Here is a 54,554-nt window from a genome sequence, read left to right as displayed (position 1 = left end):
AGCGAGCCGGAAACCCGGCTTCTGGCCATGCGCGGCCTTTATCTCGAGGCCGAGCGGCTCGGCGACGCCAATGCCGCGCGCCATTACGCCGAGCGCGCCGCGCGCATCGCCCCGCACGTGCCCTGGGCGGGCGGCGCGGTGCTGGAATCCAAGACCATCGAAGGCGACTATGACGGCGCGCTCGCCATTCTCGAAGCGCAGCGCGATGCGCGGTTGATCGAGAAGGGCGACTCGTCCCGCCTGCGCGCCGTGCTTCTCACCGCCAAGGCCCGCGCTCTTCTTGAGGGCGATCCCTCGCAGGCTCGCAAGGCGGGTCTCGAAGCCGTGTCGCTCGCCCCGACGCTCGTGCCGGCGGCCGTGGTCGCCGCGCGCGCCCTGTTCCGCCTGGGCGACCTGCGCAAGGGCTCGACGGTTCTGGAAAAGGCCTGGGAAAAGTCGCCCCATCCCGAAATCGCCACGACCTATGTCTTTGCCCGTCCGGGCGACTCGGCGTCCGACAGGCTGCGCCGCGCGCGCAATCTCGCGAGCCTCCAGCCGGCCCATGTGGAAACCCATATCGCGCTCGCCCACGCCGCGCTCGACGCCGGCGATCTGCCGCTGGCGCGGCTCGAGGCCAATCACGCTTTGAAGAAGGAGCCGCGCGAGGGCGTGTTCCTGCTTCTGGCTGATCTGGAAGAAGCCGGCGGCGGTTCGGAAGGCGCGGTGCGCGAATGGCTCGGACGCGCCGTGCGTGCGCAGCGCGATCCGGCCTGGACGGCGGACGGCGTCGTGTCGGAGGAATGGGCGCCCGTGTCCCCCGTCACCGGCCGTCTCGACGCTTTCGAATGGAAGGTGCCGGCGCGCCATGTCGACGCCCATGGCGCGGTGATCGAAGGCGAGCGGCCGGGCGCCCATGCGCGCATCGTGTCCAAGGCCTCCGAGCCGGCCGCCCCCGCCGATCCGGGCAACCGCATCGCCGGCCATGCCGGGCCGGCTTCCGCGCCGGTCGAGAATGGCAAGGCCGAGACCATCCCGGTCGATACGGCAAAGCCTCATGGGGCCGTGCAGCCCCATGAAGAAAAGCCGGCCATCCCCGTGCCCGCCACGATTCCCGAAGATGCTCCGGCGCCTTCGGGCAACCGGCTCTTCTGAGCCGGTTACGCATCGGAGCGAAGCGGCGATGTTCGAGGCGCTGAAGGACTTTCTGCGATCGGTCGGCTTGAATGCGGATGGGCGTCCAGCGCCCGTCCGCGACCCGCGCGTGGCCGCCGCCGCGCTGCTCTGCCATGTCGCGGAGGCCGATGGCGTCGTCAGCGACGGGGAGCGCCGTCAGCTCGTCGCCGCGCTCGCCACCGAGTTCGGCCTGTCGGAAGCCGAAGCGACGAGCATCGCCAGGGCAGGGCGCGAGGCCGATGCCGAAGCGGTGGATCTCTTTCATTTCACCGGCATCCTGATGCACGCGCTTTCCGAAGAACAGCGGGTGCGCTTCGTCAGCCTGCTTTGGGAAGTGGTTTATTCGGACGGCAAGGTTCACGAGTTGGAAGACAACGTGATCTGGCGGATCGCCGAACTCCTCGGCGTTTCCACGCGCGAGCGGATGCTGGCCAAGCGCGCGGTCCTCGGCCGCGAGCCGGCCGACGAGACGCCATGACGCCGGGGCTTCCCGCGCGCCGTCTCGATGGCCTCGGCGATCCGCGCCCCGTCCTGATCGTTCTCCATCAGGCCGATTCGACGCCCGGACGGGTCGGGCAGGTTCTGACCAAAGCCGGCCTTGCCCTCGATATCCGCCGCCCGGTGATCGGAGACAGCCTGCCGCAAACGTTGGACGAGCATCGCGGCGTCGTGATGTTCGGTGGCCCGCCGAGCGCCAACGACCCCGATCCGCATCTGAAGGCCGAACTCGCATGGCTGGACGTGCCCTTGCGGGAGGACCGGCCCTTTCTCGGCATCTGCCTCGGCGCGCAGATGCTGGTGAAGCATCTCGGCGGGACGGTCGCGCCCCATCCCGAAAGCCTGGTGGAGATCGGCTATTACGGTCTGAAACCGACGGCGGCGGGGCGGGCCCTGATGCCGCATTGGCCGGACATGGTCTATCAATGGCATCGCGAGGGTTTCGACCTGCCGCGCGACATGGTGCTGCTGGCGTCGGGCGAGCGCTTTCCGAACCAGGCCTATCGCTACGGCCGGAACGCCTTCGGCGTGCAGTTCCACGCCGAACTGACGCTCGCCATGCTGTATCGCTGGACGACGCGCGGCCACGAGCGCCTCAGCCTGCCGGGGGCGCAGGCGCGTCGCGCCCATTTCGATGGCCGCGCCGCCTATGACGAGCCGATCCGCCGCTGGCTGGCCGAGTTCCTGACGCTCGTCTTCGGTGAGGAGAAGCGGGCGTGAGGCTCGCCACGATCGGCTTCGATGCCGACGACACGCTTTGGCAGAACGAGCAGTTCTTCCGCTTCACCGAAGGGCGCTTCCTCCAGCTTTTGGAAGCCCATGCCGAAGGCCCCGTTCTGGCACGCCGCCTTCTGGACGCTGAGGTGCGCAATCTCGAATTCTACGGCTTCGGCATCAAGGGCTTCGTTCTCTCGATGATCGAAACGGCGCTCGAGGTCACGGACGGCAAGGTCGACGGCGCGGCGATCCGCGAAATCCTCGACCTCGGCCGCGAGATGCTGCGCCATCCGGTGGAAACGCTTCCCGGCGCGAGGACCGTTCTGGAAGCGCTTCACGGGCGCTACCGTCTCGTTCTCGTAACCAAGGGCGACCTTTTCGATCAGGAAAGAAAGCTCGCCGCCTCCGGCCTCGGGCCTTTCTTCGACGCGGTGGAGATCGTCAGCGACAAGCGCGCCGCGACCTACGAGCGGATCTTCCGGCAGAACGGCGGCGAGCCGGCGCGGGCGATGATGATCGGCAATTCCCTGAAGTCGGACATCCTCCCGGCCCTGGAGGCCGGCGCTTTCGCCGTGCATGTGCCCCACGCGCTGACCTGGGAATACGAGCACGCGCAAGTGCCGAGCGACCATCCGCGTTTCCGCGCGATCGCGAGCCTCGAAGAACTGCCCTGCCTGATCGAGGCCGTCGAACGGGGTCAGTGAACGCCGTCGAGGCTTTTGGCCTTGCGCAGTTGCGGGAACATCCAGGCCCAAAGCGCCGCGACGCCGACGGTCGCGACGCCGCCGAGCGTCACGGCATGGACCGCCCCGATCCAGCTCGCCATCATGCCGGCCCGGAACTCGCCGAGTTCGTTGGACGCGCCGACGAACATCGAGTTCACCGCATTCACCCGCCCGCGCACGTCGTCCGGCGTCCAGAGCTGAAGGAGCGTTTCGCGCACGTAGACGCTGATCATGTCGGACGCGCCCATCAGCGCCAGCGCCAGGATCGACAGCCAAGGCATGGTGGACAGGCCGAACAGAACCGTGAAAGCGCCGAACAAGGCGACGAAGGCGAACATGATGAGGCCGGCATTGTTCTTCACCGGATGGCGCGTCAGCCAGATCACCATCAGGATCGCGCCGATGCCGGGGGCGGCGCGCAGAAGGCCGAGGCCCCAGGGGCCGACGGCGAGAACGTCGCTCGCATAGACCGGCATCAAGGCCACCGCGCCGCCGAGAAGCACGGCGAAGAGATCAAGCGAGATCGCGCCCAGCACGATCTTCTCGCGCCAGATGAAGCGGAAGCCCGCCACCATGGTTTCCATGCTCGCCGGCTCCTTCGCCGCGCTGTGCTGTTCCGGCGCGGGGATGGCGAGAACGAGCGCGGTGCAGGCGAAGAACAGAATCACCGCCGTGCCGTAAGCGACATAGGCGGACAGCCCGTAGAGAAGGCCGCCCGCGACCGGCCCGAGGATCGAGGCGATCTGCCAGGACGAGGAGTTCCAGGCGATGGCGCCGGGCAAATCCTCGCGAGGGACGATGTTGACCACCAGCGACGTGCTCGCCGGACCGAAGAAGGCGCGCCCCGTTCCGATCACGGCGAGGATCGCGAAGATCGGCAGGGGCGAGGTGATGCCGTGCCAGGTGAGGGCCAGAAGTGCCACCACCGCCAGCCCTTCCACCACGCCCACCACCGCCATGATCATGCGGCGCGAATAACGGTCGGCCACCGTTCCCGTCACGAGAACGAGGAGAAGCGAGGGCAGAAACTGGCTGAGGCCGATGAAGCCGAGATAAACCGGATCGCCCGTGACGGAATAAACCTGCCAACCGACGGAAACGGCGACGATCTGCGCGGCGAAGGCGCCGAAGAAGCGCGCCAGCCAGTAAAGAAGGAAGCTTCTGTTGCGGAAGACCGCGAAGCGGTCCTCGGTCGGCATGACGGGCGAGGGCTGCTCCGCCTGCGCCGGAGCACTCTGCGGGTCCTCGATCGTCATGCCGCTACCTTGCGATGCTAATGGCCGCCGCGTGACGGCCCGGCGCGGACTGAAGAAATAAGAAAATCCGCGAGGAATGGTTGACCCGTGTCTTAGCCTTCGCCCTCGAGACGGGTCAACCGCTCCCGGCCTCCGGCGGAGGCGTCAGGAATCCTGCCCGAGCTTCTGCTTCTGAACTTCGGCATCCACCGCGCCGCGATCGTTGCCGCGCTCGGAGATGATGCGCTGGGCTTCCTCCAGCGGGATGTTCTGGCGCGCGGCGAGTTCCTGCGCGTCCGGGTCCGGCGCGCCGGCGGGAGCGGTCGGAATGTTGCTCATGACTTGTCCTCCTTCGAAACACGCTCACCAACGCGCGCCGAGGCGAAAGGTGCCGGGATCGCAGCAATCCGGAACCATCGCGCGGCTCGGAACCATCGCGCGCAGCAAAGCCTTCAAGCTCCCGAAGCATTGAGCCAAACATGAAGGAGCGTGAAGAATGGCGAGTCCCGAAGACGACACCACACGCCGCAGCCCGGCCATTCCCGGCATGACGATGAACGAGGATGCGGTGATCGGAGGCGACGCGCCGGACGACCCCGCGCCGGAAGAAGACGACGGCGACGTGTCGGCCCCCTTCGACGCGGAAGACGGCCCGCTGGCGGTCACGGACGACGACACGCTCGGCGTCGACGAGGATGACGACGACGAGCGCGAACAGGGCGCGACGGAAGCCGATCGCTGAAGGACACCTGAGCGGTCAGCCTGGAATATTTCCCCGCCGGTCTGCCGGCGGGTTCAAGCCAACCAGCGGCAGCCGAACCACCGCTCGTCCGGCTCAGCCGAACAGGGCTTCGCAGATGGCGATGGGGCGGACGGGCTTTTCGCACACGATCACATCCTGGTAATCTGGGGCGACGGACCCGTGGTCGTAACCGGTCGCGAAGACGAAAGGCACGCCGCGCCGCTTCAGCGCGTCCGCCACGGGGTAGACCATCTCTCCCTGAAGGTTGATGTCGAGCACTGCGCCGTCGAGCGGTCCCTCCTTCTCGATGATGTCGAGCGCATCGTCGGCTCTGGCGGCCGGTCCGACGACCACTGCCCCCAGGGCCTCGAAATCTCCCACCATCTCCTCGATGATGTAGTAGTCGTCCTCGACGATCAGGATGCGCCGACCGCGCATGTGCCCTTCGACCTCACTCATCCCACCTTTGCCGATCCGTCGATATTGCGCTTTGCCATAGAGTCCCATCCTTAATGGGCACGATGGATCGCGCGGCCGGAAGCGGCAATTGATAGGCCAACTACCGACAGGCGCTCTGAAGCTCTTCACCGATCCGCAGGGCCGGCCAGCAATCGCGGCTCCACGACCGACATCGACGCGGATGGTGCGACGAAGTGCCCTTGTGAAAACGACGTCCGGCACCGTGGTGCGCGATGCCGGTTGGTGGCGTTCACCGGCTTACCGTCGCTTCACGAAGATCCCGCCGTTTGCCGCTTGCCGGCACGGAAAAGCATCCATCCCCCGATCAGCATCCCGGCGCCCCAAAGCAAAAAGCCGATGTCCCAATAGATCCACTGATCGCGCGGCACCGTTTCGTTGACGTGATGGAGCCCGAGGATCTGGTGGTCGACGATGCCTTCCACGAGGTTGAAAAGCCCGAAGCCCATCAGAAGCGTTCCTCCCAGCAGCTTGCCGGACCAATGGAGGTGCGAGCGATGCGCGGAGCGCCACAGGAGAACGAGGCCGAGCACCACGAAGACATAGGTCGCGGCGTGGAAGAGGCCGTCCAGAAGCGTGTTTAGCCGCAGGTTCTGAACCGTGTCCGCCGGGTAGCCGGCGCTCGTGACCATGTGATGCCATTGCAGGATCTGGTGCAGCACGATCCCGTCGAAGAAGCCGCCGAGCCCCAGGCCGAACAGGATGCCGGCGGCGGTCGGAAATCGGGCGGTCTCGCGTTCCATGTCGCTCGGGCCTTCATGACTTCGCATGGTGGGAAGCGCGCTCGCCCCGGAATGTTCCGGGCCCGCTAACGAGGCGATCCCGCCGCGGCAGCACCTCGAGGCCCCCGGAAACCACTTTCGCGATCGACCGCGTCGTTTTCCGCTTCTCGCGCGTTGATCGCGAACGGATGAACGAAAGGATGGCCGATGGGAACGACCTTGACGGGGCAGTTCGAAACGAGGCGCGACGCGGAGATGGCGGTGGAGCGTCTCGTGCAGGAATACGAGATCGAGCGCACTGATGTCTTCATCGCCGCAAGCGGCAAGGAGAACACGGCGGGCGAGGCGCTGGCCGGGTCCGACACGGCGGGCGGCGATCCGGGTGGGGAGGACCGGGACGACGCGGCCTTGAACGGCGCGATCGAGGTTTCCGTCGATGTCGAGGACGAAACACTGGCGAGCACGATCCGCGAGGCTTTCGCCGAATTCGGCGGTCACCACGTCGCGCAGTCCTGAACCCGGCCGCTTGGCGTCGCCCGGGCAGATGTTCGACGCCGCCCTGTTCGAGCGGCGTCGAAGAATTCGTCAGTCGGCCTTGAGTTCGCCCGCCGACGTCTTGCCGGAACGGCGGTCGGTCACGAGTTCGTAGGAGATCTTCTGACCATCGGTCAGAGAGGTGAGGCCGGCGCGCTCGACGGCGGAGATATGGACGAAGACGTCCTGTCCGGCGCCGTCAGGCTGGATGAAGCCATAGCCCTTCGTGGCGTTGAACCATTTCACTGTTCCGGTCGGCATGGAATACTTTCGAAGTGCGTCGGTGGAAGCGTCGGCACTCACCATGAACGCCGCGCGGAGCGATCATAGCTTGCCATGACGACGTTGGCGACAGACCATCTGAAGGTGATTTCGATACCATCGACAGGAAACACGCCAGCCAGGGCCGCCTTCCCCTGCTGTCTGGGCCTCCATCCGTTTCCGACGCCTGCATTTCGCAGCGCCTTGGGTTCATCCGCTTGTCTCGCATTGTGGACAAGATGGGCGATGCGGCTGTCTGTCATCTGACGTCGCAAGCGTGCGGCAACTACTGATGCGCGCCGTTCCCCATTGTCCACGAGCGAGCGCCGAGACGTGCATCATCCTTCCGACACCGTGGCGCAAAGCAGCGACGAGCCGGGTTGGCTGACGCCGGCGCCCGGCCTCAGCCTTCTGAAGCGCGCCGCGACGCCGGTCCGTCAGGTTCAGGTCTTCGGCCAGCGGTGCAGCGGCACCAACGTTCTCACCAAGCTGATTGCCGCGAATTTCGGGGCCGAGACCGTCACGGACCGTTACGGCTTCAAGCACTGGTTCGTGCCCGAGCAGGTTCTGTTCCCGAGCGATGTCCTGGTGGCGGTGATCGCCCGCGACCCGTTCGACTGGGTCCGCAGCCTTTACCGGCAGCCGTGGCATGCCCATCCCGACGTGAAGGCGCTTCCCTTCGCCGACTTCATCCGAACGGAATGGCACAGCTATTGGGACTCGGAAGTCGGCGGCATCGATAGGACGCATCCGATGCACAACCGCGAAATGCTGCACGAGCGCGATCCCGCGACCGGCCGCCGCTTCGCCAACCCTTTGCGCAAGCGGGCCGCCAAACTCGCCTCGTGGAGCGATCTGAGCCTTCGCGCCCACAATCTCTGTTTGATCGACCAGGACATCCTCGCCAACCGCCCGAACGACCTCCTCGACATGATCGGCGAGGCTCTCGCACGCCCGGCGCTCGGCGACTGCGCGGTTCTCGAAACCTACAAGGGCAACGGCTTCAACCGCTTCGTCCCCAAGCGCTACGATCCGTTGTCGCCCGAGGATGCACGCTTCATCCGCTCGCAGCTCGACCCCGCGACCGAGCGGCGCTTCGGCTTCGACATCGATCGTTCGGCATGAAACAGCCGGTGGAGAGCCTTCTGCGTGCCGGATGACCAGAACCAAATAACGACGCCGATGCACCGGATGCGGGTGACGCCGGCCTGCCGCGCCAAGGGCATGGGACAGGTCCCGCTCGTGGTCTGGCTGACGGGTCTCTCGGGCGCCGGCAAGAGCACGCTCGCCGACCGGCTCGACATCGCCCTTCATGGCCGGGGCTTTCGCACAATGGTCCTCGACGGCGACAACCTGCGCTGCGGCCTCAACGCCGATCTCGGCTTCACCGACGCCGAGCGAAGCGAGAATGTCCGCCGCGTCGCCCATCTCGCGGCCTTGATGGCCGATGCCGGCCTGATCGTCCTCGTTTCGCTGATCTCGCCCTACCGCCGCGACCGCGACCGGGCCAAGGAAACGGTCGGAGCGTCGCGGTTCCTGGAAGTCTTCGTGGATGCCCCCTTGTCCACCTGCGCCGCGCGCGATCCCAAGGGCTTCTACGCGCGCGCCACCGCCGGTTCGCTGGCGATGTTCACCGGCATCGGCTCGGCCTACGAGCATCCCGAGAAGCCGGACATCCACCTGAAAACGGATGAAATGGACCCCGACATGGCCGTCCTCGCCTTGGTGGAGGCCATGATGGGACGAGGCATCGAGGCGTCCTGAGGGGAGTGGCGCTTATCGGAAGCGCGGTCTTCCGGCCGGGAAAAACTCTCTCGAACTCGGCGAAGTTCCGGCCGCTGGCGGGGCAAAGCCTGCATAGGCAATGGTGCACGTCCGGGCGCGCATGCCTTGCAAAGATCGTTGGAGCGACAGGAAAGCACGATTGCGAAACGAAGAAAGCCGAGCGAAACCGCGCGTTCGCAGTTCGTCTCCGACATATTCGCTATTGCTGAAACGGTGAAATGGTGGAGCTGAGCGGGATCGAACCGCTGACCTCGTCATTGCGAACGACGCGCTCTCCCAACTGAGCTACAGCCCCGTCCACCGGTGAAGGGGCTTTTAGGGGGTGGCGGGGGCCGGTGTCAAGCGTTTCGCGTGGTCGTCCGAGCCTTGGCAAGCTTCGGGCAAGCATGCCGACGCGCGGCGCTTGCGGCGGGACAGGGCGCTCGCTACATGACGACGACCCGCAACAGGCCGAAAGACCTCGATGCTCGCCGTTCTCGATGTGATCCTCCTCGTTCTCAACATCGTCTGGTGGCTGGTGATCCTTTCGGCGATCCTGTCCTGGCTCTACGCTTTCAACGTCGTCAATTCGCGCAACCAGTTCGTGGACGCGATCGGCGGCTTTCTTTTTCGGATGACCGAGCCGCTTTACCGGCCGATCCGCCGTGTTCTGCCCGATCTCGGCGGCATCGACCTGTCGCCGCTCGTGGTGCTCCTGCTGATCTTCTTCCTTCAGCAGGTGATCCTGCGCTACGCTTATCCGGCGGTCGCCTATTCCGGCTTCTGACGGGGCGCGATGCCCTTTCGCGGAAATCCGCAACGGCCGGTTGCTGCTGCGCGTCCGGCTGACGCCGAAATCCGCTATGGATCGCGTGGAAGGCCGCACCCTCTTCGGTGACGGAGAAGCGCTCGCCGTGAAGGTGAGGGCGCCGCCGCACGAGGGCGAGGCGAATGCAGCGCTGATCCGCTGTCTGGCGAGCGCCACCGGCCTGCCGAAGGGCGCTTTCACGCTGGAGACCGGCGCGCGGGGCCGGTTGAAGATGGTGGCGGCGACGGGCGAGCCGGGCAGGCTGGCAGAAGCTTTGGAGCGTCTCGCCGCCCTTCCATGAAAAAAAAGGCGCCCGAAGGCGCCTTTCGCGTTTCCAACCGAGAAACAGATCAGCCCTTGGCCTGCTTTTCGGCCTCGGCGCGCACCACGGCTTCCTCGATCAGCTTGCGGGCCATGTCGGCGCCGCCCCAGTCGCCGATCTTCACCCACTTGCCGGGCTCCAGATCCTTGTAGTGCTCGAAGAAGTGCGCGATCTGCTTCAGCGTGATCTCGGGCAACTGATCGTAGTTCGTGACATGGGCGTAGCGCTGCGTCAGTTCCGGCGAGGGAACCGCGATCACCTTCTCGTCCTGGCCCTTGTTGTCCTCCATCACGAGAACGCCGATCGGGCGGCAGTTGATGACGCAGCCGGGAAAGAGCGGGCGCGTGTTGACCACGAGAACGTCGATCGGGTCGCCGTCGTCCGACAGCGTGTGCGGCACGAAGCCGTAATTGCCCGGATAGGTCATCGGCGTGTAAAGGAAGCGGTCGACGAACAGCGCGCCTGCCTCCTTGTCCATCTCGTACTTGATCGGGTGGCCGCCGACCGGCACCTCGATGATCACGTTGATGTCATGGGGCGGGTTGTTGCCGCGCCGGATCGCGTCGATGCGCATGATGTTCGCTTCCGTTTTCGTCGCCGAAGGACTTAGCCGGAACCGGCGAACACGGCAATGTCAACGCGCCTTCCAACTTGCCTTGAGGTGAATGAGCCATAAGAATCAAGGCTTCTCAGCGCCAAGCTTCTCAGCGCCAAACGAAGGCGATCTTCTCCACCGGCATCGTTTCGAAGCGCTCGGTGGCCCTCCCGATCTCGCGGCCGCCGAGCCCTCGATAAAAGGCGAGGGCGTTGGTGTTCTCAGCCAGCGCCCAGACCAGAAGCCCCGACAGGCCGCGCTCGCGAAGAACGGCGCGGGCCTTCGCGAAGAGCTGCCGCCCGAAGCCGATGCCCTGATAGTGCGGCAGAAGGTAGAGTTCGTAGATCTCACCCGCCGCCGCCGGGTGTCCCGTGCGGGTCGCGCCGAAACTCGCATAGCCGAAGGGTACGCCCTCGAATTCGGCAACGAGAAGGCCGGCGCCGCGTTTGATGGCGCTTTCCCACCATGCCGCGTCGTGCCGCCGGATCATGCCCCCGAGGCTGCGATAAGGAATGATGCCCGCATAGGCCGATCGCCAGGCGGCCGCATGGATCGTCGCCAAAGCGGCGGCATCCTCGGGCACCGCGACGCGGATGGTGGAAGCGAGCGCCCTCATTTTCCTTCGACATCCCGACCGTTCGGCGAACAGCGCGTGAGGACATCCTCCAGGGCGGCGTTCGGTGAAGATGGTTTCGCCCCTAATATACTTCGAGGAAACCATGCAGGCAGTTCGACCGCCGGCACGATGCCTCGATTAGGAACCAATTAGAACACTGGCCTCAACGTTGGAGGCTGTTCAACGATGCGACGCATGGTCCACTCATGCCCCTTCGCGCTTTCGCGCTTTCCCTTCTCGCCACCGTGGCCTTCGCGTCAGTGGCTCTCGCATCGCCCTCCTGCCCGGCCAAGAGGTTCGCTCCCAATGCGCGCGTCCAGGCCTCCGAACTGAACGGCATGTTCGGCAAGGTGGCGCGGACCGAGCGCCCGGTTCGCGCGGTCTATGTCGCGCCCTCCACCGAGGACCCGGTCCAGCGCCGGATGATCGGGGCGTTGAAGGCGCGGGGCGCGGAACTCGGGCTCACCGTCGATGTCGTCGCCCCCGCCGATCCGTCCTCGGATGCCGCGCGGCTGGAGGTCGCCAAAAGCGCGCTGGCCGGCGCGCCGGACGTTCTTCTCGTGTCCCCTGTGTCCGTCGCCGACCTCCAGCCCGTTCTGGAGGAAGCCCGGACAAAGAACCTTCCGACGATCGCGATCGGCGCCAGGTCGCCCGCCGCCCGCCTTTCGGTGGATGCCGATCAGGCCCGTCTCGGCGCGATGTCGGCGGAATTTCTGCACGAACTCTACCCGCTCGGTGCGACGGTCGGGCGGTTGCAGGGGCCGTCGACATCGGCTCCTTACGCCGACCGCGCCAAGGGCTTTTCGGAAGAACTCGTGCGTTATCCGAGCCTCGTTCTGGCCGACAGCATCGAGCCGGGCGCGGGACGCGACAAGGCGCGCGAGGCAGTGCAGCGCCTCGTGACCGCTTATCCGAACATCCAGGGCATCTATGCGGAAAACGACGAGATGGCGCTCGGCGCGGTGGATGCCCTGAAAGCGTCGGGGCGCATCAGCGACGTTTCGGTGGTCGGCACGGGCGGCGAGCCGGCGGCCATGGCGGGGGTCAAGGCGCGCTCGATCAAGGGTACGGCCGCGCGCTTTCCCGAAAAAGAAGGCGCGCTGGCGGTTGAAGCCGCGCTGCGCCTTCTCCAATGCCAGCCGATCCCGCCCTGGATCGTTTCCCCGCAGGCGATGATCACCGCGAAGAACATCGAGGACTATCCCGGGGCGACGCAATGAGTGCCGTGCCCACGCCTTCCCGCCTCACGTCTCCTTCGGGAATTCCCATGACGTCCAACCGCCTTCTTTCCGGCATCGGCGCCCGCCTCACCCTCGGCTTCGGAGCGGTGCTTCTGATCCTTCTCGTCATGGCGGTTCATTCCGCCGGGCGCATCGACATGCTGCGCCATGCCTTCGAGGGGTTCGGACGCCAGGCCGACAGCGTGGCGGGCGCGGACGACGTGACGGCGCGGCTCGGCGATCTGCGTTTCGCCGTGGCCGAGTTCGTTTTCGACGATTCGCCCTCTCATCTGCAGGCCGTGGAGGCGAGCTACGGCGCGGTGAAGGCGAGCCTCGACCGGCGCGTCGAGAAGGCGGAAGGAAACGAGGCCGCCGCCTGGACCGCCCTTCGCACGCGCATCGTGGAAGGTTACGACCGGACCTTGAAGAGCGCGTCGGGCGTCGAGGCCGTGCAGGCGGCTGCCGATAAGGCGTCGACGCTCGCCGCCGCATCCGTTTCCGCCCTGTCCGTCACGGTCGCCGACATGGTGCGGCTCGGCGCCCAGTTCGACGATGCTTCCGCCATTTCGACCATTCAGGACCGGGTGCTGACGGCGCGCATGCTGATGCGCTCCTTCGTGGTGTCGGGCGATCCGGAGGAAGGGGAGGGCGCGCAGGCCGCCCTTCGCGATGCGGAGCGCAAGTTCGATCAGTTCCGACGTATGGGCGAGATCGCCAACCATCCGCTGGTGGTGGATGGCCGCAAGAACATGGGCACCCTTTTCACGTCCTTGAAGAACATGCGCGAGGCGATCGCCGCGCGCACCGCTGCCATTGCCGAGCAGGCCGCCTTCGGCGAAGCGATCCGCCTCGAGATCGCCGCCATTCGCGACCGAGAGATCGCAAGGATGGACGAGACCGAAGCCTCGGCCGGTGATCTGGCATCGACCTCCCAGCGCGTCACCATGATCGCCGCCGGGCTCGCCCTTGTTTTCGGAGCAGTGGTCGCGATCCTGATCGGGCGGGGTATCGTGAAGCCGATCCGCGCCATGACGGCAGCCATGGGGCGGCTCGCCGAAGGCGACCTTTCCGTGGAGATCCCCGGCACGAAGCGGCGCGACGAAACCGGCGCCATGGCCGGCGCGATGGCCGTGTTCAAGAACGCCGCGGTGGAGCGGCGCGAGTTGGAAGCGCGTGCGGAAACGGAGCGGCGCGAAGCCGAGGAAGCCAAGCGCGCGGCCGAAGCGCAGGCCGCCGCCGAGGCCATCGCTTCCGAGCGCGCCTTCGTGGCGGCGCGCCTCGGCGTCGGGCTTCGCGCCCTTGCCGAAGGCGATCTCACCACCCGCATCGGCGAGCGCATGCCCGGCGAATACGAAACCCTCCGGCTGAACTTCAACTCCGCCATGGCGGCGCTGGAATCGGCGGTGGCAGGTGTCGCCACCGGGGCGGGCGGCATCGCTTCGGGATCGCGCGAGATCGGGCACGCTTCCAACGACCTGTCGCGCCGCACGGAAAAGCAGGCGGCGGCGCTGGAGGAAACCGCGGCCGCCTTGAACGAGATCACCGCCGCCGTGCGGCAAACGTCCCACAGCGCTAGAACAGCGCAGGACGCCGTGTCGGAAGCCAAGAAGGATGCGGAAGCCTCGGGCGCGACGGTGGCGAACGCCATCAAGGCGATGGACGCGATCGAGCGCTCTTCCGCCGAGATCGGCAAGATCATCTCGGTGATCGACGAGATCGCCTTCCAAACGAACCTTCTGGCGCTGAATGCCGGGGTCGAAGCCGCACGGGCCGGCGAAGCGGGCCGGGGCTTTGCGGTGGTGGCGCAGGAAGTTCGTGCGCTTGCGCAACGCTCGGCGGAAGCGTCTCGCGAGATCAAGGACCTCATCGCGGCATCCTCCGCGCAGGTGTCCGCCGGCGTTTCCCTGGTGGATCAGGCCGGCGAGGCGTTGACGCGCATCGCGGCGCGCGTCCTGAAGATCAACGAAGTCGTGTCCGCCATCGCGTCTTCCGCCCGCGAACAGGCAAGCGGCCTGGCGGAGGTCAACGAAGCTGTGGACGAGATGGACAAGGTCACGCAGCAGAACGCGGCGATGGTGGAGGAAACCACGGCCGCCACGCGCTCCCTGACGGACGAGGCCAAGCACCTGTCCGAGATGGTCAGCCGCTTCCGCGTCGCCTTCGCCGAGGAAACCGACTTCGACGAAACCTTCGCCGAGGCCGCCTGACGGCGTCGCCCCGGCACGCTTCGCGGTTGCCGGGGCGCCCATGGAATCGTAAGCCGGTTCCATGACCGTCCACCTTCAAAGCGGGGCGAGCTTCGGCCCCGACTTCCCCTTCGATTTCGACCGCTGGCTGCGCCATCCGGCGGGGCTCGGCGAAATGCCGCCCGAACGCCACGGCGAGGAGGTGGCGGTGATCGGCGCCGGAATGGCCGGCATCGTCGCGGCCTTCGAACTGATGCGCCTCGGGCTGAAGCCCGTGGTCTACGAGGCGGGGCATCTCGGCGGGCGTCTGCGCAGCCAGCGCTTCGAGGGCACCGAGGATATCGTGGCCGAACTCGGCGGAATGCGTTTTCCGCGCTCGTCCTCGACCTTTTTCTCTTATGTCGACGCGCTGGGGCTGCCGACGCGCCCCTTCCCTAATCCTCTGACGCCCGCCGCCGGCTCCACCGTGATCGAGCTGGAAGGCGAGGCCTTCTATGCGCGCACCCTTGCCGACCTGCCGCCGCTCTTCTCGGAAGTCGCCTCGGCCTACGAGGAAGCGCTGGAAGAGGCCTTTTCCTTCGCCGCGATGCGCCGGGCGATCCGCGCGAGGGACGCCGAGGCCGTGCGCGCCTTATGGGAGCCCCTGGTCCGGCTTTGGGACGAGCGCACCTTCTACGACTTCGTCACCACGTCGGACGCCTTCCAGCGCCTGTCCTTCCGGCATCGCGAGGTCTTCGGGCAGGTCGGCTTCGGCACCGGCGGTTGGGACGCCGATTTTCCCAATTCCATGCTGGAGATCCTGCGCGTCAACGCGCTGGAATTCGACGCCGACCAGCATCTCATCGTCGGCGGCGCGGCGAAGGTGCCCCACGGCCTTTGGCGCAAATGCCCGGACCGGATCGCCCATTGGCCCGCCGGCACTTCGCTCGCCACCCTTCATGCCGGCGCGCCGCGACCGGGCGTTTCGGCGCTCAAACGCCTTCCCGACGGCCGGATCGAGGTGACGGATCGCTGGGGGCGCGTCGAGCCCTTCAAGGCGGTGATCGCCACCTGCCAGAGCTGGCTGCTCACGACCTCCATCCGCACGGACGAGAGTCTTTTCAGCCACAAGCTCTGGATGGCGATGGACCGTACACGCTACATGCCGGCCTCCAAGACCTTCATCATGGTGGACCGCCCCTTCTGGCGCGACAAGGACCCGCTGACCGGCCGCGACGCCATGTCGATGACGCTGACCGACCGGCTGACGCGCGGCACCTATCTCGTGGACAATGGCGAAGGACGGCCGGGCGTGATCTGCCTCGCTTATTCCTGGATGTCGGACGCGCAGAAGATGCTGCCGCTCAGCGTCGATCAGCGGGTGGATCTCGCCCTGGCGGCTCTGCGCCAGATTTATCCGACGCTCGACATCGCCAGCCACATCATCGGCGACCCGATCACCGTGTCCTGGGAAGCGGACCCGAACTTCCTCGGCGCCTTCAAGGGCGCGATGCCCGGCCACTATCGCTACAACCACCGCATGTATTCGCACTTCATGCAGAAGGACATGCCCTTGTCCGAGCGCGGCCTCTTCATCGCGGGCGACGACGTGTCCTGGACGCCGGGCTGGGCGGAAGGGGCGGTGCAGACGGCGCTCAACGCCGTTTGGGGCGTCATGGCCCATCTCGGAGGCCATTCTCACGCCGCCAATCCCGGCCCTGGCGACCGGTGGGAGGAACTCAAGCCCGTGGAACTTGGGGATTGAGTCTTTAGCCGGGCTAGTTCACAAGCAGTTTACCAGCCGCGATGTTGTGGATGGGCGTGTCTCGCTCCATCTTCCGCGCGCGTCCGTGATCCGGGCCCCTCTGGTGGAAAGCGTCGGCCTTTCCGCGATGTCGGATCAATCATCGACATCGCTTGCCGGCCTGGAGGCTCGACTTGGAACAAACGATATCGGAAGCGGCGGCGCAAACCGCGGCAACCGGCATTTCGCCGGATGTCGTGCCGACGTGGATCTGGCTGGCGACGATCGGCGGCATCGCGGCCCTGTTCGTGTTCGACTTCCTGACCCATGTGAGGAAGCCCCATGAGCCGAGCTTCAAGGAAGCCGCGCTCTGGTCCACCTTCTATATGACGCTCGCCATGCTGTTCGGCGTCGGCGTCTGGTACTTCTGGGATCGCGACCACGGCGTCGAGTATTTCGCCGGCTTCATCACCGAGAAGTCGCTGTCGGTCGACAACCTCTTCGTCTTCGTGATCATCATGAAGAGCTTCAGCGTGCCGCGCGCCTATCAGCAGAAGGCGCTGCTCATCGGCATCGTGATCGCCCTCATCATGCGTGGCATCTTCATCGCCCTTGGCGCGGCCGCCATCGAGCGCTTCTCCTGGGTGTTCTATCTCTTCGGCCTGTTCCTTCTGTGGACGGCGTGGAAGCTGATCGTGGAAAGCCTGAAGCACAACAAGTCGACGGACGAGGAATACGAGCCGAACGCTCTGGTGAAGTATTTCCAGCGCCACCTGCCGACCACGGACGATTTCCGCGGCAACGCGCTGACGGTGATGGAGAACGGCAAGCGCTTCTTCACGCCGATGTTCATCGTGATCCTGGCGCTCGGCATGACCGACCTTCTGTTCGCGCTGGATTCCATCCCCGCGATCTACGGTCTGACTGACGCGCCTTACATCGTGTTCACGGCCAACGCCTTCGCGCTTCTCGGCCTTCTGCAACTCTACTTCCTGATCGGCGGCCTTCTCGACCGTCTGGTTTATCTCGGCATCGGCCTGTCGCTCATCCTCGCCTTCATCGGCGCCAAGCTGATCGTCCATGCCGTGGAAGCCAACACGCTGCCCTTCCTCAACGGCGGACAGCCGATCGCCGTGCCGTCCTGGATGCATATCGAGATCGAGCAGTCGCTGATGGTGATCGTCGGCATCCTCGTGGTGACCACGGTGGCGAGCCTTCTGAAAAGCCGCTCGGACGCCAAGAAGACGGCCTGATCTTCATCCGGCCATCGCAAGACAAGAAGGAGGCGGGGAGCGATCCCCGCCTCTTTCGTTTATCGGCGCCCGAGGACGCCGGCGGCGAGCGACTTCTGGATGCCGACGAGATTGGCGCCGCGCGACAATTCCCGCCGGATCGGGTTCGGCTGGCCGGACACGTGGATGGTGAGTTCGGCGTCCGCATCGAAGGTGCCGGCGGTTTCCACCGTGAACATGGTGATCGAGCGGTAGGGGATGGAATGATAGGAGCGCTTGCGCCCGCTCATGCCCTGCTTGTCCACGAAGATCACGCGGCGATCGGTGAAGACCACGAGATCGCGCAGGATGGCGAAGGCCACCTCCACCGTCTCGTCCGGCACCAGCACCGGTTCCAGATCGCGCGAAACGGCGCCGATATCGACATCGCTGGCAAGGCCGAGAAGGCCGGACAGAAGACCCATGAGGCAAGCTCTCCCAAGTTGCAACTGCCGGGAAAGGTCGGCCTTCGGAGCGCCTGAAACAAGCATCGACCAAACGAAAAAGGCGGGACCTCGCGGCCCCGCCCTTCAATGTTCCTTCGAGTTCGCCTTTGGATCAGGCGACCTTGCTGCTCTTCTCGAAGCGCTTGCGCTCGTTCGGGTCGAGGTAAAGCTTGCGCAAGCGGATCGACTTCGGCGTCACTTCCACGAGCTCGTCGTCCTGAATCCAGGACAGGGCGCGGTCGAGCGTCATGCGGATCGGCGTCGTCAGCTTCACCGCCTCGTCCTTGCCGGCGGCGCGGATGTTGGTGAGCTGCTTGCCCTTGAGGACGTTCACTTCCAGATCGTTGTCGCGCGAGTGAATGCCGATGATCATGCCCTGATAGACCTTCACGCCCGGATCGATGACCATCGGGCCGCGATCTTCCAGGTTGAAGAGCGCGTAGGCCACCGCTTCGCCCGGCGCGTTGGAGATCAGAACGCCGTTGATGCGACCGGCCAGCGGGCCCTTGTAGGACTGGTAGGAGTGGAACAAGCGGTTCATCACCGCCGTACCGCGCGTGTCCGTCAGAAGTTCCGACTGGTAGCCGATGAGGCCGCGCGTCGGGGCATGGAAGACGAGACGCTGGCGACCGCCGCCCGACGGGCGCAGCTCCTTCATCTCGGCTTTCCGCTCGCTCATCTTCTGAACGACGACGCCCGAATGCTCCTCGTCGACGTCGATCACGACCTCTTCGATCGGCTCCAGCGTTTCGCCGGTGGCCTCATCCTGCTGCATCACGACGCGCGGACGCGACACACCGATCTCGAAGCCTTCGCGGCGCATGGTCTCGATCAGAACCGCAAGCTGCAATTCGCCGCGACCCGAAACATAGAAGGAGTCCTTGTCTTCCGACTCCTCGATCTTCAAGGCGACGTTGCCTTCCGCTTCCTTCATGAGGCGATCGCGGATGACGCGGCTCGTGACCTTGTCGCCTTCGGTGCCGGCGAGCGGCGAATCGTTGACGAGGAAGCTCATGGTGACGGTCGGCGGGTCGATCGGCTGCGCGGCGAGCGCGTCCGTCACCGACGGGTCGCAGAAGGTGTCGGCGACCGTGCCCTTGGACAGGCCCGCGATGGCGACGATGTCGCCGGCTTCGGCATAGTCCACCGGCTGGCGCTCGAGACCGCGGAAGGCGAGAATCTTAGAGATGCGGCCGGATTCGAGCTGCGTGCCGTCCTGGCCGAGCACCTTCACCGCCTGGTTCGGCTTCAAGGAACCCGATTGGATGCGGCCCGTGATGAGGCGGCCGAGGAAGGGGTTGGCCTCGAGGATCGTGCCGATCATCTTGAAGGGCTCGTCCTTGCTGGCGGTATCCGGCTCGGGAACGTGCTTCAGGATCAGGTCGAACAGCGGCTCCAGGCCCTTGTCCTGCGGGCCGGTCGGCGCGTCGGCCATCCAGCCGCCGCGACCCGAACCGTAGAGAACGGGGAAGTCGAGCTGCTCCTCGTTGGCGTCGAGCGCGACGAAGAGATCGAAGATCTCGTCCAGCACTTCCTCGTGGCGCTCGTCCGGGCGGTCGATCTTGTTGATCGCGACGATCGGCTTGAGGCCCACTTTGAGCGCCTTGCCGAGCACGAACTTCGTCTGCGGCATCGGGCCTTCGGAAGCATCGACGAGGATCACCGCGCCGTCCACCATGTTCAGGATGCGCTCCACCTCGCCGCCGAAATCGGCGTGGCCGGGGGTGTCGACGATGTTGATGCGGACATCCTTCCAGACGACCGAGGTCGCCTTGGCGAGGATCGTGATGCCACGCTCCTTTTCCAGATCGTTGGAATCCATCGCGCGCTCTTCCGTGCGCTGGTTCTCGCGGAAGGAGCCGGACTGCGCGAGGAGCTTGTCGACGAGGGTCGTTTTGCCGTGATCGACGTGCGCGATGATCGCGATGTTGCGAAGCTTCATGAAGTCCACCGGTTCGGAAAAGGGGTCCGGCGGATCATATGGGCATTCGTGCCGCAGGCCGCCGCTTTGGGGTTTTGCGGCTCCCTACACGATTTATCGCAGATGCGAAAGGCCAACCCGCCGCCCAAGCCCTGCGCGACGCGCGGGGGATGGATGCGAGCGCGTGGGGGCTCCGTAGCCGAGGTGACGACGCATTTGCCGCATCCTTTATATATCGACATCCCTCCTGAAGTAGAACAACATCCTATGGTTGAAAATAACAACCTAAGGACGAACAATGGCATCGTATTACGTTAACGATAATGCGCAGGCCAACGGCGATCATGAAGTGCATCGCGAGGGGTGCTCATGGATGCCTCAAGCTGGCAATCGCAGCTACCTTGGTGAACACGCTACAGGCACCACTGCCGTGGCGACGGCGAAGACCAAATATCCAACATCCGCCAATGGTTGCGCCTACTGCGCGCCCGCATGCCATACAAGCTGAAGTAGGCTATCCGTGTTCGAGGATCGCGCGATCCTCGAACATATGGATCAAGCCGAAGCTACTGCGCGGCGTCCACGAAGCGCTCGTCGCCCTCCTCGCGGTCGGCTTCCTCCGCTTCCAGAAGTCCGAGGCCACTCGGCACGGTCGGGCCGATCTCCAAGGCTTCCACGTCGCGCAGGCGGCGGTCGATGGCGCGCTTTCGCGTTTCCACCGCCTCGATATGGTTGGAGGCTTCCTGAAGCTTCTTCTTCACCTTATCGAGAACCGGGCCGAACTTGCCGAACTCGGCCTTCACGCCGCCCAGCACCTGCCAGACCTCGCCGGAGCGCTTCTGGATGGCGAGCGTCCTGAAACCCATCTGCAGCGAGGACAGAATGGCGGTCAGCGTCGTCGGGCCGGCCACCGTGATGCGGTACTCGCGCTGAAGATCATCGCAAAGGCCCGGCCGGCGGATGACCTCGGCATAAAGCCCCTCGGTCGGCAGGAACAGGATGGCGAAATCGGTGGTGGTCGGCGGGTTGACGTATTTCTCGCCGATCTCGCGGGCCGAGGCGCGCACCCGCAACTCCAAGGCTTTGGCCGCCATCTCCACGGCGATCGCATCGCCGCCTTCGCTGGCAGCCTGCAACCGCTCGTAATCCTCGATCGGGAACTTGGCGTCGAGCGGCAGCAGAACCTCGCGCCCTTCCTCGTGGCCGGGCAGGCGGATGGCATATTCCACCCGCTCCGAACCGCGCCCGCCGGTGGACACGTTCGCCGCGAACTGTCCCGGCGCCAGCATCTGTTCCAGAAGCGCGCCGAGCTGCACCTCGCCCCAGGTGCCGCGCGACTTGACGTTGGTGAGGACGCGCTTGAGATCCCCGACGCCGGTGGCGAGCGCCTGCATCTCGCCGAGCCCTTTGTGCACGGCCTCCAAGCGCTCCGACACGATCTTGAAGCTTTCGCCGAGCCTTTGCTCCAGCGTGCCCTGCAGCTTCTCGTCCACGGTGACGCGCATCTGTTCGAGCTTGGCGTCGTTTTCCTTGCGAAGGGTGGAAAGCTGCGCTTCGACGCCGGCCTTCAGCGCCTCGCCGGCGCGCGCGTTGGTTTCGTTGATCGCGCCGAGGCGACGGCCGAAATCCTCCTGGCTTTCCTTCAAGCGCTGCGCGGACTCGGCCGCGCTTTGGCGCAACTGGCCGGCGAAGGTCTCCAACTGCGCTCCTTGCGCGCCCGCGACCTCGGCGAGGCGCTTCGACAGGGTGTCGGCGAGGCGGTCGATATTGTGCGCCACTTCCTCGCGCAGCGCCCGGCCGTGATCGGTGCTTTCCTGGCGGGCCAAACGCCCTTCCTCGCGCTGCGCCCGCTCGGCGCGCACATGCATCTCGGCAAGCGATACGAGACGGGCATGGATCTTGTCCTGGCCGGCGAGAAGCGCTTGGCTGTCGAGCGCGCCTTCCAGCCGCGCGGTGCGCCAATAGGCGAGGACCGCCGCGACGAAGGCGGCGAAGGCGAAAAGAACCGCGCCGGCCAGAAGGATGGTCTGCATGCTGACGCCCCCGACTCAACGCAGGTTACTTCACGGGATAATGCGCGAACAAAGGTAGACGAAACAAGAACGCCCGTCCAGCGGGAGCCGAACGGGCGTCAAGGGTCATCAAGGAAGGAAGTTTACGCCGCAAAACCCCGCTTCTTCATCAGCGCAGCGGATGTCGGCATTCGGCCCCGAAAGGCTTGGTAGAGTTCGGCCGGGTCCCTGGTGCCGCCAGCGGAATAGACATTGGCGAGAAGCAGCGCCGCCGTCTTCGCGTCGAAAGGATCGCCGGTTTCGGTGAAGGCCTCGAAGGCGTCGGCATCCAACACCTCCGACCAGAGGTAGGAGTAATAGCCCGCCGAATAGCCCTCGCCGGAGAAGATATGGGCGAAATGCGGCGAGCGGTGGCGCATGACGATCTCGCGCGGCAGTTTCAACTCGGCGAGGATCTCGGCCTCGCGCGCGGCCGGATCGGCGGGCGCTTCCGCCGCCTCGTGAAGCGCGAGATCCACCAAGGCGGACGAGGTGTATTCCACCGTGTCGAAGCCGGCGTCGAAGGTGCGGGCGCGTTCCAGCTTGGCGACGAGTTCGGCGGGGAGGGGCTCGCCGGTCTCGATGTGGAGCGCGTGGCGCTCCAAGATCGCCGGCACTGTCAGCCAGTGCTCGAAAAGCTGCGAGGGCAGTTCCACGAAGTCGCGCGACACGGAGGTACCCGACAGGGTCGGCCATGTCACGTTCGACAGGAGGCCGTGCAGCGCATGGCCGAATTCGTGGAACAGGGTGCGCGCGTCGTCCATGGACAGGAGCGCCGGCTGGCCTTCGGGGGGCCGCGCGAAGTTCATGACGTTGTAGATGATCGGCGTTTGCCCGCCATCCAGCTTGTGCTGGTCGCGGAGCGAACTCATCCACGCGCCCGAGCGCTTGGAGGAGCGCGCGAAGTAATCGCCGAGGAAAAGGCCGATCTCGTGACCGTCCTTGTCGCGCACGCGCCAAACGCGCACGTCCGGTCGCCAAGCCTTGGCGTCATCCAGATATTCGAAGGACAGACCGAACAAGCGTCCCGCGACGTCGAAGGCCGCCTCGATCATGCGGTCGAGGGCGAAGTAGGATTTCAACGCCCCATCGTCGATCGCGAACTCGGCACGGCGGCGCTTTTCGGCGAAGTAGCGCCAGTCCCAGGGCTCCAGCGGCGTGTTGCCGCCGCCGGCCGCATGGAGCGCGGAAAGGGCGGTCGCATCCGTGCCGGCGCGCGTCACCGCCTCGTCCCAGACTTCGGTCAGGAGAGCGCGTACGGAGGCCGGGGTCTTGGCCATGGAATCGTCGAGCTTGTAGTCGGCATAGGAGCGAAAGCCGAGAAGCTTCGCCTTTTCCGCCCGGAGCGCCAGGGTTTCCTTGATGATGGCGCGGTTGTCGGTCGGCCCCTCGTTCTCGCCGCGCGCGATCCAGGCCTTGAAGGCGCGTTCGCGAAGGTCCCGCCTGTCGGACAAGGACAGGAAGGGAACGACGATCGAGCGCGATAAAGTCAGCGCATAGCCCTCGATCCCGCGCTCGCCGGCCGCTTGTTTCATGGAAGCGCGCAGGAATTCCGGCAGGCCGGCGACGTCGCTTTCGGCCAGCGGCAGAACGAAGTTCTTCTCGTCGGCCAGAACGTTCTGCGAAAAGGCGGTGCCGAGTTCCGACAACCGGGCGCCGATCGATGCCAGCCGCTCGCGTGCTTCGCCCTCCAGCTTCGCGCCGCCGCGCACGAAACCCTTGTGGACGCGCTCCAGAAGCCGCTTTTCCTCTGGCGTAAGCCCGTCCCCGTCGGCGGTGAAGACCGCGTCCAGCCGTTTGAACAAGGTTTCATTCAGCGTGATGGCCGAGAAGTGCCTCGAGAGCTTGGGCGCGACCTCGCGCTCGATCGCCTGGATCGTGTCGTCCGTGTCCGCGCCGGCCAGCGCATAGAAGCTCGGGATCACGCGGTTCATCGCTTCGCCGGCCCGCTCCATCGCGCCGACTGTGTTGGCGAAACTCGGGGCGGCGGGATCGGCGGCGATCGCGTCGATCTCGGCGCGGTGCTCGGCCATGGCGCGGTCGAAGGCGCTGGAAAAGCCGGCGCGGTCGAGCCCGTCGAAGACCGGGATGTCGTAAGCGCCCAGCGGCGGGAACAGGTGACCCGCGTCGTTTCGTTCGGTCATGCGAAGCTTCTCCCGTTCACTCACTCGGCGGCTTGCCGCGAAACGGTCAAGGAGCGCAAGGCCTCGGCCGCGATCTCGTAGGAGCGCAAACGCTTGGCATGGTCGTGGATCGCGCCGACGACGATCACCTCGTCCGGGCGATGGCGATCGACCAGGGCCCCCAGCTCGCGCCTGACGGTTTCGGGCGAGCCGGTGGCCGCGCAGGACAAGGCCTCGTCGGCGCCGGCCAGCGCGAAACGATCCACGAAGGATTCGAGGTTTTCGGCCGGGCGGGGCAGGGGGCCGGGATTACCGGTGCGAAGGTTCACGAAAGCCTGTGCCATGGAAGAGCGCAGGTATTGCCCTTCCTCGTCCGTTTCGCCGGCAAAGACGTTCACGGCCAGGATGAACCATGGCTCGGCAAGCGTCACGGAAGGGCGGAAGGTGTCGCGATAGACCTCGATTGCTTGGTTGAGCATGGCAGGGGCGAAATGCGAGGCGAAGGCGTAAGGCAGGCCGAGATGCGCGGCGAGCTGCGCGCCGTAGAGCGAGGAGCCGAGGATGAAGACCGGCACCTTAATTCCAGAGCCCGGAAAGGCCTGAACGCGCTGGCCCGGCTGGGCGTCCTCGAAATAGTTGATCAGCTCCACGACGTCGTGGGGGAAGCTGTCGCCGCCTTCGAGATTGCGCCGAAGGGCTCTGGCGGTGAGCATATCCGAGCCCGGCGCGCGGCCGAGGCCGAGATCGATGCGGCCGGGAAAAAGCGTCGCGAGCGTGCCGAACTGCTCGGCGATCACGAGCGGCGCGTGGTTCGGCAGCATGATGCCGCCGGCCCCGACGCGGATGGTTTTCGTCGCCGCCGCGACATGGCCGATGACGATCGAGGTGGCGGCCGAAGCGATGCCGGTCATGTTGTGGTGCTCGGCCAGCCAGAAGCGCCCGTAGCCGAGGCTTTCGGCGTGGCGAGCCAGGTCGGCGGAGTTGCGAAGCGCATCCGCCGCCGTTTGCCCTTCGCCGACATTGGAAAGATCGAGAACCGAATAGGGAATCATAGGCCGCGCCTTTCTTTGCTGATCGCAAAGATGGGCGCGACCGAGGACGGTTTCCAGCTACAGCCGGTCGCGTTTCGCCAGTGTGCGCAGGCGGAGCGCATTCAGCTTGATGAAACCGGCGGCGTCCTTCTGGTCGTAGGCGCCGCGATCGTCCTCGAAGGTGACGAGGGCGTCGGAATACAGGGATTTGGGCGACGAGCGGCCGATCACCATGACGTTGCCCTTATAGAGCTTCAGGCGCACGGTGCCTTCCACGTGCTCCTGGCTTTTGTCGATCAGCGCCTGGAGCATCTCACGCTCAGGTGAGAACCAGAAGCCGTTATAGATCAGCTCCGCATAGCGCGGCATCAGCTCGTCCTTCAGGTGCCCCGCGCCGCGATCCAGCGTGATGGACTCGATCGCGCGGTGGGCGGCGAGGAGGATCGTGCCGCCGGGCGTCTCGTAGATGCCGCGCGACTTCATGCCGACGAAGCGGTTTTCCACGAGATCGATGCGGCCGATGCCGTTGTCGCGGCCGAGATCGTTCAAGCGCGCCAGGATCTCGTGGGCTTTCAGGATCTGCCCGTCGATCGAGATCGCGTCGCCCTTGGAGAAGCCGATCTCCACCACCGTCGCCCGGTCCGGCGCTTCCTCGGGGCTGATGGTGCGCTGGTAGACGTAAGACGGCGCTTCCTCGGCCGGGTCTTCCAGCACCTTTCCTTCCGAGGACGAGTGGAGGAGGTTGGCGTCCACGGAGAAGGGCGCTTCGCCCTGCTTGTCTTTCGCGACCGGGATCTGGTTCTTCTCGGCGAAATCGAGAAGGTCGGTGCGGCTCTTGAAGCTCCAATCGCGCCAGGGCGCGATGATCTTGATGTCCGGGTTCAGGGCATAGGCGGAAAGCTCGAAGCGCACCTGATCGTTGCCCTTGCCGGTCGCGCCGTGGGCGACGGCGTCGGCGCCGGTCTTCGCGGCGATGTCGACGAGGTATTTGGCGATCAGGGGCCGCGCGATGGAGGTGCCGAGGAGATAGATGCCCTCGTAAAGGGCGTTCGCGCGGAACATCGGAAACACGAAGTCGCGCACGAATTCCTCGCGCACGTCCTCGATGAAGATTTCCTTGATGCCGAGCATCTCGGCCTTGCGGCGCGCCGGCTCCAGTTCCTCGCCCTGGCCGAGATCGGCGGTGAAGGTCACGACCTCGGCGCCGAGTTCCGTTTGCAGCCATTTCAGGATGATGGAAGTGTCGAGGCCGCCGGAATAGGCGAGAACCACCTTCTTGACGTCGCGATGTGCGGGCATTCACTCACCATCCGTTTCGAAACTCAAAGATGAAGCCGGCTCTAACACGGCTTCGCGAAAGGCAGGAAGAGCGGATATGACGGCATCCTGGCAGTTCTGGGCAGTTCTGTCCGCGCTTTTCGCGAGCCTGACCGCGATCTTCGCCAAGCTCGGCGTCGAGAATGTCGGCTCGGACTTCGCCACACTGATCCGCACGCTCGTGATCCTGGCTGTGCTTTCGCTGATCCTGACGATCACGGGAAGCTGGCAGGGATTGTCCACCATCTCGGGGCGAAGCTGGCTGTTCCTCGTCCTGTCCGGCTGCGCGACGGGCTTGTCATGGCTGGCTTATTTCCGGGCGTTGAAGATCGGTCAGGCGGCCGAGGTCGCGCCCATCGACAAGCTTTCCGTGGTTCTGGTCGCCTTGTTCGGCGCGATATTTCTCGGCGAGCGGTTGAGCCTGTCCGGCTGGCTCGGCGTTTTCCTGATCGCGGCCGGCGCGCTTCTGGTCGCCTGGCGTTGAGCCGGTAGCGGGGCTGGCGGCGGAGGTGAGGCGAGGATAAAAGACCAAGACTTTCCGGAGATCCGCCGTCATGGACTTCATTCCCGATACGGGGCCGCTTCTGGCCTTCACGCTCGCCGCCTTCGTTCTGGCGATCACGCCCGGCCCCGACATGACGCTTTTCGTGGGGCGCACCTTGGCGCAGGGAAGAACTGCAGGATTCGCCGCCATGGGCGGGGCGCTTTGCGGCGTTCTCGTCCACACGACGCTTGCCGCCTTCGGCCTGTCGGCGCTGCTCGCCGCTTCGCCCGGTGCCTTCGCCGTCCTGAAGATCGGCGGCGCGCTTTATCTCGGCTGGCTCGCCTTCCAGGCGATCCGCAACGGCTCGTCCTTCAATCCGGCGACGCTTGCGGCCGGCCGGGAGCGCTCGCTCGCCTCCAACTGGCTGCTCGGCCTCGGGATCAATCTTCTCAACCCGAAGATCATCCTGTTCTTTGTGACCTTTTTGCCGAGTTTCGTGTCGGCGGGCGATCCCCATGCGGGGGCGAAGCTGTTCTTCTTCGGGGTTTATTTCGTGGTGATCGGCACGCCGGTCTGCGCTGGCATCATTCTGGCGGCCGAAGCCATCGCCGGCACCTTGAAGAGCCGGCCGAAGGTGATGCGCGGCATCGACTACGTCTTCGCGTCGGTGTTCTCAGGCTTCGCGGTTTCGATCCTCCTGACGCCCTCGCGCTGACGGGAGCGTTCGCGGCCCGCGCCGCGCCCGGCGACCAGCCAGTAAACGAGGGCGAAGACGAGGCCGGCGGCGATGACAGCCGTGCGCACGCCACCATCCGGCATGGCGCCGTCATAGGAAAGGCGCAAGTATGCGAAGGCGCCCAAGAGTCCTGCCGCCGCGTGGATCAGGATCGAGCCAAGCCCCAGAAACTCGGTCGCGATCATGAAACAGGCCCAGGGCAGAAAGGCGACGGAGCCAATCTGCACGGCCTGGATGCCGAAGGCCCAGGCGAGTTCGAACCAATAGAGGGGGTCCTGGTCCAACGGCGGAAAGGGCCCGACGAAGGGCCCGATCAACGCGAAGGCGGCTCCGAGGCAAGCCGCCACGAAGCCGAGCGGAATCAGGAACACGAGGCGCAGGACCAGGATCATGCTGCCTCAGATAGTGTCGATCCGCGTTACTTCCGCTCCGCGATCCAAGCCTTCATTTCGGCGATCTCGGCTTCCTGCGCGGCGATGATCTTTTCGGCCAGCGCTTTCACCTTCGGGTCCTTGCCGTATTGAAGCTCGATCCTCGCCATCGCGATCGCGCCCTCGTGATGGGGGATCATGCCTTTGAGAAAGTCGAGATCGGCGTCGCTTGTCGGCTCCACCGCCATGTCGGCATGCATGGAGGCCAGCGCCTCGTTCCAGGCCTTCGCATAGGCCGGGTCGACATTGGCGGATGCGGCCGGCGCAGCGCCATGATCCATTTTCGAATGGTCCATGCCGCCATGCGCGTCCTGCGCGTGAGCCAAGGCGGGAACGGCGAGAAAGGCGGCAAGGCCGAGGATGGCGGGCATTCTCATGTCTCGTCTCCGATGATCCAAGTGATCCAGGACGAGGAGATGGACCTTCCCCCAAGGGGAAGGTCAAGGCCGCTTCAGGCGGCGGCGCCAGCCGCCATGCGCTCGGTCTTCTTCATGCGCTCGGATTCGGACTTCAACTGGCCGCAGGCGGCCAGGATGTCGCGGCCGCGCGGCGTTCGGATCGGCGAGGCGTAGCCCGCCTCGTTGACGATCGCGGCGAAGCGCTCGATGCGGTCCCAGTCCGAGCAGCCGTAGTTCGAGCCCGGCCAGGGATTGAAGGGGATGAGGTTGATCTTGGCCGGAATCCCTTTCAGGAGCCGCACCAGCTCGCGCGCTTCCTCGTCGGAATCGTTGACGTCCTTCAGCATCACGTATTCGAAGGTGATGCGCCGGGCGTTGGACGCGCCGGGATAGGTGCGGCAGGCTTCCAGAAGTTGTTCCAACGGATATTTGCGGTTGATCGGCACGAGGATGTCGCGAAGATCGTTGCGCACCGCATGGAGCGAGATGGCGAGGCCGACGCCCATTTCCTCGCCGGTCGGGCGGATCATCGGCACGACGCCGGAGGTGGACAGGGTGATGCGGCGCTTGGAGATGGCGAGCCCGTCGCCGTCCGACACGACGGCCAGCGCGTCGCGCACGTTGTCGTAATTGTAGAGCGGCTCGCCCATGCCCATCATCACGACATTCGACACGAGGCGACCCTCGCCGGGCACGATCGCCCCGTCCGGCGTGTCGTGGGCGGGAAAGTCGCCGAGCCGGTCGCGCGCGATCAGCAATTGTCCCACGATCTCGCCGGCGGTGAGGTTCCTCACCATGCGCTGCGTGCCCGTGTGGCAGAAGGTGCAGGTGAGGGTGCAGCCGACCTGGGAGGACACGCAAAGCGTGCCGCGTCCTTTTTCGGGGATATAAACGGCCTCGACTTCCACCGGGCGGCCGGCGCCGCGCGGCGGGTAGCGCAGCAGCCATTTCCTCGTGCCATCGACGGAAATCTGCTCCTCGACGATTTCGGGCCGGGAAATGTCGAACTCGGAGATCAGCTTCTCGCGCAGGTCCTTCGAGATGTTGCGCATCGCCGAGAAGTCGGAAACGCCGCGCACATAAAGCCAGTGCCAGATCTGCGCCGTGCGCATCCGCACCTGCTTCGCCGGGACGCCGGCTTTCTCCAGCGCTTGAGCCAACGCTTCCCGGCCAAGGCCCACGAGATGCGGCTTTTCGGCGGGGAGGGAGATACGGGCCGGCGCCCGGATCGGCGCGGGGCCAAGATCGATCGAAAGGGACATCGCTTGAAATCGGCCTCTCGCGAACGGCGTGGACGAGCGCCGTATCGGGGTCGCGGAAAACATCGGGATGCCGCTTAAGTGACCGTTTTCGCCTCGCTGCGCAAGGGGTGGGCGCGAAACCGGCCGTGCCGCCGCGCCCGACGCTTTGTTACTTGCAGCTCTTAATGGACTGGAGCGCCGCCGAAACGCCCGCCAGGGAATAGGTGTAGTGCGTGGCGGTGCCGCGCTTGGAGAAGGCGTCCACCTTCAGCGACTTGCCCGCCTGAAGCGCCTTGATGAAGGCAGGCTCTTCGGCCGCGTTCTCCATCCAGGCGGATTCGCCGCGCGTGAAGAGCGTGTATTTCTTGCCGTCGACATCCACCGTGACCTTGGAGCCGTCCTTCATCGGATAGCCCATCACGGCCTGCGGCTCGTAGGTGACGTTCTGGCCGGGCTTCTGCGAGATCAGGAAGAAGATGTCGCCGTGGTCGACGCTCGGCGGCTCCATGGTGATCGGGGTCGACAGGATGTAGCAGACCTTCGCGCCGGACGCGGTGTAGGAGTAGGAACCCCATTTGTCGAACTGGTTGAGGCGGGTCGGCGTCTGCGCGGCGGCACCTGCGGTCGCGGCGAGAAGGACGACGGTCGCCGCGGCGAAGATCCTGTTCATGTGAGCTCCCTTGGCTCTCGGCTTGGCGCTGGCGGCGCGCGGGGGTCGGCCATGAAGGCCTGTCCCCGGCGCCGGGCGATGGGGGACGATCGGCGCGATTTGACTAAAGAAGTCTTGAAACAGCGTAAACAGGTCCTTGCCCGGCTTTCGCACCCGATCCCGAATCCGTGATCGGGAGGCCGTTATTCGGGAGCGGTCGGCCGCTTCTCCATTTCGCCCAGCGTTTCGCGGGCCTTGTCGTAATGTTCGGGCCGGATGTTGTTCTGCACCGCCTTGAAGGCGGCGAGGAGCACCGCCACATCGTCCGTGAAGCCGAGACCGACGATGAAGTCCGGCACGATGTCGATGGGCATCACGAAATAAGCGAGCGCGGCGAGAAGAATGCCCTTGGACGCGGCCGGTGTCTGCGGGTCGAGCGCGCAATGATAGGAAGCGACGACATCCTCCATGAAGGGCACGTGGCGCAGGGCGCGGCGCACCGATTGGAGAAAGGACGAGCGCACCTGCGCTTCCTGCTTCTCCTGCTCGCGCGGCGAGGCCGGCGACAGAATGGCGTCGATCCGCTCCTTCACGATCTCCAGTCCCCGCGCCATGCCCGTCCAGCCTCCATCTTCGGAAATTGCCGGGAAACATGGCGTCGGGAAGGGGCGCTGCCAAGGCAGGCCGCGCCCCTTATGCTCTTTAGCGCCAGGCGGCGGCGATGCTTTCGCGAATGGTGCCACCGCCCGACGACGCGCCGCGTTCCGGCATGAGTTCAAAGGCTTCTTCCACGAGATAAGGCCCGCCGCCGACCGAGTCCTTGGAGGAGAAGAGCACGAAGCGCGAGGCGCGAAAGGGCTCGGAACGGAAATCGCCGCGCCCCGACAAATAGCGCGCGACTTCCTCGGATTTCGGCTGGCGCAGCCGCGCGAGCGTCACGTGCGGCGTGAACTTCTTCGGATCGGGGGCGAGGCCGATGCGGCGCAGCGCCCGGTCGACATCGCCTTGCAGCGCTTCCAGCGCCGGGTTCGGCGACACGCCCGCATAGATCGAATGGGGCTTCCGGGAGCCGAAGGCGTCGAGGCCGGCGAGTTGGACCTCGAAGGCGGGGGCCTCGATCCGGTCGAGCGCGGCCACCGCCTCGTCGGCGAAGCGCGCATCCACGTCGCCGATGAAGCGCAGGGTGATGTGATAGTTCTCCTGATCGATCCAACGGGCGCAAGGCAGGCCGCCCTTCAGCATGGAAAGCCGAAGCGCAGCATCGCGGGAAATTTCGAGAGCAACGAACAATCGCGGCATGGGAGGACTCCTTCGATGCCGAAAGGCGGGCGAAAACCGCCGCGGGCACGAGAGAACCCGCAACAGGAGGATAGGGCGGTTCGCTCGCGCGGGGATGAACGAAAATCCGCTTCGTTCACAGGAAAATGCAACGCAAGGTAAAGAAGGCGCGCCTCACCCGGCGCGGATGGCGTCGAGTTCCTTCGTGACGAGCGGCAGAATGCGCTCCACCACCACCGCGACGCCGGCCTTCGTCGGGTGCATGCCGTCCGGCTGGTTCAGGTCGCGATTGCCGGCGACACCGTCCAGAAAGAACGGATAGAGCGGCACGGCATATTTCTCGGCAAGCCGCTTGTAGATCGGGTTGAAGCTTGCCGCGTAATCCTCGCCCATGTTCGGCGGCGCGAGCATGCCGGCAAGCACCACCTTCTGCCCTCGCTCGGTCAGGCGCTTCAGCATGTCGTCGAGATTCTTTTTGGTAATCGCGGGCGATATGCCGCGCAGGGCGTCGTTGGCGCCGAGTTCGAGGATCACGAGCTTGGCCGTTGGCGGCACGGACCAGTCGATGCGCTGAAGGCCGCCGCTGGTGGTGTCGCCCGACACGCCGGCATTGGCGACCGCGACATCGTAGCCCTTCGCCTTCAAGGCTGCCTGGAGCTGTTCGGGAAAGCTTTCGCCCGGGCCGACGCCGAAGCCGGCCGACAGGCTGTCGCCGAAGGCCACCACCTCGACCGGCTTCTCCTGCGCGGAGCCGAGGGACGGCGACACGAGGAAACACAAAGCCGTCAGCGCGGCGCGGAAAACTTGGAAGCGGTGCATCATCGGCCCATATCCACGGTCAGCCACGGGCATCGCGCCCGCCGTTCCCCTTCCATATAGGAACCGATGCCCCGTGCTTGACCCGGCGATCCGCCTCGAAGACGTCCATCTGACGCTGGGAACGGGCCGAACGGCCGTGCATGTCCTGAAGGGCGTGTCCCTGAATGTCGGCCAAGCTGAGTCCGTCGGCATCGTCGGGCCGTCCGGGTCGGGCAAATCGACGCTCCTGATGGTGCTCGCCGGTCTGGAGCGCGCCGATCGTGGGTTGGTGGAGATCGCCGGCACCACGCTCGGGCCCTTGAGCGAGGACGCGCTCGCCGCCTTTCGGGGGCGCAGCGTCGGCATCGTCTTCCAGTCCTTCCATCTCATCCCGAACATGACGGCGCTGGAAAACGTCGCGGTGCCCCTGGAGCTTGCCGGACGGCCAGATGCCTTCCCGCGGGCCGAAGCGGAACTCGCCAATGTCGGCCTCGCGGGGCGCGTTTCGCATTATCCGAGCGAGCTGTCGGGCGGCGAACAGCAGCGCGTCGCGATCGCAAGGGCCCTCGCGCCCGAGCCCGCCATTCTTATCGCCGACGAGCCGACCGGCAATCTCGACGGCGAAACCGGCCGGCAGATCGCCGACCTTCTCTTCGCCGAGCAGGCGCGGCGGGGCATGACCCTCGTTCTCGTCACCCACGATCCCTCGCTTGCCGCGCGTTGCGGCCGGGAAATCCGCGTTTCGTCCGGCATGATCGAAAGCCGCGCCGCCCATCTCCACGCGGTTTCCGCGTGAGCGCGGTTTCCTCCGCCGCCCCGGCGGCGCGCGGCCACGATTGGCGTCTGGCGCTGCGCTTCGCGCTTCGCGAAATGCGCGCGGGGCTTCGCGGCTTCGCGATCTTCCTCGCCTGCATCATGCTCGGCGTCGCGGCCATCGCGGCGGTGAACTCCGTCGCCGCCATGATGGCGGGAGCGGTGGAGCGGGAAGGACGGGCGATTCTCGGCGGCGACGTGCGCTACGGCCTGACGCAGCGCGAGGCCAAACCCGACGAGCTTTCCTATCTCCAGTCGCTGGGAGCGGTCTCCGAGACCGTGTCCATGCGCACCATGGCGCGCCCGGCGGCCGGAGGCGACCCGACCCTGGTGGAGCTCAAAGCCGTGGATGGGGCCTATCCGCTTTACGGCCAAGTCGCGACCACCCCGCCCGAGCCTTTGGGCGACCTCCTGGGGACCCGAAACGGGCGCTTCGGCGCGCTCGCCGCGCCCGAATTTATGGAGCGCACCGGTTTGAAGCCGGGCGCGGTGCTTCGCGTCGGCAGTGCCGAACTGGAGCTTCGCGGTGTTCTCACCAACGAACCCGACGTTCTGTCCGACGGCTTCAACTTCGCGCCCCGGCTCCTCGTGGGGCGTGCCGCGATGAACGTCACGGGGCTCATCCAGCCCGGCAGCCTCGTGGAGTTCGACTACAAGGTCCGCCTGAAGGAGGCGACCTATGCCGGGGACCTCACCAAGGACGCTAACGCGCGTTTCCCGAGCGCCGGCTGGAGCATCCGCACGTCCGACCGCGCCGCGCCGACCCTTCAGCGCAATATCGAGCGTTTCGGCCAGTTCCTGACGCTTGTCGGCTTGTCCGCCCTGATCGTCGGGGGCGTCGGCGTCGCCAATGCGGTGAACGCGCATCTCGGCACCAAGCGCGGCGTCATCGCGACCTTCAAGAGTCTGGGCGCGGGCGGGGCCTTCGTGTCCAAGGTCTATCTTCTCCAGATCATGATCCTGGCGGGCGTCGGCATCTTGGCGGGGCTGGTTCTGGGGGCGATCGCGCCCTTTGTTGCGGCGCGCTTTCTGGAAGCCTTCATCCCGATCGCGGCCGAGCCGTCGATCTATCCGACCGCGCTTCTCGTCGCTGCCCTTTTCGGCGTTCTGACGGCGCTCGCCTTCGCGCTCGTGCCGCTCGGGCGCACCCGCGACGTGCCGGCGACCGCCTTGTTCCGCGACATTGGCGGGGCGGGGGCGGGCGGTCGCCTTCGCGCCTCCTATCTCGGCGGGGCCCTTCTTCTCGCGCTCGGCGTGGCGGCGCTCGCCATCCTCATGGCCGATGACCGCAAGGTCGCCGCGATCTTCCTCGTGGCCACCGCAGTCGCCTTCCTAATCCTTAATGCCGTGGCGCTCGGCATCATGCGGCTGGCGAAAGCCGCGCCCCATCCCCGCGCCGTGGCCTGGCGCCTGGCGCTCGCCAACATCCACCGGCCCGGCGCGCTGACGCCCTCTGTCGTCCTGTCGCTCGGCCTCGGCCTGACGCTTCTCGTGGCGCTCGCCACCATCGACAACGATCTTCGGCGCGAAATCTCCGGCAATCTCGCCCAGCGCGCGCCGGACTTTTTCTTCGTGGACATCCAGAACGGCGAGATCGACCCGTTCCGGCAGGAGATCCAGCGCCTCACGCCCGGCTCGACGCTCGAGGCCGCGCCCATGCTGCGCGGGCGCATCACGCGCCTCGACGGCGTCGACACTTCGCAGGTGAAGGTGCCGCCGGAAGGCGCCTGGGTGCTGCGCGGCGACCGGGGCATCACCTATGACGACGTTCTTCCCAAGAACTCCCGGTTGTCGGAAGGGGAGTGGTGGGCGCCCGGCTATACGGGCGAGCCGCTGGTGTCCTTCGCCGCCGAGCAGGGCCGTCAACTCGGTCTGAAGCTCGGGCAGACGATCACCGTCAACGTGCTCGGCCGCGACATCACCGCCCGGATCGCCAACTTCCGCGACGTGGAATGGGAATCGCTGTCGATCAACTTCGTGATGGTCTTCTCGCCCAACGCCTTTGCCGGCGCGCCCCATGCCTGGCTCGCCACCCTGTCGATCCCGGATGGCGGGGCGGAAGTCGAGCGCGGCGTCCTGAACGGCATCGCCGACCGCTTCCCGGCGGTGACGACGGTGCGGGTGAAGGACGCGCTGGACGCGGTGAACTCGCTCGTCGCCCAGCTTGCGCTCGCCATCCGGGCGGCGGCGGCCGTCGCGCTGGTGGCCTCCGTGCTCGTCCTGTCCGGAGCGCTGGCGGCCGGCACGCGGCGGCGCATCCACGACGCGGTGGTGTTGAAGACGCTCGGCGGCACCCGGCGCGTTCTGATCGCGAGCTACACGGCGGAATACATGATGCTGGGCCTCGCCACCGCCGTCTTCGCCGTCGCGGCCGGGGCGCTTGCGGCCTGGTACGTGGTGGCGCAGGTGATGGACCTGCCCTTCCATTTCGACTGGACGATCGCGCTCACCACCGTTCTCGTGTCCCTCCTGCTGACCGTCGGTATCGGTCTTGCCGGCACATGGCGCGTTCTCGGCCAGAAGGCCGCGCCCGTTTTGCGCGAGCTTTGAATGGGCGGTCCCGAGGCCTTCATGACGCAAATTTAACCCCCTCGAACCACTCCCGGTGGTGCTCCTCCCTTGTGCTTGGCGGCGGAGCGCCGCATATTTCGCCATGAGAACCGTCCCGCCGGATTTCGAGCGGGGTCCGTGCAAAGGGAAGTCATCCGATGGCTGACAATCGCAACTGGGGCGCTCGCAGCGTTCCCGCAGCCGGGTCGAGGGTGGACGTCACCATCGACCAGGGTCTGCGCACCTACATGCTGAAGGTCTACAACCTGATGGCGGTCGGCCTCGCCATCACGGGCGCCGCCGCCTACGGCCTGTTCTCGGCGGCGGTGGTGACGGACGGCGCCGGCGACATTGTCGGCCTGACCGGGCTCGGTCAGGCGGTGTTCGCCTCGCCCTTGAAGTGGGTGCTGATGCTGGCGCCGCTCGCCATGGTCATGTTCCTGTCCTTCCGTATCCACAAGATGAGCGTATCGGCGGCGCAGACGACCTTCTGGGCCTATGCCGCGCTTGTCGGCCTGTCCTTGTCGACCGTATTCCTGGTCTTCACGCAGCAGTCTGTGGTGCAGGTCTTCTTCATCACGGCCGCCGCCTTCGGCGCGCTGTCGCTTTTCGGATATACGACGAAGCGCGATCTTTCCGCCTGGGGCTCGTTCCTGTTCATGGGCGTGATCGGCCTCGTGCTGGCGATGATCGTGAACATCTTCCTGGCGTCCAGCGCGCTCGCCTTCGCCATCTCGGCCATCGGCGTGCTCGTCTTCGCAGGGCTCACGGCCTACGACACGCAGAAGATCAAGGAAATGTACTACGAGGGCGACGGCTCGATGGTGATGGGCCGCAAGGCCATCATGGGCGCGCTCACGCTCTACCTCGACTTCATCAACATGTTCATGTTCCTGCTGCAGTTCTTCGGCGACCGCCGCTAACAACAACGGCATGGACGATCGATAAGGAAGGGCGCCTCACCGGGCGCCCTTTTCTTTTGCGCCGGCGCTTGCGACAGGGGGCCGTTCTTCAATCGAGCGCGGCTGCCATGAGTGCCTATACGATCCGCAACGCCACCCTTGCCGACGTGCCGGCCATCGCGCGCATCTACGAGCATGCCGTTCTCCATGGCACGGCGACCTACGAACTCGTGCCGCCCGCCTTGGCCGAGATGGAGAACCGCTTCCGCGCCGTGACGGGCGACGGCTATCCCTATCTCGTGGCCGAGGACGCCGATGGACGCATCCTCGGCTATGCCTATGGCAGCGCCTTTCGCGCGCGCCCGGCTTATCGCTGGTCGGTGGAGGATTCGGTTTATCTCGACCCGGACGCACAGGGCCGGGGCATCGGTCTGGCGCTTCTGACGCGGCTGATCGAGCTTTGTACCGAACTCGGCTTCCGCCAGATGATCGGCGTCATCGGCGGTTCGGACCACAAGCCCTCCATCCGCATCCACGAAAAGGCGGGCTTCGCGCATCTCGGGATCATGGAAGCGTCCGGCTTCAAGTTCGGGCGCTGGATCGACACGGTGCTGATGCAACTGCCGCTCGGGCAAGGCAACACGACGCTTCCCGACGAGAAGAGCTATCCCGGCACGCTCTTCAAGGGCTGAGCCGGCGCGCGGCGCGTTTCCAGGCGCCGCGCAAGAAGCGACACCGACACGGTCATCAGAAGATAAAGATAGGCCGCGATCGAATAGGTCTCGAAGAAGCGGAAGGACCCCGACGCGTAGACCTTGCCCATCTGCGTGATGTCGGCGACGCCGAGCACGGACACGAGCGAGGAGTCCTTCACCATCGACACGAGGTCGTTGGCGAGCGGCGGCAGAACGGTGCGCACGGCCTGCGGCAGGATCACGAGGCGAAGCCGCTGCAGGGGCTTGAGGCCGAGCGCCTTCGCCGCTTCTACCTGTCCCGCCGGCACCGCCTCGATGCCCGCCCGGAAAATCTCGGCGAGAAAGGCCGAATAGGCGATCACGAGGGCGAAGATGGCGCGCGCCAGAAGCGACAGGTCGCGAACGCTAAGCGGTTCGATCAGCCCGGCTTCTGCCAGCGGCGCGGAGATCACGTTCCAGCCGGCGACGAGAGCGGGCGCCCCGACGAAGGCGATCCAGAACAGGAGAACAAGGATCGGGATGCCCCGCACCACCTCGATATAAAAGTGCGCGGCGTTGCGGACGAGCCGGCTGCGCGACTGGCGCCCGAGCGCCACGAGAAGGCCGAGCGCGAGCGCGCCGCCGAAGGCGAGAACGGTGACGAGAACCGTGGTGACCGCCCCTTGCGCCAGCACCGAAACGATCCGGCGCCAGCCCGGATCGAGCGCGACCGCAAGGGCGATCCCGAGCGCGCAAGCGCCGAGGGCCAAAAGCCACCACGGAAAGTCGGGATCGGAAAGGCGCTTGGGCGTCACGCGCAACCGGCGCGCCGTCACTGGCCCATCTTGTAGCCCAAGAACCACTTCTTGGTGAGCGCGTCGAAGGTGCCGTCGGCCTTCAGGGCTGCGATCGCGGCGTTGACGGGGGCGACGAGATCGGAGCCCTTGGGCAAAATGAAGCCGAAATCCTCCGCCCCGAGCGGTCCGCCGACGAGCTTCAAGGCCCCGCTTGAAGCGTCCACATAGCCCTTGCCGGCGGTGCCGTCGGTGAGAACCACGTCGACGTCGCCGGTCTTCAACGCCTGGACCTGCGCGCCGAAGGTCTCGAAGAGCTTGATGCGCGGGGTCTGCTCATTGCCGTCGAGGACGCTGTAGACGGCCGTATAGAACTGCGTGGTGCCGGCCTGCGCGCCGACGAGGCCTTTGTCGAAAGCCTTGAACGCGGCGGCGTCGCCGAAGCGTGTTTCATCGGCGCGCACCAGCATGAAGGATTCGGAGCGCATATAGGGGTCGGAGAAATCGACCTGAGCCTTGCGGTCGTCGCGGATGGTGATGCCGGTCATGCCGATATCGTACTGGCCGGCCGACACCGCGCCGATCATCGCGTCCCAGGAGGCGTTGGCATAGGTCAGCTTGAAGTTCAGACGCTTGGCGATCTCGTTCATCGCGTCGTATTCCCAGCCGATCGCCTGACCGGAATTCGGGTCCACGAACTGGAGCGGCGGATAGGCGTTTTCCGTCACCACCGTGACGGCGCGGCCTTGCAGATCGGGCAAGGCGCTTTGCGCGAAGGCCGGCATCGCCATCGAAACGGCCAGGAAGGCGGTGGCGGCGAGAAACGTGCGGCGGTTCACTGAAGCGCGACTCCGGGAAGCGGGTTGGAACGCGAAATTGTCATGGCCCCCACGCCCTGCCAAGGAATCATTTTCCAGGCGAGGCCGTTTCCTGTTCCTTCGCGAAGATTTCTGCGACGTCTGGGGCCGGGCCGATGACGCGGCGGCTGGCATAGCGCTGCGCGATCACGGCGCAGGCGAAAAGCTGGATCTGGTGGAACAGCATCAGGGGCAGAACGACGAGGGCGACGGTCGGCCCCGGAAACAGGATGCCCGCCATCGGAATGCCCGTCGCCATCGACTTCTTGGAGCCGCAGAAAAGGATGGTGATCCGATCTTCCCGCGAGAAGCTGAGCTTGGCCCCGGCAAAATGTGTGGCCGCCAGAACGAGTCCGAGGATGACGATGTCGGCGACAACCACGATCGCGATCTCGCCGGCTCCGAGCTGGTGCCAGACGCCCGACACGACGCCTTCCGAAAAGGCGGCATAGACGATCAGGAGGATCGAGCCGCGATCCACGAGGTTCGTCAGCGGTTTGTGACGCAAGAGCCAGTTGCCGATCAACGGGCGGCAAAGCTGACCGAGAAGAAAGGGCGCGAGAAGCTGAAGCGCGATCTTCTCGATTGCCGCCAGGCTGAAGACGTCCGATCCCGCGCCGCTGCTCGCCGTCAGCACCACGAGGGCCGGCGTCACCACGATGCCGAGGATGTTGGACAAGGAGGCGCTGGTGATCGCCGCCGGCACGTTGCCGCCCGCAATCGAGGTGAAGGCGATGGAGGACTGCACGGTGGACGGCAGGAGCGTGACGAACAGGAGGCCGAAGGCGAGTTCGGGCGGCAAGATCCGCTCGGCGACGGGATGGGCGGCGAGACCGATCAACGGAAACAGCGCGAAGGTGGTCAGAAAGATGATGCCCTGCAGGCGCCAATGGAGAAGGCCCTGCCAGACCGACTGGGGCGAAAGGCGCGCGCCGTAGAGAAAGAAAAGGAGGGCGATCGCGCCGAACGTGATCCAGTCGAGCGCCTCGGCGGCTTGGCCTCTTGCGGGAAAGAAGGCGGCGATCGCGACCGCTGCGATCAGGGCCAAAAGAAAGCGGTCGACGGGAATGCGCGAAAGGCGGGACTTAAAGGACATGGGCTCTCCTATCCGCCCAAACGTCGCCCGTCTCAAGGTTCGCGCGGTTCGACGTGACGGCCGAAAACGAAAAAGGCGACCCGAAGGCCGCCTTTTCCTGAAAATCGCGATGGGAACTGAGAGCTTACTCGGCGGCCTGCTTGGAAGCGGCCTTGGCGGCCTTCTCGTTCGCGGCCTTCTCGCTCGCCACGGCGCGGGCTTCGTCGTTCAGCTTGCGGGCGCGCACGTTCGTGGCTTCCACGATACGGGCCGACTTGCCGCGACGATCGCGCAGGTAATAGAGCTTGGCGCGGCGCACGCGGCCACGGCGCACGACATCCACCGATTCCAGCATGGGAGAGTAGACCGGGAACACGCGTTCCACGCCCTCGCCATAGGAGATCTTGCGGACGGTGAAGTTTTCCTGGATGCCCGAGCCCGAGCGCGCGATGCAGACGCCTTCATAGGCCTGGACGCGGGTACGCGTGCCTTCGGTGACGCGGACGTTGACGCGGACGGTGTCGCCCGGAGAAAATTCTGGGATGGTGCGGACGGCGGCGATGCGCGCGGCCTCGGCCGATTCCAGCTCGGCGATGATGTTGCTCATGGAAGGTAGCCTCTCTTGGTTTCATGCCGGCTCCTGCCGGTCATGGCCGCAAATCACACGGTCAATTTATTCTGAGGAACGCCGCGCACATAAACTTTCGCGCGCGCTTTGTCGAGACGGGCCTTGCGGGGAGCGCATGGCAGCCAATCAGGCCGAAACGGGGAACCGTGCCTGCCGCGATGTCTTGCTCTTTTCGCAACTGCGAAGGGGATTTCATGAACAACGCACTTGCCGCCCTCGAACGCGACCTGTCCTGGCTGCCGGACTGGCTGGTCAGCGCCACCTTCATCGGCGCGGTCACGCTTCTTTCCTGGTGGCTGCACACTGTCCTGTTCCGGATGGTGCTGCGCATCACGGCCAATCGCAGCCTGTTCACGCGCTCGCTCGTGTCGCGCACGAAAGCGCCGACGCGCCTCGCCTTTCTGACGCTTGCCGTCGCGCTGTCGGCTTCCGCCGCGCCGTTGCCGGCGACGGGCGCGGTGTTCGTCCATCAGGTGACGTCGGTTCTCCTGATCCTCCTCATCGGCTGGGTGGCGCGAACCACGCTTCACATCTGGACCACCATCCACCTCAGGCGCTTCAAGCTGGAAGCGGAAGACAACCTTCTCGCCCGCAAGCACGCCACGCAGTCGCGCATCCTCCAGCGCGTCGCCGAAACCCTGATCGTGATCGTCACCCTGTCGGCGGCGCTGATGACCTTCGACGGGGTGCGCCAATACGGCGTCAGCCTGCTCGCCTCGGCGGGCGCGGCGGGCATCGTCGCTGGTCTCGCGCTTCAGCCCATCCTGAAGAACCTCGTGGCCGGCATCCAGCTCGCCATCACCCAGCCGATCCGCATCGACGACGCGCTTCTGGTCGAGAACGAGTGGGGAAACGTGGAGGAGATCACCTCGACCTATGTCGTGGTGCGCTTGTGGGACTGGCGCCGGCTCGTAGTGCCCTTGTCCTACTTCATCGAGAAGCCGTTCCAGAACTGGACGCGCGAGGGCGCGGCCCTCATCGGCACGGTGATGCTTTATACCGACTTCACCGTGCCTGTGGCGCGGCTGCGCACCAAGCTGGAAGAGATCGCCCACGCCTCGCCGCTTTGGGACGGCAAGGTGGTGAATCTGCAGGTCACCGACTTCACCGAATCCTCCATGCAGATCCGCATGCTGGTCAGCGCCAAGAACGCGCCGCGCACCTTCGATCTGCGCTGCGAGGTGCGCGAGAAGATGATCGGCTTCCTCCAGGAGAACTTTCCGCAAGCCTTGCCGCGCACGAGAGCCGATCTCTCGGCTCCAAGGGAAGGGGAGAACGGGCATGCCGGTCCCCATCGTCTCGATGGAAAGCTTGGGCCCGTCGCGCTCAACGGCTGAGGCTTGCTTTCGGCGGCGGCGGTTTCTATCGCCTTCAGCGCTACCCCCGCCGCCGGACCCGTCCCCTGCCATGCCGCTTCTCGAAATCCTCGGCCTGTTTCTGGCGGGCTTTGCCACCGGCGCGGTGAACGCCGTCGCCGGAGGAGGGACCTTCATCTCCTTCGGGGCGCTGACGCTCGCCGGGGCGCCGGCGATCTCGGCGAACGCCACCTCCTCCATCACCCAGTTTCCCGGCTACGTCACCTCGACGCTCGCTTATTGGGGCGACATCCGACGCATGTGGCGCGGGGCGCTCGTGCTCGTTCTCGTTTCGCTCGCCGGATCGCTCGTCGGCGCGCTGATCCTTCTGTCGCTCGACAACCCGCAGTTCCGCGCCCTCGTCCCCTGGCTGCTTCTTGCCGCGACCGCGCTTTTCGCCGCCGGCCCCTGGCTGAAGCCGCGCGCCGTCCATGCGCAAGAAGCCAAAGCCGGCAAGGGCATCGCCGCCCCGCTCCTGCAGTTCCTGACAGCGATCTATGGCGGCTTCTTCGGGGCCGGCATGGGCATCATGATGCTGGCGACGCTCGGCCTGAGCCAAGGGGGCGAATATCATCGCCTCAACGCTCTGAAGAACCTTCTCGCCACCACGATCGCGCTTGTCGCCATCGTGGTTTTCGTGGCGGGCGGCGTGGTGGACTGGCCGTCGGCGCTGGCGATGATTCCGGGCGTGGCCTTGGGCGGCTGGTCCGGCGTCTTCGCGGCTCGGCGCCTGCCGGAGATCTATATGCGCGGCTTCGTGATCACCATCGGCTTGCTTTTGGCTGCCTATTACTTCATCACGCGTTGATGATTGGCGTGGCGATCCTTGCCGACACTTCGAGATAGTGACATTCGATCGCTAGAAATCGAATGTTGCCTTCGTGCATCAAGCCTTGTTTCGGTAACCTAAAGTCCGGAATGTGGTTGACTGTCGAATATGGTCTGGTATTACATCCAGCTTACCGAGCGGAACATTCGATCGTTGCGCTTCTCGAACGATTTCACGCTTCCGGTTCTGCCGACTCCTCGCGGCGGATGGGAAGATTTGACCTCTCAATCGCGTTGCGCTGGATCGTCATGCGAAATCAGATCGCCAATCTCCAAGGTCTTCGCGCATTCGCCGCCATCATCGTAGTATATTATCATCTTCAGGCGGTGTTGAACGACAATTTTGGCACCAGTCTGGACAATAGCTACGGCGCCTATGGTGTCGATGTCTTCTTCGTAATCTCGGGCTTCATCATGTTCTTTACGAACGCGAAGCTCAACAAGCGGGCCGATCAGTTCATGCTGAATCGCGTGATCCGCATCATGCCGCTTTACTGGCTGGCGACCTTCTTTCTGCTGCCATTCTATCTTTTGGGATTTCACCCGAACGGGTTGAATTATCTCGATACCGAGTTGTTCGTCAAATCGTTGTTCTTTATTCCCGGTGTCTTTCCGGATGGGCGACAGGATCTTGTTCTGTCGCTCGGCTGGACGCTGATGTACGAACTGTTCTTCTATATCGCCTTCGCGTTGACCTTCTTTCAACGCTCGCTGACGAAATCGCTTTGCACGCTGACCGCTGTTTTCGGCTTGCTTGTCCTGTCCGGTTTCGTTGTTGAATCGTCGGCCTTTTTCGTTTCCTTCGTTCAAAGCAAGATCATTCTGGAATTCCTCTTCGGCGCCGCCTTCGCGGTTCTCTTTCTGCGCTTCGGCGACGAGGCTGTTTTCCGCAGCGTTCCGCTCGGCACGGTGCTGGTCATCCTCGGCCTATTCGCTCCGCTCGCGATGTCCTTCTACTTTCACGACGAGATGCTCGAGCCCGAAGGGCTGCGCTACCTCTTCTTCGGTATCCCGGCGTTTTCGCTGGTGGCGGGCGCCGTGATCCTGGAAAATGCAAACCTTCGGCTCCAAGCTTCCAGCGTGCTTCTTTTGGGAGCTGCGAGCTATGCACTCTACCTGTTCCATCCCGTTCTGATCCACGGCACCGTGAAAGTCGTCGCTGCGTTGCGGCTCGCGTCGGACGGATGGGGTGCGGCCCTCGCGACTTTGGCGGCGTTTGGCGTGGCGGTGGTCGGTGCGGTTGTCATACACCTTCTCATCGAGCGCCCGATCCTCGCGATCGGCCATCGACTGACGTCCCCGCGTTCTGGCGGGAACGCCGCGCCAGATCGAAGTCGGTCAAGCCAAGAACGCTTGATAAGTCTGTAGTCAAGGTCGGCTGGCCGGCCTTTTCCTCAGGAGCGGTTGAGAAGATCCGGCCGGCGGTCGCGCGTCAGCCGCTCGGCCTCGGCCTTGCGCCATTTCGCGATCGCGCCATGGTCGCCCGAAGACAGGACAGGCGGGATTTCGCGCCCTTCCCAAGAAACGGGCCGCGTGTAGTGCGGGTGTTCGAGAAGGTCGTTCTCGAAGCTTTCGGTGTTCCCGGATTCCTGGTTGCCCATGACGCCCGGAAGAAGGCGCACCACGGCGTCGAGAAGGGTGAGAGCCGCCATCTCGCCGCCCGACAAAACGTAATCGCCGATCGATACCTCTTGAAGGTTCCGGCCCTCGATCACTCGCTCGTCGACGCCTTCGAATCGCCCACAAACGAGGACGAGGCCCGGCCCGGCGGCCCATTCGCGCACTTCGGCCTGCCGAAGCGGACGCCCTCGCGGGCTCATCAGGAGGCGCGGGCGCGAATCGCCCGCCGGCGAGGCGGCGTCGATGGCGCTGGACAAAACATCGGCGCGCAACACCATGCCGGCGCCCCCGCCGGACGGCGTGTCGTCCACCATCCGATGCCGCCCGGTGCCGAACTCGCGGATATGCGTGGTTTGGAGCTGCCAGTCGCCGCGCGTCAGAGCTTTACCGGCGAGCGAGAGCCCAAGCGGGCCCGGAAACATTTCCGGATAAAGCGTCACGACGGAGGCGCGAAAGCTCATCGGGTCGGGGCTCCGTCCTCGCCGGGCTCCGGCTTGGCCTCGACGAGGCCTGCCGCGACGGGCTCCACCACGATGCGCTCCCCATCCAGATCGACCTCCGGCACGGCGGCTTCGGAGAAGGGGATCATCACGCTCTGCCCACGCTCGGGGGCGATCTCCAGAATGTCGCCTGCGCCGAAATCATGTACGGCCACCACCGTTCCGACGGCCTCGCCCGCCACCGTCACGACCTGAAGACCAACGAGGTCGGCGATATAGAAGTCGTCGTCCTCCTCGTCTTCCGGCAGGCTGGAGCGGTCCACGAAAAGCTCGGTGCCGTTCAGGCGCTCGGCTTGGTCGCGGTCGCGCACTTCCTCGAAGCGGACCACCACGACGTTCTTCTGAATGCGGGCGGACAGGACGGTGTAGCGCGCGCCGCGCTTGTCGAAGAGCGGGCCATAGGCGCCGAGATCCTGCGGTTCGGCGGTGAAGGATGACACGCGGCATTCGCCCTTCAGCCCATGCGCGCCGCCGACGATGCCGAGAAGAACGGGATGGGAAGGTGCGGTGTCGGCCAAGGGCGTCGAGATCCGGCTGAGGTTTTTGGATGGAAAGGCGTAGTGCCCGGCATCGCCGAGCCCCGTCAAGCGGCGGCCCCGCAAAAGCAAACGGCGCCCGAAGGCGCCGTCCGCAAGATGTTCGGCAAGAAAGAACCGATTACTCGGCCGAAGCGGCGGCCTCGGCAGCCTTGGCGGCGGCGTCTTCAGCGCGCTTCTGGCGCTCGGCGACGCGCTCCTGCGCCTTCTTGCCGGGCTCGCCCTTGGTCGGGTTGCTCTTGGTCTCGCGGGTGGCAAGACCGGCCTTGTCGAGGAAGCGCAGGACGCGGTCGGTCGGCTGCGCGCCGACGCCGAGCCAATGCTGAAGACGGTCGGCCTTCAGCGTCACGCGCTCGGCGTCCTTCGGCAGCATCGGGTTCCAGGAACCGACCGTCTCGATGAAGCGGCCATCTCGGGGGCTGCGGGCATCGGCGACGACGACGTGGTAGTAGGGGCGCTTCTTGGAGCCGGCGCGGGCGAGGCGGATCTTCAGGGACATTTCTAAGGCTTCCTATCTGTCTTCAAGTGTTGTGTTCGGGGTGTTGCGAGACCGGCGCGGGGCCGGCCTATCTCTTCTTGCCCGGCAGACCGGGAAAGCCGTTGCCGAGGCCCGGCAAACCGCCAGGGCCGCCGAGGCCAGGCGGCAGGCCGCCCTTGGGCAAACCTGGCAGGCCGCGCGCTTCGGCCATCTTGGCGATGTCTTCGAGCTGCTTGGGGTCGAGCTTCGACAGGTCCGGCATTCCGCCGCCGCCCATGCCGGGTGGGAGACCCATCTTGGAGCCGAGGCCCCCCATCAGCTTGCCCATGATGCCGGCGCCCTTGCCGCCCTTGCCGGACATGGACTTCATCATGTCGGCCATCTGGCGGTGCATCTTGAGAAGCTTGTTGATGTCGGCCGCGTCCGTGCCCGAACCCGCCGCGATGCGCTTCTTGCGGCTATGCTTCAGGAGGTCGGGATTGGCCCGCTCCTTCGCCGTCATGGAGGAGATGATGGCGAGCTGGCGCTTGAGCAGCTTGTCGTCGAGCCCGGCGGCGGAGATCTGGTCCTTCATCTTCGCCATGCCGGGCATCATGCCCATCAGGCCGCCCATGCCGCCCATCTTCTGCATCTGGCCGATCTGCTGCGCCAGATCGTTCAGGTCGAACTTGCCCGACTGCATCTTCTTGGCCATCGCCGCGGCTTTTTCCGCGTCGATGGTTTCGGCGGCGCGCTCCACGAGGGAAACGATGTCGCCCATGCCGAGAATGCGGTCGGCGATGCGTGCGGGGAAGAATTCCTCCAGCGCGTCCATCTTCTCGCCCACACCGATCAGCTTGATCGGCTTGCCGGTGACGGCGCGCATGGAAAGCGCCGCGCCGCCGCGCCCGTCGCCGTCGACGCGGGTGAGGACGATACCCGAAATTCCGACGCGGTCGTCGAAGGAGCGGGCAAGATTCACCGCGTCCTGGCCGGTCAAGCTATCGGCGACGAGAAGGATCTCGTGCGGGGCCGAGCGCGCCTTGATCTCGGCCATCTCGGCCATCAAGGGCTCGTCGATATGGGTGCGCCCGGCGGTGTCGAGGATGAGGACGTCGTAGCCGCCGAGCTTGGCGGCCTGGGCGGCGCGGCTGGCGATCTCGGTCGGGCCCTGGCCGGCGACGATGGGAAGCGTCGCGACGGAGACCTGCTCGCCGAGAATGCGGAGCTGCTCCTGCGCGGCGGGCCGCCTCGTGTCGAGCGAGGCCATCAGGACGCGCTTGCGCTGCCGTTCGGTGAGGCGCTTGGCGATCTTGGCGGAGGTCGTGGTCTTGCCCGAGCCCTGAAGGCCGACCATCATGATGGTGACGGGGGCGGGGGCGTTGAGATCGATCGCCACCTGATCGGAGCCGAGCAGGCTGACCAGCTCGTCATGGACGATCTTGACCACCATCTGGCCGGGCTTCACCGATTTCACGATCGCCGCGCCGACCGCCTTCTCGCGCACCCGGTCCGTGAAGGAGCGCACGACTTCGAGCGCGACGTCGGCTTCGAGCAGCGCGCGGCGCACCTCGCGCAGCGCCGCGGCCACGTCGTTGTCGGACAGCGCACCGCGTCCGGTCAGGTTGTTGAGGATCGAGCCTAGCCGATCCTGGAGCGAGTCGAACATCAAGTTCCGCCTTTGGTTCTTGCGCTGATCGGCGGGACGTGGCCACGAACCGCCGAACGCACAAGAGAAACACCGCAACAGACAAAGCGGAACCGCATCCGCGGGCGATACTCGCTGGCGGATGGTGACCTCCGGGCGGCTGGTTCAACATTTTGTTGACGACAGGGACCCGGTCGGTGGCTCGCGGACAATGATGTCGCGGTTTGTGCGGGGCTAAAGCACGAAATTCGCCTGCAAGTCAAATAAGAGACGACCGGAGTGGTCGGCGTCCCTTCGCCGCCTTACAACTTACCTAACGTTAATACGGTGATCCGGCCCTTCAGCGCGTCTTCCCACGCTTCAAGGCTCCGGTTCGTCGTGACATCATGCGGGCAAGAAGGACATGGCGCGATAAGCCATGCGAGGAGGAGCCGCAGTCATGCCCAAGCTGATCTTCGTCAATCTGCCGGTCGCCGATCTGAAGCGCTCGATCGCCTTCTACGAGGGCATCGGCGCGACGCGCAATCCGCAATTTTCCGACGACACCGCTGCTTGCATGGTGGTGTCCGACGTGATCCACGTGATGCTTTTGACGCACGAGAAGTACCGGCAGTTCACCTCGAAGGAGATCGCGGATGCGCGGCGGGTCAGCGAGGTCCTCCTTTGCGTGTCGATGGACAACCGCGAGGCCGTGGACGCTGCCGTGGCAGAGGCTGCGGCCGCTGGCGGCGACCCCGATCCGACGCCGACGCAGGATTTCGGCTTCATGTACGGCCGCTCCTACGAGGACCCGGACGGCCACATCTGGGAAGTCATGTGGATGGATGTCGAGGCCGCCGCCAACGCGATGGCCCATCAAACCCCGAAGCCCGTGGAGGAGGAGAGAAGCGATGAGCTACATGGACGGATTCGTGGTCGCGGTGCCAGAAGCCAACCGGCAGGCCTATCGGGAGATGGCCGAGCGAGCCTGGGAGGTCTTTCGCGATTATGGCGCCTTGCGCATGGTCGAATGCTGGGGAGATGACGTGCCGAACGGCAAGGTGACCGACTTTCGCGGCGCGGTGAAGGCCGAGGAAGGGGAAGTGGTGGTCTTTTCCTGGATCGAATGGCCCTCCAAGGAAAAGCGGACCCAGGCGCATCCGAAAGTCATGGACGATCCCCGGATGAAGGCGGACGCGATGAAGACCATGCCTTTCGATGGCCAGCGCATGATCTATGGCGGCTTCGAGCCGATCCTCGATCTTTCCGCCGACCGGCCGTAAGCCGGGCGACGAGGGAAGGGCGGGCGCGCAAGTTTGTCGGAAACCTTCTTCCGCGTTTCGGCATTCGGGGAGGGATGAACGGGGCCGGCCGAGGCCGGTCCCCGGTGCAACCGTTCCGACCGGACGATCCGAGCAGGGAGAAACCTCGATGGGCCTCTTTTCCAAGGACGTGAAGACGCTGGACGATCTCTTCGTTCACACGCTTCAGGACATCTACTACGCCGAGAACCAGATCACCAAGGCGCTGCCGAAGATGATCGAGAAGGCGACCGATCCGCTGTTGAAGCAGGGCTTCGAAATCCACCTCCGCGAGACCGAAAACCAGATCAAGCGTCTTGAACAGGTGTTCGAGATGCATGGCCAGAAAGTGAAGGCCGTCACCTGCCCGGCGATCGACGGCATCATCAAGGAAACCAACGAACTGGCCGGCGAGATCGCCGACAAGGAAGTTCTGGACGCCGCGCTGGTCGCCTCCGCGCAGGCCGTGGAGCATTACGAGATCACCCGCTACGGCACGCTGATCGCCTGGGCCAAGCAGCTCGGCCGCGCCGACTGCGCCAGCGTCCTTCAGCAGAATCTCGACGAGGAAAAGGCGACCGACCAGAAGCTGACCTCCATGGCCGAGTCCAAGGTCAACCGTCAGGCCGCCTGACATCCAATGATCGAACGAGGCGCGGGCGTCGCTTCCCGCGCTTTTTTCATGCCGGCCAGAAGATGTCGGCGCGAAAGTCCTCCGGCAGTGGATCGAGCAGCTTCAGACGCTCGGCGGCGAACTCGATCTGCATCTTGAGATAGCGCATCGAGGCCGGCATCGGCACGCCCGTCGCCTTTTCGCGGGCCGCCCATTCCTCGTAGCCGCTGCGGCGCAAGCGCCGGGCCGCTTCCGCGTCGAGCGGATGGCGCGGGGAAAAGCGTGACGGAAAGGCGACGACGTTGCCGCCCGATACGTTCTGGCCGATCCCGCTATCCATGGCCTCACCCCGAAAAGACCCGACGGCCAAGAGGCTCGCTCCCGCCGCTGGCGCGAGGCTTGTCGCCGCGCCGTATCCTTGTCCGTTCCGGGCGCCCTAGTTCGCCATCCATGTATCCGAGCATCAGGAAGACGCCTCGCCCATGAAGCCCCACGTCCTTTGCCACATGGTGTCCAGCATCGACGGGCGCATCCTGCACGAGCGCTGGCGGCCGAATGCCGATGCGGCGTCCGATCTGTTCGAGACGATCCACGACAAGCTCGGCGGCGACGCCTGGGTCGTGGGCCGCGTGACGGGGCAGGAATTCGCCAAGCGGAGCGAGCCCTATCCCAAGGGCGAGGGCGTCGGCTTCGCCCGTGAGGATCACCTGCCGAAGCGCGGTGCGGACGCTTACGGCGTCGTTCTCGACGCGGCCGGTAAGATCGCCTGGGGCCGGGCCGATATCGGCGGCGATCCGATCGTCGTGGTGTTGACGGAAGACGTGTCCGACGCCCACCTCGCCGGGCTTCGCAGCGACGGGGTCGGCTATCTCTTCGCGGGCAAGGACGAGATCGACCTCGCGCTTCTCCTCGCCAAGCTGGAGGCCGCGCTCGGGGTGAAGCGCCTTCTTCTGGAAGGCGGGGGCGGGGTCAACGGCTCGTTCCTGCGCGCCGGCCTCGTGGACGAGATCAGCCTCGTCGTCTGCCCGGCGGTCGATGGAGCGAAGGGCGCGCCGGCCGTGTTCGACTCAAGTGACGAGATGGAAGGTGCGACGGCCGGGGTGCGGGGGCTTGCGCTCGAGTCCCACGAAGTGCTGGACGGCGGCGCGGTCTGGCTGCGCTACAAGGTCGAGCCGACGGCGTGAAACCGTTCCGCAACCCTTATTTTTCCGGCCCGCCATCCGACCATTTCGACGGGCACCGCTTCTTCAATCCGGGCGGCGAGATGCCGGCGAATCTCGGCTCGATCCTGCGCTGGCAGTTTAGCGGCGGGCGCGAGAAGTGGGCCCCGCGTGTCGATCACTCGGTCCCGCGCGACAAGCCGCCGGCGGCGGTTTCGGGCGATGCCTTGCGCGTTCTCGCCATCGGACACGCGAGCTTCCTCTACCAGACCGGCGGTCTCAACATCCTGGTCGATCCGATCTTTTCCGAGCGCTGTCCGTCCCGTCTCGGGCCGCAACGTCACAACGAGCCGGGCGTCGCCTTCGACGATCTGCCGGACATCCACGTCGTCTGCGTCACCCATTCGCATTACGACCACATGGACCGCGAAACGCTGGAGCGCCTCCAAGACCGCTTCGCCCCGCGTTTCGTCGTACCGCTCGGTTGCGACGTGCTTCTGCAAAGCTGGCGCAAGGACGCGAGCGTTTCCGCGCATGACTGGTTCGACCGCGTTTCCCTCAACGATCACGTCGCGGTGACGCTCGATCCGACGCATCACTGGTCGGCGCGCGGCGTCTTAGACCGGCGCATGACGCTTTGGGCGAGCTTCGTCTTCGAAACGCCCGCCGGCCTCGTCTACCATATCGGCGATACCGGCTTCTTCGGCGGGCGGAACTACCGGGCCGCGCGGGAACGCTACGGCCCGCCGAAGCTCGCGGTGATCCCGATCGGCGCTTATGCGCCGCGCTCCGTCATGCGCCCGCAGCACCAGGACCCGGACGAGGCGGTGCGGGGCGCGCTGTTCCTCGGCGCCGAATTTTCCCTCGGCAGCCATTGGGGCACGTTCCAACTGACCGACGAGGAGGTCGGCGATCCGCCCAAACGCCTCCAGGCCGCGCTCGGGCGCTGGAACCTGTCGTTTGAGCGCTTTCGCGCGGCGCCGCCCGGCTTTGTCACGGAGCTGCCGATGCGGATCGATGCACCGATGCCGCCGGAGCTCCACGAGACCCCGGAGACCGTCGCCCCCACGGTGCACGAACCCGCGCCATCATGACGTAAAACCGGCCTTCGCCCTTGTCCTGCCTCCACTCTGCCGCAATTCCATAGGTGGCAAGCGGTTGGGAGTTGAAGCCATGGCGAGTGCGACGGAGGTCGGGACCGACGAGGGCCGGGCGGGCGAGCCGAGCCTCGTGCGCGTCATGGGCCCCTGGCTGCTGCTTCTCTTCATCGTCGGCGATATCCTCGGCACCGGCATCTACGCCCTGACGGGGCAGGTGGCCAAGGAAGTCGGTGGCGTCGTCTGGCTGCCCTTCGTGGTGGCCTTCGCGGTCGCGCTGATGACCGCCTTCTCCTATCTCGAACTCGTCACGAAATATCCGCAGGCGGCCGGCGCCGCGCTCTATACGCACAAGGCCTTCGGCATCCACTTCGTCACCTTCATCGTCGCCTTCGCGGTGATGTGCTCCGGCATCACCTCGGCGGCCACCGCCTCGCGGGCCTTTGCCGCCAACTTCTCCACTGCCTTCGATCTCGGCCTCGAAGGCACGGTCGGCGTGACCGTCGTGGCGCTCGCCTTCATGGCCATCCTCGCCGCGATCAACTTCCGGGGCGTCGGCGAAAGCGTGAAGGTCAACGTCGTCCTGACCGTGGTGGAGCTCACCGGCCTTCTCATCATCATCGCCATCGGGCTTTGGGCGCTGGGGCTCGGCAACGGCGATTTCTCAAGAGCTTTCGAGTTCCAGCCGAATGCCGAGAAGGGCATGTTCTGGTCGGTGGTCACCGGCGCGACGCTCGCCTTCTTCGCGATGGTCGGCTTCGAGGACTCGGTGAACATGGCGGAAGAGTGCAAGGACCCGCACAGCATCTTCCCGAAAGTGCTCCTGACCGGCCTCGGCCTCACCCTTGTCATCTATGTGCTCGTGTCGATCACTGCCGTCGCGCTCGTGCCGGCGAACGAACTCGGCGAAGGCGAGACGCCGCTCCTGAAGGTCGTCTCGGCCGGCGCGCCGGGCTTTCCGCTTTGGGTCTTCGGCCTCATCACCATGTTCGCCGTCGCCAACACCGCGCTTATCAACATGCTGATGGCGAGCCGCCTCATCTACGGCATGAGCCGCGAGCGGGTGCTGCCGCCGGTTCTCGGCAAGGTCCATGCCGGCCGGCGCACGCCTTGGGTCGCGATCCTCTTCACGACGCTTCTCGCCTTCGGCCTCATCACCTTCGTCGGCGGAGTGCGCCAACTGGGAGCCACGACGGCGCTTCTTCTTCTTTGCGTCTTCACCGTGGTGAATGTCGCGGTTCTGGTGCTGCGCCGCGATCCCGTCGACCACCAGCATTTCCGCACGCCGACCTTCCTGCCCATCCTCGGCGCGCTTTGCTGCGCCTTCCTCGTCGGGCCATGGACGGGGCGCGATCCGGTGCAATACGCCATTGCCGGCGTGCTCCTCGCCATCGGTGTCGCGCTTTGGGGCGTCACCGTGCTTCTCAACCGCGCGAGCGGCCGGCACGTGGGCGAAGGCGGCATGAAGGGGCTGGCGAAGTAGGGCCCCGCTGGCATTCGGAGGGGCGATCGGCCATATAGCCCGCATGGCTTCCGCAAGCGCAGCTTTCCACGGCGTTCCCTTCGCGCGCATGAACGGGCTCGGCAACGAGATCCTGGTCGTGGACCTGCGCGGCACGGGCAAACGCATCCAGCCCGCCGCCGCGATCGCGCTCGCCGGACGGGCCCAGACGCACTTCGATCAGATCATGGCGATCCACGATCCCATCTCGCATGGGACGGACGCCTTTATCCGCATCGTCAATTGCGACGGCACGGAAGCTGGCGCTTGCGGCAACGGCACGCGCTGCGTCGTCCAGGCTCTCGCATCCGAGACGGGGCGGCGAAGCTTCACCTTCGAGACGAAAGCCGGCCTGCTTCTGGCGCAGGAGCGCGAGAACGGCCTGATCTCGGTCGATATGGGGCCGCCGCGCCTCGGTTGGGCCGACATCCCCTTGGCGGAGCCCTTTCACGACACCCGCGCCATCGAACTCCAGATCGGGCCGATCGACGCGCCGGTGCTGCATTCGCCCTCCGTCGTGTCGATGGGCAACCCGCACGCGATCTTCTGGGTGAAGGACGACGTCTGGTCCTATGCGCTGGACCGCTTCGGGCCGATTCTCGAAAACCATCCGATCTTTCCCGAGCGCGCCAATATCTCGGTCGCGCGGGTGACCGCGCCGGACACGCTCGACCTTCGCACCTGGGAGCGCGGCGCGGGCCTCACCGGCGCCTGCGGCTCGGCCGCCTGCGCCGCGGCGGTCGCGGCGGCCCGCACCGGGCGAACGGAGCGTGAGGTTCGCATCACCGTTCCGGCCGGCGGCGAGCTTCTCCTCGAATGGCGGGACGACGATCATGTCGTGATGACGGGTCCAGCCGAATGGGAATGGTCCGGCCGGCTCGATCCCGAAACGGGTGATTTCAGGCGCGATTCCGAAACGGTTCCGACATGAGCGGCGTCGAGGTCGTTTCCTTCGGCTGCCGGTTGAACGGCATCGAAGGTGCCGCGATGAAGCGCGCCGCCGAGGAAGCGGGTTTGGGAGAGGGGCGCCGGGCGATCCTCGTCAATTCCTGCGCGGTGACGGGAGAGGCGGTGCGCGACGCCAAGCGCGCCGTGCGCCGGGCCAAGCGCGACCATCCGGATGCGCTCGTGGTCCTTTCCGGCTGCGCAGCGCAGGTTTCCCCGGCCGAGTTCGCGGCAATGCCGGAAGTCGAT

58 protein-coding genes, 1 tRNA gene and 2 pseudogenes (2 of these 61 running past the window's edge) are annotated in these 54,554 nt (G+C 65.6%); 31 read left to right on the top strand and 30 right to left on the bottom strand.

All coding sequences use genetic code 11. The features are described from left to right. The 4 genes in view from F9929_RS13095 to F9929_RS13080 are tightly spaced (at most 28 nt apart) and all read left to right on the top strand, a layout consistent with a single transcriptional unit that may run on beyond the window. Window positions 1-1,131: the 3' portion of a heme biosynthesis protein HemY gene (locus F9929_RS13095; protein WP_152047021.1), read on the top strand. 441 nt of this gene lie to the left of the window's left edge; the window shows 1,131 of its 1,572 coding nt (coding positions 442-1,572); its start codon lies beyond the left edge, outside the window; the stop codon is at window positions 1,129-1,131. 28 nt (window positions 1,132-1,159) lie between these two features. Next, window positions 1,160-1,630 (top strand): tellurite resistance TerB family protein, encoded by a 471-nt coding sequence (locus F9929_RS13090; protein WP_152047020.1) that lies wholly within the window; start codon window positions 1,160-1,162, stop codon window positions 1,628-1,630. Further along, complete coding sequence (locus F9929_RS13085) at window positions 1,627-2,370, top strand: glutamine amidotransferase (RefSeq protein WP_152047019.1); 744 nt, start codon at window positions 1,627-1,629, stop codon at window positions 2,368-2,370. Before F9929_RS13090 ends, F9929_RS13085 begins: the two co-directional genes overlap by 4 nt. Beyond that, window positions 2,367-3,071, top strand: a complete 705-nt coding sequence (locus F9929_RS13080) for an HAD family hydrolase (protein ID WP_152047018.1) — start codon at window positions 2,367-2,369, stop codon at window positions 3,069-3,071. The genes F9929_RS13085 and F9929_RS13080 overlap by 4 nt, the downstream gene beginning before the upstream one ends. Here the strand turns inward: F9929_RS13080 and F9929_RS13075 are convergent. Next, a complete protein-coding gene (locus F9929_RS13075; RefSeq protein ID WP_152047017.1) occupies window positions 3,065-4,348 on the bottom strand; it encodes an MFS transporter in 1,284 nt (427 codons plus the stop codon). The two genes, F9929_RS13080 and F9929_RS13075, sit on opposite strands and share 7 nt — an antisense overlap. Before the next feature lie 144 nt (window positions 4,349-4,492). Beyond that, window positions 4,493-4,666 (bottom strand): hypothetical protein, encoded by a 174-nt coding sequence (locus F9929_RS24020; RefSeq protein WP_193227747.1) that lies wholly within the window; start codon window positions 4,664-4,666, stop codon window positions 4,493-4,495. Window positions 4,667-4,823: 157 nt separating this feature from the next. Between F9929_RS24020 and F9929_RS13070 the strand changes: the two genes are divergently transcribed. Beyond that, window positions 4,824-5,069, top strand: a complete 246-nt coding sequence (locus F9929_RS13070) for a hypothetical protein (RefSeq protein ID WP_152047016.1) — start codon at window positions 4,824-4,826, stop codon at window positions 5,067-5,069. A gap of 93 nt (window positions 5,070-5,162) precedes the next feature. On the opposite strand, the gene F9929_RS13065 is transcribed toward F9929_RS13070, so the two are convergent. Continuing rightward, the gene (locus tag F9929_RS13065; RefSeq protein ID WP_152047015.1) at window positions 5,163-5,528 is read right to left on the bottom strand and encodes a response regulator; all 366 of its coding nucleotides are present in this window, start codon (window positions 5,526-5,528) and stop codon (window positions 5,163-5,165) included. A 269-nt stretch (window positions 5,529-5,797) separates the two neighbouring features. After that, window positions 5,798-6,289 (bottom strand): DUF2243 domain-containing protein, encoded by a 492-nt coding sequence (locus F9929_RS13060; protein ID WP_193227746.1) that lies wholly within the window; start codon window positions 6,287-6,289, stop codon window positions 5,798-5,800. Between the two features lie 186 nt (window positions 6,290-6,475). Between F9929_RS13060 and F9929_RS13055 the strand changes: the two genes are divergently transcribed. Beyond that, window positions 6,476-6,784, top strand: a complete 309-nt coding sequence (locus F9929_RS13055; RefSeq protein ID WP_152047013.1) for a hypothetical protein — start codon at window positions 6,476-6,478, stop codon at window positions 6,782-6,784. Window positions 6,785-6,853: 69 nt separating this feature from the next. On the opposite strand, the gene F9929_RS13050 is transcribed toward F9929_RS13055, so the two are convergent. Further along, window positions 6,854-7,063 (bottom strand): cold-shock protein, encoded by a 210-nt coding sequence (locus tag F9929_RS13050; protein WP_152047012.1) that lies wholly within the window; start codon window positions 7,061-7,063, stop codon window positions 6,854-6,856. A 333-nt stretch (window positions 7,064-7,396) separates the two neighbouring features. Here F9929_RS13050 and F9929_RS13045 point away from each other — a divergent pair, with 333 nt between their 5' ends. Continuing rightward, window positions 7,397-8,188 carry a hypothetical protein gene (locus F9929_RS13045; protein WP_152047011.1) on the top strand — a complete coding sequence of 264 codons (792 nt, stop codon included), beginning with the start codon at window positions 7,397-7,399 and terminating at the stop codon, window positions 8,186-8,188. A gap of 24 nt (window positions 8,189-8,212) precedes the next feature. Next, a complete protein-coding gene (cysC, locus tag F9929_RS13040) occupies window positions 8,213-8,827 on the top strand; it encodes an adenylyl-sulfate kinase (protein ID WP_235919263.1) in 615 nt (204 codons plus the stop codon). A 240-nt stretch (window positions 8,828-9,067) separates the two neighbouring features. Here the strand turns inward: cysC and F9929_RS13035 are convergent. Continuing rightward, window positions 9,068-9,143, bottom strand: a tRNA-Ala gene (locus F9929_RS13035). Window positions 9,144-9,311: 168 nt separating this feature from the next. Here F9929_RS13035 and F9929_RS13030 point away from each other — a divergent pair. After that, window positions 9,312-9,614: a YggT family protein gene (locus F9929_RS13030; RefSeq protein ID WP_152047010.1), complete on the top strand. Its 303-nt coding sequence runs from the start codon at window positions 9,312-9,314 to the stop codon at window positions 9,612-9,614. Window positions 9,615-9,654: 40 nt separating this feature from the next. Beyond that, complete coding sequence (locus F9929_RS13025; protein WP_235919262.1) at window positions 9,655-9,936, top strand: DUF167 family protein; 282 nt, start codon at window positions 9,655-9,657, stop codon at window positions 9,934-9,936. 49 nt (window positions 9,937-9,985) lie between these two features. On the opposite strand, the gene ppa is transcribed toward F9929_RS13025, so the two are convergent. Together ppa and F9929_RS13015 are read right to left on the bottom strand one after the other, a co-directional pair. Then, complete coding sequence (gene ppa / locus F9929_RS13020) at window positions 9,986-10,531, bottom strand: inorganic diphosphatase (RefSeq protein ID WP_152047009.1); 546 nt, start codon at window positions 10,529-10,531, stop codon at window positions 9,986-9,988. 130 nt (window positions 10,532-10,661) lie between these two features. Then, entirely contained in the window at window positions 10,662-11,168 is a 507-nt protein-coding gene (locus F9929_RS13015) for a GNAT family N-acetyltransferase (protein ID WP_152047008.1), read from the bottom strand. Window positions 11,169-11,374: 206 nt separating this feature from the next. Between F9929_RS13015 and F9929_RS13010 the strand changes: the two genes are divergently transcribed. From F9929_RS13010 to F9929_RS12995, 4 genes are all read left to right on the top strand, one after another. Continuing rightward, complete coding sequence (locus F9929_RS13010) at window positions 11,375-12,388, top strand: substrate-binding domain-containing protein (protein ID WP_152047007.1); 1,014 nt, start codon at window positions 11,375-11,377, stop codon at window positions 12,386-12,388. 47 nt (window positions 12,389-12,435) lie between these two features. Next, window positions 12,436-14,595 carry a methyl-accepting chemotaxis protein gene (locus tag F9929_RS13005; RefSeq protein ID WP_193227745.1) on the top strand — a complete coding sequence of 720 codons (2,160 nt, stop codon included), beginning with the start codon at window positions 12,436-12,438 and terminating at the stop codon, window positions 14,593-14,595. Between the two features lie 61 nt (window positions 14,596-14,656). After that, complete coding sequence (locus F9929_RS13000; protein ID WP_152047005.1) at window positions 14,657-16,318, top strand: flavin monoamine oxidase family protein; 1,662 nt, start codon at window positions 14,657-14,659, stop codon at window positions 16,316-16,318. A 173-nt stretch (window positions 16,319-16,491) separates the two neighbouring features. Next, the gene (locus F9929_RS12995) at window positions 16,492-17,550 is read left to right on the top strand and encodes a TerC family protein (protein ID WP_235919261.1); all 1,059 of its coding nucleotides are present in this window, start codon (window positions 16,492-16,494) and stop codon (window positions 17,548-17,550) included. Between the two features lie 59 nt (window positions 17,551-17,609). On the opposite strand, the gene F9929_RS12990 is transcribed toward F9929_RS12995, so the two are convergent. The 6 genes from F9929_RS12990 to F9929_RS12960 all read right to left on the bottom strand — a co-directional run bounded on the left by F9929_RS12990 (window position 17,610) and on the right by F9929_RS12960 (window position 26,439). Continuing rightward, entirely contained in the window at window positions 17,610-17,993 is a 384-nt protein-coding gene (locus F9929_RS12990; RefSeq protein ID WP_152047004.1) for a PH domain-containing protein, read from the bottom strand. A 133-nt stretch (window positions 17,994-18,126) separates the two neighbouring features. Then, window positions 18,127-19,956 carry a translational GTPase TypA gene (typA, locus tag F9929_RS12985; protein WP_152047003.1) on the bottom strand — a complete coding sequence of 610 codons (1,830 nt, stop codon included), beginning with the start codon at window positions 19,954-19,956 and terminating at the stop codon, window positions 18,127-18,129. A 545-nt stretch (window positions 19,957-20,501) separates the two neighbouring features. Further along, a complete protein-coding gene (gene rmuC, locus F9929_RS12975; protein ID WP_152047001.1) occupies window positions 20,502-21,968 on the bottom strand; it encodes a DNA recombination protein RmuC in 1,467 nt (488 codons plus the stop codon). Window positions 21,969-22,090: 122 nt separating this feature from the next. Continuing rightward, a complete protein-coding gene (locus tag F9929_RS12970) occupies window positions 22,091-24,130 on the bottom strand; it encodes a M3 family metallopeptidase (protein ID WP_152047000.1) in 2,040 nt (679 codons plus the stop codon). Between the two features lie 20 nt (window positions 24,131-24,150). Continuing rightward, window positions 24,151-25,161: an LLM class flavin-dependent oxidoreductase gene (locus F9929_RS12965; protein ID WP_152046999.1), complete on the bottom strand. Its 1,011-nt coding sequence runs from the start codon at window positions 25,159-25,161 to the stop codon at window positions 24,151-24,153. A 57-nt stretch (window positions 25,162-25,218) separates the two neighbouring features. Beyond that, a complete protein-coding gene (locus tag F9929_RS12960; RefSeq protein WP_152046998.1) occupies window positions 25,219-26,439 on the bottom strand; it encodes an argininosuccinate synthase in 1,221 nt (406 codons plus the stop codon). A 76-nt stretch (window positions 26,440-26,515) separates the two neighbouring features. Between F9929_RS12960 and F9929_RS12955 the strand changes: the two genes are divergently transcribed. Together F9929_RS12955 and F9929_RS12950 are read left to right on the top strand one after the other, a co-directional pair. Next, a complete protein-coding gene (locus tag F9929_RS12955) occupies window positions 26,516-26,941 on the top strand; it encodes an EamA family transporter (RefSeq protein WP_152046997.1) in 426 nt (141 codons plus the stop codon). A gap of 70 nt (window positions 26,942-27,011) precedes the next feature. Continuing rightward, entirely contained in the window at window positions 27,012-27,656 is a 645-nt protein-coding gene (locus tag F9929_RS12950; RefSeq protein WP_152046996.1) for a LysE family translocator, read from the top strand. Here the strand turns inward: F9929_RS12950 and F9929_RS12945 are convergent. The 7 genes and pseudogenes from F9929_RS12945 to F9929_RS12915 all read right to left on the bottom strand — a co-directional run bounded on the left by F9929_RS12945 (window position 27,593) and on the right by F9929_RS12915 (window position 32,493). After that, window positions 27,593-28,069: a hypothetical protein gene (locus tag F9929_RS12945; protein ID WP_152046995.1), complete on the bottom strand. Its 477-nt coding sequence runs from the start codon at window positions 28,067-28,069 to the stop codon at window positions 27,593-27,595. The two genes, F9929_RS12950 and F9929_RS12945, sit on opposite strands and share 64 nt — an antisense overlap. Before the next feature lie 26 nt (window positions 28,070-28,095). Further along, window positions 28,096-28,485 (bottom strand): CopM family metallochaperone, encoded by a 390-nt coding sequence (gene copM / locus F9929_RS12940; RefSeq protein WP_152046994.1) that lies wholly within the window; start codon window positions 28,483-28,485, stop codon window positions 28,096-28,098. Between the two features lie 74 nt (window positions 28,486-28,559). Beyond that, window positions 28,560-29,705: pseudogene (gene rlmN, locus F9929_RS12935) on the bottom strand (23S rRNA (adenine(2503)-C(2))-methyltransferase RlmN); the annotation flags it as partial. A 211-nt stretch (window positions 29,706-29,916) separates the two neighbouring features. After that, entirely contained in the window at window positions 29,917-30,417 is a 501-nt protein-coding gene (locus F9929_RS12930) for an invasion associated locus B family protein (protein WP_152046992.1), read from the bottom strand. A gap of 182 nt (window positions 30,418-30,599) precedes the next feature. Further along, window positions 30,600-31,010, bottom strand: a complete 411-nt coding sequence (locus tag F9929_RS12925; RefSeq protein ID WP_152046991.1) for a YkvA family protein — start codon at window positions 31,008-31,010, stop codon at window positions 30,600-30,602. A gap of 88 nt (window positions 31,011-31,098) precedes the next feature. Then, window positions 31,099-31,695 carry an RNA 2',3'-cyclic phosphodiesterase gene (thpR, locus tag F9929_RS12920; protein WP_152046990.1) on the bottom strand — a complete coding sequence of 199 codons (597 nt, stop codon included), beginning with the start codon at window positions 31,693-31,695 and terminating at the stop codon, window positions 31,099-31,101. Window positions 31,696-31,848: 153 nt separating this feature from the next. Further along, entirely contained in the window at window positions 31,849-32,493 is a 645-nt protein-coding gene (locus tag F9929_RS12915) for an arylesterase (protein ID WP_152047121.1), read from the bottom strand. Window positions 32,494-32,566: 73 nt separating this feature from the next. Between F9929_RS12915 and F9929_RS12910 the strand changes: the two genes are divergently transcribed. The 4 genes from F9929_RS12910 (at window position 32,567) to F9929_RS12895 (ending at window position 37,429) form a co-directional block, all read left to right on the top strand. Further along, window positions 32,567-33,268 carry an ABC transporter ATP-binding protein gene (locus tag F9929_RS12910; protein WP_152046989.1) on the top strand — a complete coding sequence of 234 codons (702 nt, stop codon included), beginning with the start codon at window positions 32,567-32,569 and terminating at the stop codon, window positions 33,266-33,268. 74 nt (window positions 33,269-33,342) lie between these two features. Next, a complete protein-coding gene (locus F9929_RS12905; RefSeq protein ID WP_152047120.1) occupies window positions 33,343-35,835 on the top strand; it encodes an ABC transporter permease in 2,493 nt (830 codons plus the stop codon). 158 nt (window positions 35,836-35,993) lie between these two features. Further along, a complete protein-coding gene (locus F9929_RS12900) occupies window positions 35,994-36,758 on the top strand; it encodes a Bax inhibitor-1/YccA family protein (protein ID WP_152046988.1) in 765 nt (254 codons plus the stop codon). Window positions 36,759-36,865: 107 nt separating this feature from the next. Beyond that, a complete protein-coding gene (locus F9929_RS12895) occupies window positions 36,866-37,429 on the top strand; it encodes a GNAT family N-acetyltransferase (protein WP_152046987.1) in 564 nt (187 codons plus the stop codon). Here F9929_RS12895 and F9929_RS12890 read toward each other — a convergent pair. From F9929_RS12890 to rplS, 4 genes are all read right to left on the bottom strand, one after another. Beyond that, window positions 37,402-38,247 carry an amino acid ABC transporter permease gene (locus tag F9929_RS12890; RefSeq protein WP_235919259.1) on the bottom strand — a complete coding sequence of 282 codons (846 nt, stop codon included), beginning with the start codon at window positions 38,245-38,247 and terminating at the stop codon, window positions 37,402-37,404. The genes F9929_RS12895 and F9929_RS12890 overlap by 28 nt on opposite strands. Then, window positions 38,244-38,996, bottom strand: coding sequence for a transporter substrate-binding domain-containing protein (locus F9929_RS12885; RefSeq protein WP_152047118.1), 753 nt, complete (start codon window positions 38,994-38,996; stop codon window positions 38,244-38,246). The genes F9929_RS12890 and F9929_RS12885 overlap by 4 nt, the downstream gene beginning before the upstream one ends. A 115-nt stretch (window positions 38,997-39,111) precedes the next feature. Then, window positions 39,112-40,158: a bile acid:sodium symporter family protein gene (locus tag F9929_RS12880; RefSeq protein ID WP_152046986.1), complete on the bottom strand. Its 1,047-nt coding sequence runs from the start codon at window positions 40,156-40,158 to the stop codon at window positions 39,112-39,114. Between the two features lie 124 nt (window positions 40,159-40,282). Next, window positions 40,283-40,744, bottom strand: a complete 462-nt coding sequence (gene rplS, locus F9929_RS12875; RefSeq protein WP_152046985.1) for a 50S ribosomal protein L19 — start codon at window positions 40,742-40,744, stop codon at window positions 40,283-40,285. Between the two features lie 215 nt (window positions 40,745-40,959). On the opposite strand from rplS, the gene F9929_RS12870 reads away from it, so the two are divergent. The 3 genes from F9929_RS12870 to F9929_RS12860 all read left to right on the top strand — a co-directional run bounded on the left by F9929_RS12870 (window position 40,960) and on the right by F9929_RS12860 (window position 44,316). Beyond that, window positions 40,960-42,102, top strand: coding sequence for a mechanosensitive ion channel family protein (locus F9929_RS12870; protein ID WP_152046984.1), 1,143 nt, complete (start codon window positions 40,960-40,962; stop codon window positions 42,100-42,102). A 70-nt stretch (window positions 42,103-42,172) separates the two neighbouring features. After that, window positions 42,173-42,928, top strand: coding sequence for a sulfite exporter TauE/SafE family protein (locus F9929_RS12865; protein ID WP_152046983.1), 756 nt, complete (start codon window positions 42,173-42,175; stop codon window positions 42,926-42,928). Window positions 42,929-43,044: 116 nt separating this feature from the next. Then, window positions 43,045-44,316 (top strand): acyltransferase family protein, encoded by a 1,272-nt coding sequence (locus F9929_RS12860; RefSeq protein ID WP_193227743.1) that lies wholly within the window; start codon window positions 43,045-43,047, stop codon window positions 44,314-44,316. A gap of 26 nt (window positions 44,317-44,342) precedes the next feature. On the opposite strand, the gene trmD is transcribed toward F9929_RS12860, so the two are convergent. The 4 genes from trmD to ffh all read right to left on the bottom strand — a co-directional run bounded on the left by trmD (window position 44,343) and on the right by ffh (window position 47,730). Further along, a complete protein-coding gene (gene trmD / locus F9929_RS12855) occupies window positions 44,343-45,029 on the bottom strand; it encodes a tRNA (guanosine(37)-N1)-methyltransferase TrmD (protein WP_152046981.1) in 687 nt (228 codons plus the stop codon). Beyond that, on the bottom strand, window positions 45,026-45,586 hold the full coding sequence (rimM, locus tag F9929_RS12850) for a ribosome maturation factor RimM (RefSeq protein ID WP_152047117.1): 561 nt from the start codon (window positions 45,584-45,586) through the stop codon (window positions 45,026-45,028). Before rimM ends, trmD begins: the two co-directional genes overlap by 4 nt. Before the next feature lie 139 nt (window positions 45,587-45,725). Then, window positions 45,726-46,103, bottom strand: coding sequence for a 30S ribosomal protein S16 (rpsP, locus tag F9929_RS12845; protein ID WP_152046980.1), 378 nt, complete (start codon window positions 46,101-46,103; stop codon window positions 45,726-45,728). A gap of 67 nt (window positions 46,104-46,170) precedes the next feature. After that, entirely contained in the window at window positions 46,171-47,730 is a 1,560-nt protein-coding gene (gene ffh, locus F9929_RS12840; RefSeq protein ID WP_152046979.1) for a signal recognition particle protein, read from the bottom strand. A gap of 418 nt (window positions 47,731-48,148) precedes the next feature. On the opposite strand from ffh, the pseudogene F9929_RS12835 reads away from it, so the two are divergent. From F9929_RS12835 to F9929_RS12825, 3 genes and pseudogenes are all read left to right on the top strand, one after another. After that, window positions 48,149-48,556, top strand: a pseudogene (locus F9929_RS12835) (VOC family protein); the annotation flags it as partial. Then, window positions 48,534-48,971: a DUF1428 domain-containing protein gene (locus F9929_RS12830; RefSeq protein ID WP_328595991.1), complete on the top strand. Its 438-nt coding sequence runs from the start codon at window positions 48,534-48,536 to the stop codon at window positions 48,969-48,971. The pseudogene F9929_RS12835 and the gene F9929_RS12830, both read left to right, overlap by 23 nt. A gap of 148 nt (window positions 48,972-49,119) precedes the next feature. Beyond that, window positions 49,120-49,623 (top strand): YciE/YciF ferroxidase family protein, encoded by a 504-nt coding sequence (locus tag F9929_RS12825; protein ID WP_152046977.1) that lies wholly within the window; start codon window positions 49,120-49,122, stop codon window positions 49,621-49,623. Window positions 49,624-49,669: 46 nt separating this feature from the next. Here F9929_RS12825 and F9929_RS12820 read toward each other — a convergent pair whose 3' ends face one another. Next, window positions 49,670-49,942: a hypothetical protein gene (locus F9929_RS12820; RefSeq protein ID WP_152046976.1), complete on the bottom strand. Its 273-nt coding sequence runs from the start codon at window positions 49,940-49,942 to the stop codon at window positions 49,670-49,672. Between the two features lie 142 nt (window positions 49,943-50,084). Between F9929_RS12820 and F9929_RS12815 the strand changes: the two genes are divergently transcribed. From F9929_RS12815 to mtaB, 5 genes are all read left to right on the top strand, one after another. Then, window positions 50,085-50,786: a dihydrofolate reductase family protein gene (locus tag F9929_RS12815; protein WP_152046975.1), complete on the top strand. Its 702-nt coding sequence runs from the start codon at window positions 50,085-50,087 to the stop codon at window positions 50,784-50,786. Further along, complete coding sequence (locus tag F9929_RS12810; RefSeq protein WP_235919252.1) at window positions 50,783-51,856, top strand: MBL fold metallo-hydrolase; 1,074 nt, start codon at window positions 50,783-50,785, stop codon at window positions 51,854-51,856. Before F9929_RS12815 ends, F9929_RS12810 begins: the two co-directional genes overlap by 4 nt. 79 nt (window positions 51,857-51,935) lie before the next feature. Further along, window positions 51,936-53,342 (top strand): APC family permease, encoded by a 1,407-nt coding sequence (locus tag F9929_RS12805; RefSeq protein ID WP_235919250.1) that lies wholly within the window; start codon window positions 51,936-51,938, stop codon window positions 53,340-53,342. Window positions 53,343-53,385: 43 nt separating this feature from the next. Further along, window positions 53,386-54,291: a diaminopimelate epimerase gene (dapF, locus tag F9929_RS12800; protein WP_152046974.1), complete on the top strand. Its 906-nt coding sequence runs from the start codon at window positions 53,386-53,388 to the stop codon at window positions 54,289-54,291. Continuing rightward, on the top strand, window positions 54,288-54,554 hold the beginning of the coding sequence (gene mtaB, locus F9929_RS12795; RefSeq protein WP_152046973.1) for a tRNA (N(6)-L-threonylcarbamoyladenosine(37)-C(2))-methylthiotransferase MtaB. Its footprint extends 1,020 nt past the window's final position; the window shows 267 of its 1,287 coding nt (coding positions 1-267); the start codon lies at window positions 54,288-54,290; its stop codon lies beyond the right edge, outside the window. The genes dapF and mtaB overlap by 4 nt, the downstream gene beginning before the upstream one ends.

The sequence above is a fragment of the Aureimonas psammosilenae genome, assembly GCF_009176975.1.
Taxonomy (GTDB): domain Bacteria; phylum Pseudomonadota; class Alphaproteobacteria; order Rhizobiales; family Rhizobiaceae; genus Plantimonas; species Plantimonas psammosilenae.
Note: the sequence above shows the minus strand (reverse complement) of the source record. Positions and strands in the feature narration are given on the sequence as shown.

Bases quoted from the DNA above. Each gene is read 5' to 3' on its own strand.
- F9929_RS24020 (WP_193227747.1), bottom strand. From the start codon at position 4,666: ATGAGCAACATTCCGACCGCTCCCGCCGGCGCGCCGGACCCGGACGCG.
- F9929_RS12805 (WP_235919250.1), top strand. From the start codon at position 51,936: ATGGCGAGTGCGACGGAGGTCGGGACCGACGAGGGCCGGGCGGGCGAG.
- F9929_RS13090 (WP_152047020.1), top strand. From the start codon at position 1,160: ATGTTCGAGGCGCTGAAGGACTTTCTGCGATCGGTCGGCTTGAATGCG.
- F9929_RS13000 (WP_152047005.1), top strand. From the start codon at position 14,657: ATGACCGTCCACCTTCAAAGCGGGGCGAGCTTCGGCCCCGACTTCCCC.
- F9929_RS13005 (WP_193227745.1), top strand. From the start codon at position 12,436: ATGACGTCCAACCGCCTTCTTTCCGGCATCGGCGCCCGCCTCACCCTC.
- ppa (WP_152047009.1), bottom strand. From the start codon at position 10,531: ATGCGCATCGACGCGATCCGGCGCGGCAACAACCCGCCCCATGACATC.
- F9929_RS13070 (WP_152047016.1), top strand. From the start codon at position 4,824: ATGGCGAGTCCCGAAGACGACACCACACGCCGCAGCCCGGCCATTCCC.
- F9929_RS12955 (WP_152046997.1), top strand. From the start codon at position 26,516: ATGACGGCATCCTGGCAGTTCTGGGCAGTTCTGTCCGCGCTTTTCGCG.
- F9929_RS12970 (WP_152047000.1), bottom strand. From the start codon at position 24,130: ATGACCGAACGAAACGACGCGGGTCACCTGTTCCCGCCGCTGGGCGCT.
- F9929_RS13075 (WP_152047017.1), bottom strand. From the start codon at position 4,348: ATGACGATCGAGGACCCGCAGAGTGCTCCGGCGCAGGCGGAGCAGCCC.
- F9929_RS12905 (WP_152047120.1), top strand. From the start codon at position 33,343: ATGCGCGCGGGGCTTCGCGGCTTCGCGATCTTCCTCGCCTGCATCATG.
- thpR (WP_152046990.1), bottom strand. From the start codon at position 31,695: ATGCCGCGATTGTTCGTTGCTCTCGAAATTTCCCGCGATGCTGCGCTT.
- F9929_RS13010 (WP_152047007.1), top strand. From the start codon at position 11,375: ATGCCCCTTCGCGCTTTCGCGCTTTCCCTTCTCGCCACCGTGGCCTTC.
- rplS (WP_152046985.1), bottom strand. From the start codon at position 40,744: ATGAGCAACATCATCGCCGAGCTGGAATCGGCCGAGGCCGCGCGCATC.
- F9929_RS12960 (WP_152046998.1), bottom strand. From the start codon at position 26,439: ATGCCCGCACATCGCGACGTCAAGAAGGTGGTTCTCGCCTATTCCGGC.
- F9929_RS12880 (WP_152046986.1), bottom strand. From the start codon at position 40,158: ATGTCCTTTAAGTCCCGCCTTTCGCGCATTCCCGTCGACCGCTTTCTT.
- F9929_RS12895 (WP_152046987.1), top strand. From the start codon at position 36,866: ATGAGTGCCTATACGATCCGCAACGCCACCCTTGCCGACGTGCCGGCC.
- F9929_RS12925 (WP_152046991.1), bottom strand. From the start codon at position 31,010: ATGGCGCGGGGACTGGAGATCGTGAAGGAGCGGATCGACGCCATTCTG.
- F9929_RS12950 (WP_152046996.1), top strand. From the start codon at position 27,012: ATGGACTTCATTCCCGATACGGGGCCGCTTCTGGCCTTCACGCTCGCC.
- F9929_RS12945 (WP_152046995.1), bottom strand. From the start codon at position 28,069: ATGATCCTGGTCCTGCGCCTCGTGTTCCTGATTCCGCTCGGCTTCGTG.
- dapF (WP_152046974.1), top strand. From the start codon at position 53,386: ATGGCTTCCGCAAGCGCAGCTTTCCACGGCGTTCCCTTCGCGCGCATG.
- F9929_RS12830 (WP_328595991.1), top strand. From the start codon at position 48,534: ATGTCGAGGCCGCCGCCAACGCGATGGCCCATCAAACCCCGAAGCCCG.
- F9929_RS12900 (WP_152046988.1), top strand. From the start codon at position 35,994: ATGGCTGACAATCGCAACTGGGGCGCTCGCAGCGTTCCCGCAGCCGGG.
- F9929_RS12930 (WP_152046992.1), bottom strand. From the start codon at position 30,417: ATGAACAGGATCTTCGCCGCGGCGACCGTCGTCCTTCTCGCCGCGACC.
- F9929_RS12885 (WP_152047118.1), bottom strand. From the start codon at position 38,996: ATGGCGATGCCGGCCTTCGCGCAAAGCGCCTTGCCCGATCTGCAAGGC.
- F9929_RS13055 (WP_152047013.1), top strand. From the start codon at position 6,476: ATGGGAACGACCTTGACGGGGCAGTTCGAAACGAGGCGCGACGCGGAG.
- rmuC (WP_152047001.1), bottom strand. From the start codon at position 21,968: ATGCAGACCATCCTTCTGGCCGGCGCGGTTCTTTTCGCCTTCGCCGCC.
- F9929_RS12870 (WP_152046984.1), top strand. From the start codon at position 40,960: ATGAACAACGCACTTGCCGCCCTCGAACGCGACCTGTCCTGGCTGCCG.
- F9929_RS13030 (WP_152047010.1), top strand. From the start codon at position 9,312: ATGCTCGCCGTTCTCGATGTGATCCTCCTCGTTCTCAACATCGTCTGG.
- F9929_RS12865 (WP_152046983.1), top strand. From the start codon at position 42,173: ATGCCGCTTCTCGAAATCCTCGGCCTGTTTCTGGCGGGCTTTGCCACC.
- ffh (WP_152046979.1), bottom strand. From the start codon at position 47,730: ATGTTCGACTCGCTCCAGGATCGGCTAGGCTCGATCCTCAACAACCTG.
- rpsP (WP_152046980.1), bottom strand. From the start codon at position 46,103: ATGTCCCTGAAGATCCGCCTCGCCCGCGCCGGCTCCAAGAAGCGCCCC.
- F9929_RS13060 (WP_193227746.1), bottom strand. From the start codon at position 6,289: ATGGAACGCGAGACCGCCCGATTTCCGACCGCCGCCGGCATCCTGTTC.
- trmD (WP_152046981.1), bottom strand. From the start codon at position 45,029: ATGAGCTTTCGCGCCTCCGTCGTGACGCTTTATCCGGAAATGTTTCCG.
- typA (WP_152047003.1), bottom strand. From the start codon at position 19,956: ATGAAGCTTCGCAACATCGCGATCATCGCGCACGTCGATCACGGCAAA.
- F9929_RS12815 (WP_152046975.1), top strand. From the start codon at position 50,085: ATGAAGCCCCACGTCCTTTGCCACATGGTGTCCAGCATCGACGGGCGC.
- F9929_RS12990 (WP_152047004.1), bottom strand. From the start codon at position 17,993: ATGGGTCTTCTGTCCGGCCTTCTCGGCCTTGCCAGCGATGTCGATATC.
- F9929_RS13015 (WP_152047008.1), bottom strand. From the start codon at position 11,168: ATGAGGGCGCTCGCTTCCACCATCCGCGTCGCGGTGCCCGAGGATGCC.
- F9929_RS12825 (WP_152046977.1), top strand. From the start codon at position 49,120: ATGGGCCTCTTTTCCAAGGACGTGAAGACGCTGGACGATCTCTTCGTT.
- F9929_RS12915 (WP_152047121.1), bottom strand. From the start codon at position 32,493: ATGCACCGCTTCCAAGTTTTCCGCGCCGCGCTGACGGCTTTGTGTTTC.
- copM (WP_152046994.1), bottom strand. From the start codon at position 28,485: ATGAGAATGCCCGCCATCCTCGGCCTTGCCGCCTTTCTCGCCGTTCCC.
- F9929_RS13050 (WP_152047012.1), bottom strand. From the start codon at position 7,063: ATGCCGACCGGAACAGTGAAATGGTTCAACGCCACGAAGGGCTATGGC.
- F9929_RS12965 (WP_152046999.1), bottom strand. From the start codon at position 25,161: ATGATTCCCTATTCGGTTCTCGATCTTTCCAATGTCGGCGAAGGGCAA.
- F9929_RS13065 (WP_152047015.1), bottom strand. From the start codon at position 5,528: ATGAGTGAGGTCGAAGGGCACATGCGCGGTCGGCGCATCCTGATCGTC.
- F9929_RS12820 (WP_152046976.1), bottom strand. From the start codon at position 49,942: ATGGATAGCGGGATCGGCCAGAACGTATCGGGCGGCAACGTCGTCGCC.
- F9929_RS13085 (WP_152047019.1), top strand. From the start codon at position 1,627: ATGACGCCGGGGCTTCCCGCGCGCCGTCTCGATGGCCTCGGCGATCCG.